Here is a 56,937-nt window from a genome sequence, read left to right on the forward strand (position 1 = left end):
GGCCGCATCATCGCCACGCGTGCTGCGCAGCAATTGAAGCCCTGCCTGCTTGAACTGGGCGGCAAGGCGCCTTTGGTGATCTGCGCCGATGCGGATCTCGACGAGGCGGTAAAGGCGGCGGCTTTCGGCGCCTATATGAACCAGGGCCAGATCTGCATGTCGACCGAGCGGATCATCGTGGTGGACGCCGTGGCCGATGCCTTTGCCGAGAAATTCGCCGCCAAGGTCAAGACCTTGACCGCAGGTGATCCGCGTCTGGGCAACACGCCGCTGGGCGGGGTGGTTGATGCCAAGACGGTGGCGCATTGCCTCAGCCTCGTCGATGATGCCGTGGCCAAGGGTGCAGTGCTGCTGACGGGCGGGGAAACCACGCTCAACGTCGTGATGCCCGCGCATCTGGTGGACAAAGTGACGCCGGACATGAAGCTGTTCCGCGACGAAAGCTTTGGCCCCGTCGTCGGCATCATCCGCGCGCGCGACGAGGCCCACGCCATCGAACTGGCCAATGACACCGAATATGGCCTGTCCGCCGCCGTGTTCACGCGTGACATCGCCAAGGGCCTGACCCTTGCCAAGCAGATCAAGTCGGGCATTTGCCACGTCAACGGCCCGACCGTCCATGACGAGGCCCAGATGCCCTTCGGCGGCGTCGGCGCATCGGGCTATGGCCGCTTCGGCGGGCGTCAGGGCATCGACAGCTTCACCGAAACACGCTGGATCACGGTGGAAACACAGAACGGGCATTTCCCCATCTGATGCGTTGTAAAGGGCCAAGACGCTCTAACCCCTGCCCCCCATTTAATACGTCAAGAAAACATAAGAGGATTCCATGCAGCCCTATCCCCCGCTCAGCCTGCAAATCGCTGGCGAAACCCTGTCTGTCGGCCATCGCGACAGCTTTACCGTTCGTAACCCGGCCACGGGCGAAGCGCTGGCCCAATTGCCGTTGACCGATGCGGAGGATCTGGATCGCGCGCTTGAGGCAGCGCAGCGCGGTTTCCGCCACTGGCGCCAAACCTCGGCCCAGCAACGCGCCGAGGTGTTGGAAGGCGCCGCGCGCCTGATGCTGGAGCGCCGCGAGGAACTGGCATGGATAGCGACGCAGGAACAGGGCAAGACACTGGCCGAAGCGCGCGCCGAAGTGATGATGAATGTCGGGCTTTTCCGCTTTTACGCTGGAGAGGTGCATCGCATCTATGGTCGCCAGTTGGTACGCCCTGTCGGCCTGCGTTCCACGGTGGTCCATGAACCGGTGGGGCCGGTTGCGGCCTTTGCGCCATGGAATTTCCCCCTTGGCAATCCGGGGCGCAAGCTGGGCGCGCCGATTGCGGCGGGCTGCTCGGTGATCCTCAAGGCGGCGGAAGAGACACCCGCCTCTGCGCTGGGGGTGCTGCAATGCCTTTATGACGCCGGATTGCCGCGCGATGTGGCGCAGGCGGTGTTTGGCGATCCGGCACAGGTTTCAAGCCATCTTTTGCGCTCGCCCGTGATCCGCAAGGTGAGTTTTACCGGATCGACCACCGTGGGCAAATTGCTCATCAAACAGGCCGCCGACGATCTGAAACGCACCACGATGGAACTTGGCGGACATGGTCCGGTGCTGGTGTTTGGCGATGTGGATCTTGATCGCGTACTGGACACGGTGGTGCCGCACAAATTCCGCAATGCAGGACAAGTCTGTGTGGCCCCCACGCGTTTTATCGTCGAAGACGCCATTTACGACCGTTTTGTTAACGGCTTTTCCGCAAGGGCCAAGGCTTTGAAAGTCGGACCGGGTTGGCAGGAAGGCGTGCAAATGGGGCCAATGGCCAATGCCCGCCGTCCTGAAGCGATGGAAAAACTGGTAACGGATGCAGTGGCACGCGGCGCGCGCCTGATGACGGGCGGTGAACGTATCGGCAATCAGGGTTATTTCTTCGCCCCCACTGTCTTGGCCGACACGCCGCTTGATGCCGAAATCATGAACGAGGAGCCATTCGGTCCGGTCGCACTGATCAACCGCTATGCGGACGAGGAAGCGATGATCGCGGAGGCAAACCGCCTGCCCTATGGTCTGGCCGCCTATGCATGGACACAGGACTATCAGCGCCACCGCCGGCTTTCCGCCGAACTAGAGACGGGCATGCTGGCCATCAACACCACCACGATCGGCGGGGCCGATGCGCCCTTTGGCGGGGTCAAATGGTCGGGCCACGGGGCAGAGGACGGCCCGGAAGGTTTGCAGGCCTGCCTTGTCACCAAAACTATTCATGAAGGATAAGAGACACGCGGCATAGGCTGCATTGCCGCCGGGAAAAGATCCCCGGCGGCAATGCCATCACCCAAATTGCCGGGCAAAGCGCGCAAACAGCCCGCCATCGCGCAGCAAGGCGATCTGTGCGTCCGAACCGACATCAGCCCGCGCAGGAAAGCGCCTTGCCTCCTCGCCCGGCGTGTCGATCTCGATGGTCAGATCGCGTTGGTCCGCATTCAACCGCTCGATCCCCAAAATAGCGATACGGCTGTCTGCACGGACAAGTTTGCTTGCGTCCTGATCCCACAACACCGGCAATACGCCCATCGCCACCAGATTGGCGCGATGGATACGCTCAAAACTGCGCGCGATTATCGCCCGAACGCCCAGCAAGGCTGTGCCTTTGGCCGCCCAGTCGCGTGCCGAACCGGTGCCATATTGCCTGCCTGCAAAAACCACCATCGGCGTGCCCTTGGCGGCAAATTGCTGGGCGGCCTCAAACACCGATTTTTCCTCTCCATCCGGTCCCAGCGCAAGATTGCCCGCAGTGCTGGCCAACAGATTGACAAGGCGGGCATTGTCGAATGTCCCGCGCAGCATCACGCGGTCATTGGCCCGCCGCTCGCCATAACTGCCCAAACTTGTCACGCCTGCCGTGCGCAGCCATGCCGCCGCCGGCGATGACGCGCCGATCCGTCCGATGGGCGAAATATGATCGGTCGTCACATTGTCACCCAGCACCAGCAGCGCCCGCGCATCGCATAGATTGCCGGTCAAACCCTGTTTCGTTCGGGCGAAAAATGGCGGTGGCAGCACCATGGTCGATGACGCATCCCATGCGAATTGCGGCCCATCGGGGGCGGCCAGCGCGTGCCATTGATCCATCTGCGGACATGGGCATCCGTCATTCTCCACCGCCCGCAAAACCGCCGTCACCTCCGCTGTGCCGGGCCAGAGATCGGACAGCCGCACCGGCGCTCCATCGCGCCCAACCCCCAGCGGATCATCGGCCAGATTGACCGTCAGGCGCCCCGCCAGTGCGGCCGCCACCACCAAAGGCGGCGATGCCAGATAATTGGCGCGAATGGCCGGATGGATACGGTTTTCAAAATTGCGATTGCCAGACAGCACCGCCGTCAGCAAAGCGCCTTGACGCAACGCCTCTGGTTTCAATTCGCCCGAATTGCCGACGCATGTGGTGCAGCCATACCCCACCACATGAAAGCCCAGCGCATCAAGAGCATCCTGAAGCCCCGCGCGTTTGAGCATGTCGGCCATACGCGGAGATCCGGGGGCCAGAGATGTCTTGACCCATGGCGGCACCGAAAGTCCGTGCGCCACCGCTTTTTGCGCCAACAAACCGGCGGCCACCATCAATGCGGGATTGGCGGTATTGGTGCAACTGGTAATGGCCGCAATGGCAATGAGGGCATCATCATCCTGCGCAAAATTTTCGCGCAGGCTGTCGGGCACCGCCGAGAGCCCAAGGATCTGTTGCGGGCGACTTGGCCCTGCCATCAACGGTTCGACCTTACCCAGATCGATGGTCACACGGCGCGAATAGAGCCTTGGCGGACCGGCGTCGCGCCATAATCCGGTTTTGCGCGCATAGGCTTCGTAATCCGCCACCGGGCGCCCCATCGCCGCCATATAGTCCAGCGTCGCCCGATCCACCGGAAACAACGCAGCCGTCGCGCCATATTCGGGGCACATATTGGCAATGGTTGCCCGGTCGGTCAGCGTGAGATGGTCGAGCGCCGGGCCGCAAAATTCGACAATCTCATCCACCACATTGGCGCGGCGCAATTGGGCCGTGATGAACAGGGCCGCATCGGTCGCCATCACCCCCTCGAACAGGGCGCCTTCCAGCCGCACCTCGACCACGCGGGGCAAGGCGATCGGCACCGGCGCGCCCAGCGCCGCAAGTTCCGCCTCTATCCCGCCCACGCCCCAGCCCAGCACGCCCAGCGCATTGACCATTGTGGTGTGGCTGTCCGTACCGATCACGGTTTCGGCGATCCATTGTCCGTCGTGGCGGATGCATCCGCTGGTCAGGCGTTCCAGATTGATCTGGTGACAGATGCCCTGTCCGGGCGGCACGATGTTCAGACGGTCAAAGGCGCGTTCGGCCCATTTGAAGAAACGGTAACGTTCGGCGTTGCGGACATATTCCAGCGCCAGATTGCGCGCAGCGGCATCGGGCGAGCCGCTGTGATCGACATGCACCGAATGGTCGATGACCAGATCGATAGGAATCGCCGCATCGACCGTTTCGGGCCTGTACCCATGCGCCGCGGCATAGTCGCGCAGCGCCGCCAGATCGGCCAGAGCCGCCACGCCCGCTGTGTCCTGCATCAGGATGCGCGAAGGGCGGAAAGGGATTTCCGCCTCCACCGTGCCACCATCGAGCCATTGGCGGAAATGGGCGATATAGGGCACGGGATCGGCTTCATGGGCCAGAATATTTTCCAGCAGGATCGTCAGCGAACGCGGCAGGGCGGAAAGCGCCGAGCGGTCCTGTTTGTTCAGGCGCGAAAGCATGGGTTCAATCCGCCGCCGCGATCCGCGCCCTTAGCGCGCGCAGGCTGCCCCCGGTCTTGATCTTGCCCGGCAACGGATGGCCCACGATGCTTTCGGCCAGACGCGCGCATTCGGCCAGTTTTTCAAGGTCGATGCCGGTTTCGATGCCCAATTCCTCGCACAGGAACACAAAATCCTCGGTGGCAATATTGCCCGCCGCCCCGCCATGCGCGGCAAAGGGGCAACCGCCCAGCCCCCCCACGGCCGCGTCATAATGACATACCCCCATCTCAAGCCCGGCCATCGCATTGACGATGCCCAACCCGCGCGTGTCATGCAGATGCAGCGAGAGGTCGAGATCCGGCCATTTTTCGCGCACGGCCCCGACCACGCGCCGGATGCGTTCGGGCGTGGCCCATGCCATCGTATCGCCCAGTCCCATCAGATTCAGTTTTTCGCCGCAATCCTGCGCGATCGCGAGCATGTCGCCCACGAGGCTGACCACGCGCGCAGGATCGACGTCGCCTTCGAAATTGCACCCAAAGGCGGCGGTGACAAAGCCGGTCCGGACCGGAATGCCATGGGCCTGATACATGGCGATCAGTTCAGGCTGGGCCGCGCGCTGCTGCTGGGCTGTGCGGTTCTGATTGCGTTTCAGGAACATGTCCGAGGCATAAAGCGTCAGCTTGCCTTCAAGGTCGAGCCGCCCGGTGGCGATTGCCCGCTCCAGCCCGCGTTGGTTGAGCCAAAGGCCAGCATAGCGCACGCCCTCGCGCATGGTCATGCCCGCCACAACCGCTTCGGCATCGGCCATGCCGGGCACTTTGCCGGGATGTACGAAAGAGGTCACCTGAATAAGGCCCACCCCGGTATCGGACAGCGCATCGATCAATCGGATCTTGTCACTCGTGGGGATCGGCGCGCGCTCGATCTGGAATCCTTCACGCGGGCCTTCTTCCTTGATAAAAACGCGGGCGGGCAGGTTGGTCATTTTTCTTCTCCCGAAACGAAAATGCAGCAAACCGGGCATGAGCCATTGACATTTCGCGTCTCTGTTCTGCTATACAGAACATCGAGGCAATTAGGTGCAAGGCAAAGCGTGAACATGAATTCAAAGCCTGGGGTCGCAGCGGTTGATCGCGCGCTGGATATTCTCGAAGCCTTTCGCGCCGGCAAACCTGTGCTGACGCTCGCCGAAATCGCGCGGATCACCGGGCTTTACAAAAGCACGATCCTGCGCCTGCTGGGCAGTCTGGAGCGCTATGGCTTTGTCTGGCAACGTGCGGACGGCACCTATCAATTGGGGGCCAGCCTGCTGTCTTTTGCCGCAGTGTTTCAGGATTCCTTCGACCTGCGCCATTTTGTCGAGCCGGTGCTGGACCAACTGGTGATCGATACGTCGGAAAGCGCGACTTTCTATATCCGCGATGGCGACGATCAGGTCTGTCTGTTCCGCGCCGATGGCAGCAATGTCGTGCGCGATTACAGTGTGCGCCCTGGATCGCGCCGCACTTTGAACAAGAGTGCGGCCAGCGCGACCCTGTTGCAATTCGATGGCGGATTGCGGGCGCCCTTGTCGCGCGATGCGATGGTGCTGGTATCGGTGGGTAACGTCAATCTGGACATGGCGGCGATTGGTGTGCCGGTGTTTGGCGCCGATGGCGGCTTGCAGGGCGCAATTACCCTGTCCGGCCCCAGCCTGCGCTTTACCGAGGAATATGTCGCCCGCCTGGCGCCCGTGGCGGTGGAGGCCGCGATCGCCCTCTCGCTGCGGTTGGGCGCAAGACCGGGTCTGCTCCCTCCCTTGCAACCTGTCGCGTTGACGGCGGAATAAATCCCCCATCGCCTAGATCGCCCCACTGGCCTTAAGCCGGGCCAGAGCAGCATCGTCGCGCCCAAGACTGGCGTAAATGTCGGCATTGTGTTGCCCCAGCCATGGCGGGGGGCAACGTGCGGCAGGCTGGCTGTCGGCAAGGTCGAAACCGGCACGCACCACCCGGACCCCACCGAAGTCGGCATCAGGCATCGCTAGATCCTGCAAAAGATCGCGTGCGGCGATCTGAGGATGGGCAAGGATTTCGGGTACGGTCAGGATCCGCCCCGCCGGAATGCCATGGGCGTTAAGCAGGCCTTCCCACTCCTGCGCGCTTTTGGCGGCCAGCGCCTGTTCTAGTTCTGCATTGATCGCGGCGCGGTTGGCCTTTCGCGTCTCGCGCTCGGCAAAGCGGGGGTCGATGGCAAGGTCGGGGCGCCCGATCAGCTCACACAGCTTCTCGAACTGCTCCTGCTTGTTGGCGGCAATGTTGATAGGCCCATCGGCGCAGCGAAAGGCGCCCGATGGCGCGGCGGTCATGTTCTGATTGCCGATGGGGCGCGCCTCGACCCCGGCGATCAGGTAATTGGACACCGCCCACCCCATGGCCGAGAGCGTGGCGTCCAGCATCGAGAGGTCGATGAAGGCCCCCTCGCCCGTCCGTCCGCGTTTGACCAGCGCGCTGACCACCGCAAAGGCAGCCGCCATCCCGCCCAACGTATCGCACAGCGGATAGCCCACGCGCAGGGGCGCGGTATCGGCGTCCCCGGTGATGCTCATCACGCCCGACATGCCCTGCACGATCTGGTCATAGGCCGGGTTGCCCGCCAACGGACCCTTCTGGCCAAAGCCGGAGATCGCGCAATAGATCAGCCCCGGATTGGCGCTGCGCAACGCGTCATGGCCAAAGCCAAGGCGCTCCATCACACCGGGACGGAAATTTTCCACCAGAACATCGGCGCTCGCCACCAGATCGCGGAACAGCGCCTTGCCCTCGGGGTGTTTCAGATCGACCGTCACCGACAGCTTCCCCGCGTTCTGCGCGAGGAAGCTGGTGCCCATCAGTTGCGCGTTGAGCGCGGGCGACGCGCCCAGCTTGCGCGCCAGATCGCCGTCCTTCGGGTTCTCCACCTTGATGACCTGCGCCCCCAACAATGCCATCTGATAGGTGGCATAGGGGCCGGAAAGGATATTCGTCAGATCGAGAACCCGAATGCCCGAAAGCAGGTCGGCGGGGGGCCGCTGCGCATGATCCGTCACGTGTCAGATCTCCGCCGTGTTCACATCATAGCGATAGAGCCAGTCATAGCGGTCGCGGATCGGATCGCGGCTCCATTCGGCCTCCATATAGGCGACGGCACCTTCCTCGGTGGCCAGTGCGGATTCATGGAAACGGGCGGTGTTTTCCTTGGCCCCTCGCACCATCGCGCTGGTACGTTCGACGCGCGCCTGTTCATAGCGGTGCAGCGCCTCGACCGGATCGGCATATTTGTCGAGGCAGCGGCCCAGCACCACCCCGTCCTCGATCGACATGACCGCGCCCTGCGCCAGGAAGGGAAGCGTGGCGTGGCAGGCATCGCCCAGCAAAGTGGCCCGGCCCACGCTCCACGTCTGGCGCGGCGCGCGCTCCATAAAGGCCCATTTCATCACCGAGGGCGCGGCGCGGATCAGCGTCTGGACATCCTCGTGCCATCCGGCGAAATCGCGGGCGCATTCCTCGTTCGAACCTTGCGTGTACCAGCTTTCCACCTGCCAGTCGTCGCGCTCGATCGTGCCGATCATGTTCATTAATTTGCCCCCGCGCAGGGGATAGTTGACCAGATGCCCGCCTGGGCCGATCCACGTCCAGCCCAGCATGTCGCGCAGCCTTTCGGGCAGGCGATCCATGGGAATGACCCCTCGCCAGGCGATCATGCCGGTGAACTGCGCCTCATCATCGCCGAAGAGGCAGCGGCGCACGGTGGATTTCACCCCGTCCGCGCCCACCAGCAGGTCGCCCTGCGCATGGGTGCCATCGGCGAAATACAGGGTCACGCCATCCTCGCGCACGTCAATGTTGTTGACCGCTTTGGCCAGATGGACCGCATCGGGCTTGATCGCGCGGACCGCATCGATCAGCGTGGCGAGCAGATCGGGACGATAGACCGTCAGATAGGGATAGCCGTATTTCTCAATCGCCTCCGGGCCAAGGTCGAACATCGGCCATGCGCGGCCCGTGTTCCACAGGCGGAATTCCTTGCGGCGCGGCGCGCAGGAGGCCGCTTTAAGCGTTTCAAACACGCCCAGCGCATCGAGCGCGCGCGAACCATTGGGGCTGATCTGAACCCCCGCGCCCACTTCGCCCAGTTCGGGGGCCTGTTCATAGACCTCGACATCATAGCCTCGGCGCAGCAACGACAGGGCCGCCGCCATGCCCCCGATACCACCGCCCGCAATCAGAACCTTGAGAGATTTTGTCATATATCGCTCCCCAAACTCGTGAATTTTTTTGAAATGGTAGGCGCTGGGTCAGTCCACCGCGCTGCGCAGCCAATCGAAAGCCGCCATGACCGGCGCGTCGGAAACCTTGAGCAACAGCGCATCGCTGTCGGCGCGGTGGCGATAGGGCCGCCATGCCGGGATCGCGATCGTGTCGCCAAAGCTCCAGTTGAAGGTCTGGCCGTCGATGTCGGTCTGGCCATGGCCTTCGACCACGGCGTAGATGATGTTGGCCGTGGTCCGGCATCGCGCGGTTTCCCGCCCGGCGATCAACCTTTGCATATCCAGCCGGATGGTTTTCAGCGCCGGATCGCCCAATTGCACGCTGGCATGCGCATCATCGGACGCCGCCGCCACATCGAGCCGCGCCAGCGTATCCTCGCGCCGGAACGCCAGCGGCGAACTGTCGACCGGCGCCGGATCGGCTTCGACCCCTTCGGGATGCGGCTCATAGAACATCGGTTCCAGCAGATGGACCAGCGGAACGTCGAGAAAATCCATCCAGTAGCAATCATCCGGCCCGACATTGTCATGCGAATGCCACGCCCATGCCGGGGTCAGCAGCACATCGCCCGGACGCATCTCCACCCGATGGCCGTCAACCACGGTATAGGTGCCCCGCCCTTCAAGGATCAGGCGCAGGGCGTTAGGCGTATGGCGATGGGCGCGGGCCGTCTCGCCGGGGCGGATCATCTGATAGGCCGCCACCATTGAGCGCAGCGTCGAATAGACATTGCCCTCGACCGGATTGAACATGGTCAGATTACGACGCTCGGCCTTGTCGGTGCCGATCAGCTCGCCAGCGCGGGCAAGGATCGGCTTGACATCCGCATAGCGCCATTGGTGCGGCAGGAAATTGGCGCGCGGCTGCGGCCAAAGCGCGGGAAAGCGGCGGTGCCAGCCCCCTTCCATGTTGAGCGCGGTGAAGGCAGCGTAAAGGTCATCGAGCGTGGCAATGTCGGCCATGGCGCGTTCAATCCTGCTTGATGATGGGCGGGACATAGGGCGCGGCGAAAACCTCGCTGGCCCCTTCGCGGCCCTGCACCACGTCCACGGTCATTTCGCCAAGGCGGGTGATCGAGATGCGCACCTTGTCACCATCGACGATGGGGGCCACGCCCTGCGGCGTGCCGGTGGCGATAATGTCGCCCGGTTGCAACGTCATCACCGCCGAGGCGGTCTCGATCATGCCGGGAATATCGAGCACCAGATCGCGCGTATTGGCATGCTGGCGCAGCTCGTCATTGACCCACAGGTTCATCTCCAGCTGGTCGGGATCGGGCACTTCATCGGCCGTGGTGATCCACGGACCAACTGGGCAGAACGTGTCATAAGCCTTGCGGAAAACGCGCTCTTCGCGGCCGCGCACCACCATGTCCATCAGGCAGGCATAGCCGAACACCGCCTCGCGCCAGTTTTCACGCGGGACCGAACGGCAGGTCTTGCCAATGACGATGCCCAGCTCGGCCTCATGATGAACCTCGCGCCCCGGCACATGGGGCAGGATGACAGGATCATTCGGACCCGAAACCGACGAGGAGGGTTTGAGGAAAAACCCCTGATTGGTGGCGCGATAGCCCGCCTGCATTTCGCGGCCATGGGCATGATAATTCACCGGATAGGCGATGACTTTGTTGGGCCATGGCACCGGGGTTTCGAGGCGCACATCGGACAGGCTCTTGCGCGGCGCGGTGGCCAGGGCGGCCTCGATCCGTGGGCGCAGAATGGCGAAATCACGGATCAGCACCAGCGGGCCGACCGGCGGCCATTGCGTGGGATCCACGCCGCAAACCTGCGTCACATCGGCGATTTCATTGCCAACACAGACCCCGATCCGGCCACCATCAAATCTTGCGAGACGCATTGCTAATTCCTGTTCTATTGAAAAGAACGATGTTCTTTTTATAAACGAGTCGGCGATGAAATCAACTGTATTCACGATGCCGAAATGGTGATTTCTGTCACCCGCACCGACGCGCATCGCCAAGGAAAAGGGCGCGCGACAGCATCGCGCGCCCCTTCACATCACCCCATCATCGGGCGTCAGATTTCAGAATTTGGCGCGCAGGCGGGCGCCCCATGTGCGCGGCGGCGCAAGGTCATGGCCATTGTAATTGGCGATGAAGGGGTATTGCTGCGTGCCGGTATAGACGGCGGTATTGCCGATATTGCGGACAAAGGCCTGAACCGAGAAGCGATCACCCGGCGCGTAATAGGTCAGGCTGGCGTTAAACAGGGCATAGGCATCGGCCCGCGCATTCTCGACAAATTCGGCCGAAAGCCAGCGCGAGGAGGCAAAGCTCATGTCGGGCGTGAATTCCACCCGCGCGCCGTCCTTCAGGTCAAACGTGTGGGTATAATTGACATTGCCCGAAAATTTAGGCGTGCGCGGCAATTGGAAGCCGTTGCAATTGACGGTCCAGAAACCGATCCGCGCATTGCCCCCGGTGATCGGGGTCACGCCGCAGGTGGTCGTCGGATCGGGACTGGCCGCGCGATAGACCTGATAGGAGAAGTCCTTGTATTTGCTCTCGGTATATTCGACTCCGACATGGAAGGAGTCGTTCATCGTCGGGCGAAGCGTGGCCTCCAGCGTGATGCCCTTGGCCACAGCCTTGCCCGCGTTGAACAGCGAGGAAACCTGCGCGCCGCCGCGATCCAGCTGCGAGAAGTTCTCCTGCCGGTTCTTGTAATCCATATAGAACAATTCGGCGTTGATCAGCAGCAGGCGGCCAAAGAAGCGGTTCTTTGAGCCGATCGTATAGGCCGTCACGTCCTCCGGCTTATACGGGTCGATGTCGGCGTTGGACTGACCACCCGATTTGAAGCCGGTAACGACGCTGGCATAGAGCATGTTCTGGGGCGCCACGTCGAATTCGACGCCCGCCTTGTAATTCAGCCGCTTGGCCGAATAGGTGCCCTTCACCCACGTACCCGACGAGGTGAGGATTTCACAGGAGCCGCCAATGGCCGTACCGCCCGACGGACAGGCCAGGCTGCCCGCGATGGCATAGCGGTGGCCGTCAACCGATTTGGTTTCATCGGTATAGCGCAGGCCCGCCGTGGCGCGCAAACGGCTGGTCAACGAATAGGTCGCTTCACCGAAGGCGGCATAGGCCCGGGTGTTCAACTTGGCGATAAAGGCCGTGTCAGACGCGCGGCCAAGGCGGACGGCATTATAGCTGTCCTGATCCTCGTTGAAATAATATCCGCCGATCACCCATTTGACGCGATTGTCCGCATGGCCAAGGCGTACTTCCAGCGTCTGGCCTTCCGAGACGGACGGCGCGCCGTTGAAGTAGTTGTTCGTGCTGAAATAAAGCGCGGGCATGACCAGCGAGTCCTGCGTCACGCGCTGATAGGCCGGGATCACGGTCAGCACGGCCGGGCCAAGGTTCCAGTCGATATGGCCGTTGATGCCCAACACGTCGACGTTCTGATAGACCTTGCCGGTATCAAGCGGATAGATCCCCGGAGGTGCCGTCACGCTGCCGATCAGGGTGTTGAGCGACTGGTTGATCGAAGTCCAGCGATTGGCGGGAATGATCGGCTTGGGGTTTGTGAGGCCGGGGGCGCTGGGAGCGGTCGGTGCATAGACCACCTTGCCCGGCCCGCGACCGCCCAGATGCTGATAATTGACGCCAAGACGCAAGGTCAGCGTCTCCGTGGGTTGCGCTTTGACCTGAAGCCGGAGCGAGTGATGTTTATCATCATCGGTGCCGTCACTGATATAGCCATCGCGCGACACACCCTGGAACGATGCGCGCACCGCCAACTTTTCCCCCAGAGGGATGTTAAGCGCGCCTTCGGCATTATAGCCGCTGTAATTTTGAAAACCGGCGCTGACATATCCCTCGAACTGACCCAGTTTGGGCTGGACCGGGATGATGTTGAGCGCGCCGCCCGTGGCATTGCGGCCATAGAGTGTGCCCTGCGGGCCTTTGAGCACTTCGACGCGTTCGAGGTCATAGAAGGTCGCGGCCACGAACTGGCTGCGTGCGGCAAACACACCATCATAGGCCTGCGCCACGGCGGGGTTGGAATAGCCGGTGGTCGAGAAGTCACCCGCGCCGCGAATATAGACCTGGATCGCGCTGCCCCCCTGCGCAATCTGGACGCCGGGCGAAAGGCGGGCCAGATCGGTGGCCTGGGCCACACCGGCGCGGGTCAGCGTTTCGGCGGACAGCACGTCGATGGAAACGGCGGTCTTTTGCGCACTTTCCTTACGGAACTGGGCCGTCACAACGATTTCGTCGTTGGTGGGCGTGGGCGGAGCTTCGGCGGCGCAGGCCACCGCAGGCAACAGGGCGCTGGCGGCAACACCCAACAGGAACATCGCCGCGCGATCGCAACGTTTCATCTCAATCCTCCCCAATCTTTTCACAATTATCACACTTGGCCTTCGTCGGCAGGAGCGGCTTGCGGCGCGTTCTTACTGACGGAATGATGTTCTTATAAAATGCGATTCAGCTTGTGTCAATCAAAGTTGATTACAGATGTATTCGTCAATTTATGACGCCTTATAAGTCGTTTAGACGATTTCCATAGCAATCTAGACAGCTTGCCTCAATCACGATAGAACAGCATTCTATTTTCAGCGCGACTCCCCCAACGCGCCTTTGGGAGACGATGACATGACAACTTTCCCCGACGTTCCGGCCTTCACCGGCTTCAACACCCCATCGCGGGTAGAGGCCAACGTCCAAGACCTTGACGTGCGCGGCACGATCCCGCCCGAAATGGACGGCTGCTTCTATCGCGTTCAGCCCGAGCATCAGTTTCCACCCCTGCTGGGCAATGACATCGCGTTTAACGGCGATGGCATGATCTCGATGTTCCGCTTCAAGGATGGCCGGGTCGATTTCACCCAGCGCTGGGCCAAGACCGACAAGTGGAAGCTGGAGAATGCGGCAGGCCGCGCGCTGTTCGGCGCCTATCGCAATCCGTTGACCGACGATGAAAGCGTCAAGGGCAAGATCCGGGGCACCGCCAACACCAACGCCTATATCCATGGCGGTCGGCTCTATGCCTTGAAGGAGGACAGCCCCGCGCTGGTGATGGACCCGGTCAGTCTGGAAACGCAGGGCTACACCGATTTTGACGGGCGGATGAAGGGCGAGACTTTCACCGCCCACCCCAAGACCGATCCGGCCACGGGCAATATGTGCGGCTTTGGCTATGCCTCCAAGGGCCTGCTGACCCGCGACATGACCTATTACGAGATCAGCCCCCAGGGCGAGCTGCTCTATGACGTGTGGTTCGAGGTGCCCTATTACTGCATGATGCATGATTTCGCGATCACACCCGATTATGCGCTGTTTTCGGTGATGCCGATGACCAGCAGTTGGGAGCGGTTGAAGGCGGGAAAGCCCCATTTCGGCTTTGATACCTCGCAGCCCACCTATCTGGCCGTGATGCCGCGTAAAGCAGGTACCACCGCGCAGGACATCCGCTGGTTCAAGGGCGGCAATTGCTTTACCGCGCATGTGATGAACGCGCATCAGGACGGCACAAAGCTGCACCTCGACCTGCCCGTGGCGGCGAATAACATGATGCCCTTCTTCCCGGACATCAACGATGCGCCCTTTGATCCGGTGGCGGGCGCGACCTATCTGACGCGCTGGACCGTTGATCTGGCGCAGAATGAGGAGGAATACCGATCCGAGCGCCTGTCGGACATGATCGGCGAATTTCCCCGCATCGATGATCGCTTTACCGGGCAAAAGAACCGCTATGGCTGGATGGTCGTGATCGATCCTTCGCAGCCGGTCGAATTGAAAGGCGGCAGCGCGGGCGGATGGGTGATGAACACGCTGGGCTTTGTCGATCTGGAAAACGGCACTGAGCAGAAGTGGTGGTGCGGCCCGGTCTCCTCAATCCAGGAACCCTGTTTCGTCCCCCGCCCCGGTTCGGACCGCGAAGGCGACGGTTGGATCGTCATGGTCTGCAACCGTCTGGAAAACCACAGCAGCGACCTGCTGATCTTTGAGGCCACCGACATCGCCGCCGGGCCGATCGCCACCATTGCCATCCCGGTGCGTCTGCGCTTCGGCCTGCATGGCAATTGGGCCGAGGCCAGCGCGGTCAGGGCTTTGGAAGAGGCGTGAATTATGGAGGAGCGGGGGCTTTGGCTCTCGCTCTTTTTCTTGGGCAAGGATGCCTCCGGCGGGCAAAGGGCGGCGGCCCTTTGCAATCCCGTTAATGGAGTCATGCTTGGCTGAAAGCTATGCGTGAAACAATTAAAGCCTGCGGCGCGGCAAACTTATCATTGTCTGCGCCGCAGGCTTTAAAATTGCTGAGACTGGGGCATCAATTTCGGCTGCCACCCTGACGCAGTATAGACAGTAATGGGATTGCAAAGGGACAAGTCCCTTTGCCCGCCGGAGGCAATCTTTTACCCCTCGATCCCCCGACAAACCATATCGGCCAGCATCCCCACCGCCTCATTCCAATCGAGCGAGGCCAGATCGAAGCCCATCACCCCGGCCAGACGCTCACCGCGCGCGAGGGGGTAGATATAGACGCCGAGCACCACATTCATGGCCAGGAAGAAGCGCGCCTCGTTCAGATCAGGCAGACAGCGACGCAACAGGTCGATCAATCGCCGCCGAACCGGCTCGGCCAGTTGGCGGGTGATGAGGCGCGCCTCGTCGGAAGGATCGACCAGAGCCAGGCTGTAGATACGATGGCTTTTTTGCACATCGGCCCCCTCGCCCAGCATGGCCGAGCCGAAGAAGGCGGCGATCACCGCGCGGGCCGAAAGTTCGCCCGAGGCCTCCAACGCATCGAAACCGGCGTTTTGGGCGGCATGGATCGGGTCAAAATGGCGGCGAAAAACCTCGGTGAACAATTCCTGCTTGCCGCTCCAGTTGCGACTGAGCGAAGCAAGGCTGGTGCCCGCCCGCGCGGCAATGGCGCGGATGGTACAGCGGTCATAGCCGCTCTCGATAAACTGATCGTCAGCCGCGATCAGAAAGCGATCGCGGCTGGTGCCTTCGGGCGCTTCAGCCATCCACGCTGACCCGGCCATAGCGCCCATCGACATAGACCAGCGGCTCGCCGCCGCCCACGATCACTCTTTCCACCACACCTGTCACGACCCTATGGCTCCCGAAATCCGCAGTTTGTTCAACGCGGCACAGGATAGTGGCAACGCAGGATTCCACAAGCGGCAGCCCATCCTCCAGCCACCAGTCCAGCGTGGCGAAACGTTGCCCCGGCAAGGTGGAGACGAAGGTCTGGCAGGCGGCGGCCTGATCTGCGGCCAGAATATTGACCGCAAAGCGCCCATTGCCTTCGAGCGGCGCCAGCAACGAGGCCGTCCGGTTGATGGCCAACAACAGCGAAGGCGGATCCATGCTGAGCGACATGAAAGCCGTCATCGCAATGCCGCAAGGCACACCCGCGCCGTCCAGCGTGGTGACCAGCGCAACCCCGCTGGCCAACAGGCGCATGGCGGCGCGGAAGTCTCCTTCCAGCGCCGCGGTCACCTCGCCGCTTATGGCCGACCCGCTCATTTCCAGTCCACATTGGGCATCGCGCCCGACTTGGCCAGAAATTCGCGCACCTGACCCCATTCGCCATCGCGCTGGGCATACATATGGTCGCCAATGCGCGCGCGCCCCTGGCTGGTCAGATAGAACATTTCATAGAGTTCAATGCGGCTGCCCAGCGCGGAGCCCGCAAAATCCCATGCCGTGCGCATGATGCTGGCGCGCTGCTCGGCGCTCATGCCCGCAGCACCCGGCAGGTATTTGCGCAGCATGTCGCCGATTTCCGGATTTTCAAACAAGGCCAACGACGGCGTGCAGAGCAGATTGTGCGAACCGATGGCCCGGATGATCTGGTTCACCCGCGTCATCCATCCCGGCATCACGCAGCGCAGCACCGAAAGGTCGCGATGCGGAAAGAAGGCCCCCGCGCCCCAGTCATGCGCCCGCGCCTCGGCCGCCACAATGGCCGAACGGGTCAGCGACAGATAGGCGTGGATTTCACCCAGCATTTCGGCCGCATCGGGACGGGCGATACTGTTCGAGACCTTCAGGATGCTGGAGCAAAGGTCATAGGCAAACTCCAGCTTTACCATCGCGCGGATCGCGGTCTGTTGCAGCGTGTTGCCCGGCGAAACGCCTTGGTTAAGGTTGTTATAGACGTTGAGATCGCCGTCGCAGAACACGCGTTCATAGGGCACTTCGACATCGTCAAAGATGACAAAGGCGTCCTGTTCGTCAAAGCGTGAGGAGAAAGGCGCGTCCTGAACGCTGGCATTGGTGCCGTAATGGTCACGGCAGATCTGGATCACGCCCTTGGTCTTGACCGGGATTGAGAAGATCAGCGCATAATCTTCGCCGCCCGACGGGATCGGCGCCGAGGAATAGACATAGAGTTCATCGGCAAGCGGCCCCAGCGTGGCCAATACCTTGCCCCCGCGCACGATGATGCCGTTTTCATTACGGCCCACCACGCGCAGCGTCAGATCGGTGTTCATCCCCGCCAGATCGCCCACGCTCTTGTCGATATTGGCATGGACGATGGTGTGGGTCATCGAAAGGTCGCCCTCGATCACCTCGCGGTGAAATTTCTTGAGGCGTTCATAGCCTTCCGGCTTGCCCCGAGCCCAAATGTCGGCGCGGGCGGTATGCCCCGACAGCACGACGTTCACATAGTCTGGCGTGCGGCCCAACATACCGTTGGAATAGCGCGCCAGACGTTCCAGCCCGCGATGGCGGATCGCCAGATCTTCTGCGCTTTTGGGCAGCATCAGGCTGACGCTCATCTTTTCGCCAGGTCGTTCCGGGTCGGCAATCAGGCAGTCATCGGCATAGGTGTGTTGCCAGTCGAAATAGCCGGCCATGCCATCGACCGACCCGGCAAGGCGCGGATCTTTCGCCACATCAACCTTGCCATCGCCCAGATAGACAACCCGGTCATCTTTCAATCCGGCCTTATATTCGGCCCCAGTGCGAGCAGCCATTGCATCTTCTCCCAAGACGTGGAAACAAGTGTATTCACGAATCGTCAAATGCTCAATGAAACGTCATTCTGTCAAGTGGAACTTTGGGCATTGACGGCGCGATGAGCCGCTCATAGAATAACGTTCTATTTTAAGCGCCCCTTGCAGAAAGGCGCAAAGTTGGGAGAAGCGTTTGATGTCAGCCGCCCTTGCGCCTGCTGCCCCCGGCCCCGCCGCGCTGTCGTCGGCGCGTGATCGCTTTATGGCCCTGCTGGGCACCGAAGCCGTGCTGGACAGTGAACGCGGCCTGCGCGCCTTTCACGATCCCTTTGAAGGCCCCCGGCCGCATGGCCATCAACCCGCGCTGGTGGTGCAACCCGCCGATGCTGCACAGGTACAGGCCGCTTTGCGCGTTGCCGCCGAATTGCAGCTTCATGTCTGGACCTCGTCCAAGGGGCGCAATTACGGCTATGGCGGTTCGGCGCCGGTGGCGGACGGCGCGGTTGTCATCAACCTGTCGCGGATGAACCGGATTTTGGACATTGACGCCACCCATGGCACCGCCGTGATCGAACCGGGTGTCAGCTTTGCCGACCTCTATGCCGCGTTGCGCCGGGATAATGTGCCGCTGATGATGTCCGTCCCCGATCTGGGATGGGGCAGCATAATCGGCAACGCGCTGGAGCATGGCATCGGCTATAACGTGATGGGCGACCATGCCTCGGCGCTGTGCGGGATGGAGGTGGTGCTGCCCGATGGCTCTTTGCTGCGCACGGGTCAGGGCGCCCTGCCCGACAGCCCGTTGTGGCACAGGCACAGGCGCGGATTTGGCCCGGCGGTCGATGATCTGTTCAAACAATCCAATCTGGGCATCGTGACCAAGGCAGGGCTGCATCTGATGCCCCGGCCCGAAGTCATCGCCACCGGCACGATCCGCTGCGAGGCCGAAGAGGACATCGTGCCCCTGATCGCCATGGTGCGCCGCCTGCTGCAATCGGGCGTGCTTCAGGGCGTGCCGATGCTGGTTTCCTCGCCGCCCATGGCCACAGGATCGGGCAAAGGGCGCTTTACCGCCGAAAACCTGCGTCAGGTGCTGCGGCCCGGCCGCTGGAATTTGCGCTTCGGCCTTTATGGCCATGAGGCGATGGTTCGCGCCCGCCGCGATCTGCTGGAACGTGAAGTGGCCGCCATCCCCGGCGCGGTGATGGAACTGCGCCAATATGCGGGCGATGCCGGACCCGAAGATATCGAACCGCGCGATCTGATCGCCGCGGGCATCCCCAATCAGGTGTTGCTCGACCGCCTGCAAGGCGTTTTTGGCGATAGTTTCGGCCATATGGATTTTTCGCCGGTTCTGCCCATTGATGCCCATTATGCCCGCCGCGCGGAAACCCTGCTGGGTGAAACCATGGCGCGCCATGGGTTGATCGGCGCCTTCGGCCTGCTCTGCTTCCCGCGCAGCATGGTCAGCGCCAGTCTGGTGATGTTTGATGCCGCCGATCAGGCCCGCGTCGATACCGCCCGCGTGGCGGTGCGCCATTTGTGCGATGAAGTCGCGAAATGGGGCTGCGCACCCTATCGCGCCCATGTCGCTCTGGTTGATGATGTTCAGGACAAATTCGCCTTTGGCCAGAACGCCATGCGCCGCTTTTATACCAAACTCAAAGATGCGCTGGACCCCGCGGGCCTGTTGGCCCCGGGCAACCATGGCATCTGGGCAACCGGCCAACGCGGGGCGCCGTAATCCTGCCGCCTTTCAGAATAGCACTAATTTATAAAGACATAAGGGGTTTGCCGCAGGCGCGCTTCACCCCACGAGGAGAAAGACCATGAGTGGAGAGCGTATCTCCGTTGCCCAGGCGCATCGTCTGGCGCGTATGAATATCATTGCCGGATTCCTCGTGTGGGGCATCGCCCTGGCTGGCGTGTCGATGATGATGCCCGTTATGTATAATTCCATCATCACCGCCATGCATTGGACCATTGGCGAAACCACCCGCTTTATGGCGATCAAGTCTGCGGCATCGGCGCTGGGCGGTCTGGTGGCTGGGCCATTGCTGGTGCGATTGGGCGCCAAAAGAGTGCTGGTGCCCTCGATTTTCGTGATCGGCATTGCCACCAGCCTGCTTTATTTTGCCCAGACATTGCCCTTCTACTATGCGCTGGCGGCGGTATCGGGGGTCTGTTCGGTGTGGAGCGTGATCGCCGTTCAGGTGACGCTGGCCCGCTGGTATTCGGCCAGCCTTGGGCGTATGACCGGCTTTGCCATGCTGGGCGGGGCGCTGGCCGGGTTTGTTGTACCGATGGGCACGCGAATGGGCGTCAACCATTTTGGCTGGCATGCCACGGCGGGTGCTGCGGGCCTGATTGTGCTGGTGCTGGTGGGTCTGTCGATCTCGCTGCTGGTGCATGAAACGCCCGAGGCCTATGGCTATACCGCCGATGAATTGGACCCCGGCAAGGCCCGCCCGACCGGTGGCGCGCTTGACCTTGGCGAAGATTTTGCCTCGTTCCGCAAGACGCCGCAATTCTGGATGCTGATCTTGGCCACCGCACTTTCAGGCGTGATCAGCAACGGCATTAACGAATATATCCCGCTGTTCATCGAAAAGCATACAACGCTTGGTGCGACAGTCGCGGCGCTGGGCTTTACCATCGTCATCGTGATTTCCGGGCTGGGCAAGATCATCTTCGGCTGGGTTTTTGATCGACTCTCGACCAGGGGCGTGGCGCTTTGCTGGGCGCTGTGCGGGGTGGCGGCCTTGGCCACTTTCCCGCTGGCCGGTTATGCAACCTTCCTTGCCTTCACCATCCTGCGCGGCGTGTCGCATGGCGGGGTCATCGTTCAGGCGCCGGTGTTGGCACGCCATCTCTACGGCGTGCGGGCGCTGCCACAGGTGATATCGCTGCTGACGGCGGCGTTCCATTTGGGCGCGGCGGCGGGCATCGTGGCCATTGGCATCGGCGTCGACAAGACCGGCGGCTTTACCATTCCCTTCATCCTTGTCGCGGGCGTTGCCTTCATTGCCGCGGCGATTGGCTGGCAATTCCGGCCGCGTTACTGGGCCGGTCAACGGTCCGCGACGGGCGCCTGACGCATGGCTCAAACAATGCCATAAATAGCCAAAAACATTTATATTCAACGATATGATTGTCCCGCAACAGGGGCAACAGGAGAGGATATGTCCGTTTTGCTGCCCCACGGCATAAATGCCGCCGGTTTTGACAAGGCGCTGGGCGATTTCCGCCGCGCACTGGGCGATGGCGCTGTCTTGTCCGCCGAGGAGGATCGCCAAACCTATATCGACCCCTATGCGATGGGCGACGGGCTGGACCATGATTGCAGCGCGATCCTCGCCCCTTCGAGCGCGGAGGAAGTGCAGGCCATTATCCGCATCGCCAACCAGCACAAAACCCCGCTCTGGCCGGTCAGCCGGGGCAAGAATCTGGGCTATGGCGCGGCATCACCCAAGGAAAAGGGCGACATCATCCTCGACCTTTCACGGATGAACCGCATTCTGGATGTGAACGAGAAACAGGCCTCCTGCCTGATCGAACCGGGCGTGGGCTATTTCGACCTTTTCCGCCATTTGCGCGAACGCAACCTGCCGCTGTGGATGAGCGTGCCGGGCAATTCATGGGGCAGCGTGATCGGCAATGCGCTGGATCGCGGCATCGGCTATACCCCCTATGGCGACCATTGCGAAACGCTGTGCGGGCTGGAAGTGGTGATGCCCGACGGCGCGCTCCTGCGCACCGGCATGGGGGCGATGGCCGGGGCCAAGGGCTGGCAGAGCTATAAATACGGCTATGGCCCCGGATGGGACCAGATGTTCATGCAATCGAACCTTGGCGTGGTGGTCAAGGCGGGCCTGTGGCTGCAGCCGGAACCGGAAATGACGGCCAAGATCACGCTGGCCCTGCCCCATTTCGACGATGCGGGATGGGCGCTGGATATTCTATGCGATCTGCGCCGGCGCGACATCATCCAGCACAACATCGTGTTCGGTTCGCCCGTGCGCGCGGCATCCACCATGTCGCAGCGGGCCGATTGGTACACCGGCCCCGGCGCCCTGCCCGACAGTGTTTCGGAAAAGATGATGGCAAAACTGGGCCTTGGCTGGTGGAACGCCAAGATCAGCCTGTTTGGCGATGAGGGCAGCGTGATGGCGCAGGTGGCGCTGATCCGCCGCCTGTTCGAGCCGCGCCTGGGCGGCGCCTTGCAATTTGAGATTTGGAAACGCGGCGATCCGCTGGAAAAATCGGCCACCGGCATTCCCACCACAATGGGGCTGCAATCGGTCAACTGGTATGGCGGGCGCGGCGGGCATCTCAGCTTTGCCCCGGTCCTGCCGCAGGATGGCGAAATGGCGCTGGCCTATGCCAAGAAGATCAAGGCCTATTACGAAGAAGTAGGCCAAGACTATTACGCCAGCTTTACCATCGGGCGCCGCCATATCAACAATGTCAGCCTGATCCTGTATAACCGCGACGAACCCGAAGCCATCGCGCGCGTGGACAAGCTCTATCGTCATCTGCTGAAAGAAGCCGCCGCCAGCGGTTTTGGCGAATATCGCGGCCATATCTCCTATATGGACGAGGTGGCCGCCACCTATGACTTTGCCGATGGTGCGCTGGCGCGGCTGAACAACCGCGTGAAGGCCGCACTCGACCCCAACAACATCCTCGCGCCGGGCCGCAATGGCATCGATGGCCGCACCTATGGAGGAAGGCCATGATCCGCATTCTTGCTGTTGCCCTTGCGCTGGGTGCGCTGCCGATGGCGGTTGCGGCACAAACGTCTCCACCCAAAAGCGCAAATGGCACTCCTATTGCCACGACGGCGCTTGGCGCGATCTTTTATGGCGCAAAATCGGCCAATCCGGGCGAACGCCTGTTCGGTCAAAAATGCGCCTTTTGCCATATCGGCCCCAGCACCGGCAAATTCATGCTGGCCCGCCGCCTGCCCAAAGATCAGGCAGAATTGCCCAGCCGCCGCGATCTGACGGCCGATTATGTAAAAGCGGTGGTGCGGAACGGTCTGGTCAACATGCCCACCTTCACCCGCGTCGAACTGTCCGACCCGGAATTGGCCCAGATCGCCGACTGGCTGGCGCGAAAGGGGCGAAAATGAGGGGGCTCAACGCATCTCGCCGTCAAGTGCTGGGCGCGGCAACCACGCTGCTGGGGCTGGCGGCGGCGCCGCGCGCATGGGCCGCCCCCTATGATCGGGCCAGCTTTATCATCGACGCGCGCCTGCCCGAAGGCCCGCCGTTGATCGAAAGGGCGCGCGCATCAGGCCATCCTATCGCCGATCCGCAGGGCGAAATCATCCGCCTGCTGCTCGGCCCGCAAGGCCCTGTTCTGACCCGCGCCGGTACGATCATCGGCCTGTCCACCTATACCGATTTTGTGTTGGCCCGCGATATGCTCCGCAACGTCGGTCGCTCTGTTCGCGGGGTGCTGGCCTTGCCGCTCACGCGTGATGAAGCGGCCGAGCCGCTGCTTACCCTGCTGCATGACGCCTGCCAGCGCCGATGCGCCTCGCAGGCCAGCGCCTTTCTCTGGCTTGCCTGATGCGCGGCCAATCCAAGGGATTTCAACGTGCCCAAGCTTGAGTTCGATTATATCATTATCGGCGCCGGTTCGTCCGGCAGCGTTCTGGCCAACCGGCTGAGTGCCGATCCAAACAATCGCGTCCTGTTGCTCGAAGCGGGCGGCAAGGCCGACCATCCGTATATCCGCATGCCGCTGGGCTTTCTTCAGGCGTTGCGAAATCCGGCGCTAACGTGGCAATTCGCCTCCGAACCGGAACCCCATCTGGATGGCAAAGTCTTTCCCTTGCCGCGTGGGCGGGTATTGGGCGGATCATCCTCTATCAATGGCACGGTGCATTTTCGCGGCCATCCGCTCGATTTCGACGATTGGGCGAAACTGGGCTGTGACGGTTGGGATTACCAAGGCGTCCTGCCCTATTTCCGCCGCAGCGAAGATCATTGGACCGGCGGCAATCCATGGCGCGGCAAAGGCGGGCCGATCGGGGTGCAACCGGTCAATGTCTCGCGTTTGATGGCGGAGGAATTGCGAAGCTCGGCGTTGCTCGAAGGTTATGCCTATAATCCCGATTATGATGGGATCGAGCATGAGGGCTGCGCCGATGTGCAGGTCGCGTTGAGGAATGGCGAGCGTTGCGGTGGGGCAAAAGCCTATCTCGAACCGATCCGCCGCCGATCGAACCTGCGCATCCTGACCCATGCTCAGGTCAGCCGTATCCTGTTGTCCGGCAAGCGTGCCACCGGCGTTGCCTTTGAACGCAATGGCGTGGCCCAAACCGCCACCGCCCGACGCGAGATCGTTCTATGCGGCGGGGCCTATGGTTCGCCGCAATTGCTGATGCTGTCAGGAATTGGCCGTGCGCCGGATTTGGCCGCACATGGCATTGATGTGGCCCATGATTTGCCCGGCGTCGGGCAAAATCTGCAAGAACATGTTCGCCTGGCCCATCAATATGATGCTGCCCCGCCGCACAGCTTTGCCCAGCAATTGCGCTTTGACCGGGCGGCAATGGCCTTTCTGCGCTGGTATTTCCTGCGCTCAGGCCCCTTTTCCAGCCAGATCGCCGCGGCCTGCATTCTGGCCCGGTCCGAAGAAGGGCTGGACCGCCCCGATCTTCAGATCATGTCCAGTCCGGTGCGGGTCGATGCCAACATCTGGTTCCCCGGTTTTGCCCGCCCCAAACGTGATTGCTTCTACAATTCCATCTGTCTGCTGCGTCCCAAAAGCCGCGGCAGCGTGAGTTTGCGCGAAGCGGATTTCCGCGCGCCCCCGCGTATCCAACTAAACCTGTTGAGCGACGAACGTGATTGGGCGGTTTTGAAAAAGGGACTGGCGATTTCGCGGCGGATATTCGCCGGCGGGCCGATTGCCGATTATGTGGTCGAGGAAACTATGCCCGGCGCCCATGTCATCGGCGACGAAGCGCTGGACGCGATGAAGGCGCAATTGTCGGGCGTGGTGCACCATCCGGTGGGCACCTGTGCGATGGGATTGGGTCCGGACGCGGTGGTTGATCCTCGGTTGCGCGTGCATGGCATCGCCGGGCTGCGGGTGGCGGATGCTTCGGTCATGCCGCTTCTGGTGGGCGCCAACACCAACGCCGCCGCCGTGATGATCGGCGAGAAAGCCAGTGACCTCATTCTCCAATCGGCGCGTCAGGAGCAAATTGCATGAACAGATTTTTCGAAACCGCAGGCGCGCGCATCGCGGCTCTTTCGGGCCATTTCATCGACGGCGCATGGCAGAATGGCACCGGCGCCACGATTCCCGTCCTGAACCCGGCCAGCGAGGAACCCATCGGTGCAATTGCCGCAGGCGGCGCCGATGAGGTTGATCAGGCCGTAGCCGCCGCCCGCCGCGCCTTTGACGCGCCGTCATGGTCCGCCATGCCCGCCGCACAGCGCGAACGGCTGCTTCTGCGCCTGGCTGACTTGGTCGAGGCCGAACAGGAAGAACTGGCCGCAATCGAAACGCTCGACAATGGCATGCCCTATGGCGTCTCGCGGATGGCGGCTGTGGGCAGCGCGATCAGCGCCATCCGCTATCACGCAGGCTGGCCGCGCCGACTGACCGGGGAAACGGTGCCCATGTCGGTGCCTGGCAACTGGCACGGTTATACAACGCATGATCCGCTGGGTGTGGCGGCGCTGATCGTGCCGTGGAACGCGCCTTTTGCCATCACCTGCACCAAGGTTTCCGCCGCGCTTGCAGCAGGCTGCACTGTTGTGCTCAAACCGGCCGAACTGGCGCCCATGTCGGGCCTGCGCTTGGCCGAACTGGTTGCCCAAGCGGGCTTTCCGGCCGGCACGGTCAATGTCGTCACCGGCCATGGCGCCGAGGCAGGCGCGGCGCTGGTCGCCCATCCCGGCGTCGATAAAATCAGCTTTACCGGATCGACCGCCACCGGCAAGGCGATCCTGCGGCAGAGCATTGGCGATCTGCGTCGCGTCAGTCTGGAACTGGGTGGCAAGTCGGCCAGTATCGTCTTTGCCGACGCCGATCTGGCCCGCGCGATCCCTGCGGTGGCGATGGGCATTTTCGGCAATAGCGGGCAGGTCTGCGCCGCTGGATCACGCCTGTTTCTGCATGAAGCGATTTTTGACCGCTTCATCGATGGGCTGGTCACCTTTACGCAAAACCTTCGCGTTGGCCCGGGGACACAGGATGGCGTCGCGCTCGGCCCGCTGATCTCGGCGCCCCAGCGGGACAGGGTGATGGCCTATATTGAGGCGGGCAAGGCCGAGGGTGCCACTCTTGTCACCGGCGGCGACACGCCGTCGGGCGCTGGCTATTTCGTCAACCCCACGATTTTTGTCGACACCAACCCGTCTATGACCATCGTGCGTGAGGAAATTTTCGGCCCGGTTCTGTGCGTGATGAAATTCTCTGACAACGATCTCGATGATCTGGCCGCGCGGGCCAATGACAGCATCTATGGCCTGTCGGCCTATGTCTGGACCACCCATCTTGGCCATGCCCATGCTTTGGCGAAAAAATTGCGATCGGGTTCGGTCAAGATCAATGGTTCGGGGATGGAGTTTGCCCTGCCCTTTGGGGGGTTCCGTCAATCCGGCATTGGCCGTGAACATGGTCGCCTGGGCGTCGAAGCCTTTACCGAAACCAAATCCGTAATGGTGGGCTGGTAAACCGCAACCGGAATTTTAAGCATACCGAACAAGGAGGATAGGGCGAACAATGCTTGCCCTATCCTCCCGTCTGTCCGGCGGGCGCGACGCCGCATGTGACAGCGATGTTCAACCCGATCCGTGATCCATCCCATTTTGTGCAAAGTGGGATGGATCACGAAAGTCGGGTCATGCGTATTGGGAAATCAGAAATGATACCCCGCCGAAATACCATAAAGGCGCGGCTCACCCGAAAAACCAACCGACGAACCATTCGGCAGATAGAGGATCGTGCGGCGATAGGCCTTGTCCGTCAAATTTGTGACATAGGCCGATACGCGCAACGCACCAATGTCCAGCCCGGCGCGAAGATTGAGCAATCCATAGGCCGGTTCTTCGGTCAACGGCATCCCCGCGCCATAGGCGATGTTTGCCTGGCCCGGTTCGTGGAAAAGGCGGCTCATATAGCTGTATTCCGCGCGCAGGGTCAGCTCTTTGTTGCCGCCCAGTGTAAAGCGCTGCTCCGCATTCACGCTGAACGAATGCTTTGGCGCACGCACCATGGCGGTGTTCGAAAAATCAGTTGTCGCATTATAGATGAACTTGTCATATTTGGCGTCCAGATAGCCATAGGACAGGCCAAGTGTTGTGCCACGCATCGGATGCGCGGTGACTTCCAGTTCTAGCCCCTTGATGGTCGAACTGGCCGCATTGGCGATCAAAGGCGTTGCTGAACTTACCGACCCGATGATGCGCGCCACCTGAAGGTTCTTGTAATCGTACCAGAAGAACGCGCCATTGACGCGCAGCGCTCGGTTCAGCCAGTCCGTCTTGAAGCCAGCCTCATAGGCGGTCAGATATTCAGGCTGAAATGTCGAATTGGCGACGGCCAGTGTAAACGGGATATACTGAAACCCGCCCCCCTTATATCCGGTCGAATAGCTGGCATAGACCTTGGCGTCGCGGCTCAGCTTGTAATCGACCACCACGCGCGGGTCTGCGCTGGAAGATGAGAGATGGTTGGTGGTGGCAAAGGGCACCGCAATCAGCGGCAGGCCGGGATTTGTGTTGGTGCCCGACTGGTTGGCCCATTTCGCGTCATTCGAATAGCGCCCGCCCAGCGTCACCGTCAGCCGGTCATTGATATGCACCGCTGCCTGGCCGAACACGGCCCATGCATTGGCGCCATAGGTCGAGGCCGAAACGTTCACCGCGCTGGTGGTGACCGTGTAAAAGGCCCAGTTCTTGCCCATCGGGAATGTATCGATACGGCTGGATCCGTCATGATAGTAATAGGCGCCCAGGATCCAGTCCACTGTGCCGCCAAAGGACAGGCCGCCCCCCGGCGCCGAGGTCAGACGCAATTCCTGCGTGAACTGGTTTGAACGCTCGTTGGTCAATTGCTGAAGAACGTCGAGCGAGGAGCCTTCCAGTTCGCGCCCGTCATAGCTGTCGAGATGGCGCAATGCCGTAATCGAGGTGATCGAAAGATCATCCAGCGCATAGTCGATCTTGGCCGAATATGTCTGTGCATGTCGGCTGAGCACCGGGTCATGGACCAGATAGCCTTCATAGAGAGATTTGGGCGGCTTGGCGGTAAAGCCAGCCCCGGCAAAAAACACCGCATTCGGATTGGTCGAGGTTCCCTGATTGAACCCGGCAAAGGCGGCCTTGTTGCCATCAACCATGAAATCGGCGCCAAGGTCGATTTTCAGCCCGTCCACCGGCTTTAGCGCCACACGAATGCGTCCGCCCGTGTTGTCGACCCCTTGAAAACGGTTGCCCGTGGTCAGGTTGGTCGAATAGCCGTCGCGCTGGGTGGTCCACAGCGCCACGCGCGCCATCACCTTTTCACCCGCGATCGGGCCGCCAACCGCGCCAAACAGGTTCCATCCGTTATAATTCGACACGCCCGCTTCAAAATCACCGGTCAGATGGTCCGTAGGCGCCTTGGTGATAACATTGATCGCGCCGCCAATGGTGTTTCGGCCATAAAGGGTGCCCTGCGGCCCGCGCAGCACTTCGATGCGCTCGACATCCTTCATCGCGCCGAATGAACCCGACGAGCGCCCATAATAAACATCATCGGCAAACACGCCCACCGAGCTTTCCGACCCCGGATCAAATGAGCGTGTGCCGATGCCGCGAATATAGAGCTGGGGCCGCACAGCGCCAAAGCTGCCGAAATAGAAATTGGGAATTTGCGAGGCAATATTGCCAAGGTTGGCGATACCCGTCCTGGCGATCTGATCGCTGCCCAAAGCGGTCAGCGCGGCCGGGATGGATTGGGCCGTTTCCTTGCGCCGCTGCGCGGTAACGACAATATCGGCAGCTTCAACCTTTGGCTCGGCACCTTGCGCCATAGCCGGCGCGCAATGGGCCATCACGGCCAACGCAAACCCGGCTGTCGATTTCATCAATTGCGATTTCATGAATACTCTCCCCTCAATGCCCACAGATCATCCAGCAGCCACAGGCCGCCGTCCCGGCGCTTCCTTGGCGTCGGCTGCTATTCGCGTGACGTTCGAAATGATGCGGTTGCGCGCTTGGTTGGCGCCGCAAACCAACGTATGCCGCCGTCACCGTCCGTCCGGGCCAATCGGATCTGGCCTGCGGAAAGTGTCTCGCAGCGGCTTATCTCCCTGTTTATTTTACTTTCTACCTCCCCATCAGTTTGATTTTTTCAGTCAGAATGAACAAGGATGCCCACCGCGCGGAGCGGGACATCGGGGTCGGCCAATGCAATGGGATCCGGCCGCGCGCCCTGCCCGATCAACTTACGCGCAACACGCATTTCGGCGCCTGCGTCAATGCCCACCACCCCGGTCAGATCGCCTTGCTCAAGCCCGAAAATCATTCGGGCCTGGCCATCCGGACCGGGACGGGTGATCCATTCTTGCGCCATCGCTCGCCCGGCAACCTGATAATTGACCCCAAACTGATCGGTCCAAAACCACGGCACTTCGGGCGTTCCGGCCGCGCCTGTCACCATTGCGCGGGCCGCCTGTGCGCCCTGATGCAGCGCATTGGCCCATGTTTCCTGCCTCACCATGCCGCCGATAAAGCCATGATGCTGACGCGCGATATCGCCTGCGGCATAGATCGCGGGATGACTGGTGCGGCCTGAATCATCGACCAGAATGCCATCGTCCAACGCCAGCCCCGCATCTGCGGCCAGTGCATCATTGATCGTCACGCCAATGCCATAGACCACCATGTCCCCGACAAAGTCCCGACCTTGTCCGCATGTCAGGCAGACCTGTTCATCTTGCATGGTGGCGTTGACCAGTTCGACCCCGCAATGCACGCGAACGCCATGCTCGCGGTGCGCCTGCGCCAGCCATTCGGCCAGCGGTTCGGGCGTACCGCGTGACAGCAGCCGGGGCGCCCGCTCGATAACGTCGACCGACAGGCCAAGTGAACAGGCCGTGGCCGCAACCTCCAACCCGATCACGCCGCCGCCCACCACCAGCAACCGTCGGCCGGGCACCAGTTCAGCGCTCAATCGGCGCGCATCATCGGCGGTGCGCAGCACATGGGCGCGATCCCCCAGCGTATCGAGCAACGGATAACGCCGCGCCCGCGCGCCCGTGGCCATCAGCAGTTTGTCAAAGTGGATGACTTCACCATCGGCCAGCCTGACAACTTGCGTTGCCGGATCGATTGCCGTGGCGGGTTGCCCCAGCCGCAATTCGATACCCCGGTCCACATAAAAGGCCTCAGGATAGATCGCGGGCGCACCGGCATCGCTCCCTTTCAGCGCCTGTTTGGACAAAGGCGGACGTTCATAGGGCAGGTGCGGATCATCGCCGATCATCACGATCCGTCCCGCGAAACCGGCCCCGCGCATGGCGGCGGCGGCGGCTGTCCCGGCATGCCCCGCGCCCAAGATGACGAAACACTGCGTCATCATGCCAACTCCAACGCGGTCCGAGCCGAAACGATGCCCATGCCCGCGATCCATTCATCGATCGGATGGTAATAATGGCGGGTGGCCTGATAGGGGCCAATGGCCTGCATCGCGGCAAAGGCGGCGATCCATGCCCGGATCTCATGCCCGCCGCGCCCGCCTTTTTCCGAAATTTCCGCATCGCTCATAGTCTCAAAGCGATCAAGCCGTCCTGCGGCGAAATCGGCGATCAGCCCTTCGTCCCATTCACGGTCGAGCGGTAACGTCTCGCCCTTGGCCTCGCTGCGGGCCAGCGCCTCGCCTTTGGCCAGAACATTTGCCTGACGGCGCGCGCGCGCGTCGGGCGTGGGATTGCGCCCGGCGATCAGGAACTCCTCAACATCGGGCGAAACATGGCCCATTTGCGGGGTTGGCGGATCATGGCTCAGCCCGCCCGAGCCGATGATCAGCACCCGTTCAGGCCGCCCGGCAAGGAACCGCCCCACACTGGCCCCCAGCGCCAAGGCGCGATGTGCGGGCGGCAAAGGATGGGCCGCACCGTTGATGAAAATAGGCAGAACCGGATAGCGTGTCACATCCCCGGTCAGCAGCGCCAGTGGTTGGGTAAAGCCATGATCGGCCTGCATCCGATAGGAATAGGCGACATCAACGCCCTCATTTTGAACATGACGGACCAGATCAAGCGCCAACGCCTGGGGCACAGGCAGATCGCCCGACCAGTAGTCCCAGTCCCCCGCGCCCGTGGCCCGTACCCCAAGGCAGAAGGAGGGCATCAGATCATAGAAAAAGCCATTGAAATGATCCGGCGCGAACATCACAATTAATTGCGGATCGAAGGCTTCCACCTCGCGCGCCAGATCGGCAAAGGCGGCGCGGGCGCCTGCCTCGACATCGGGCGCGGGATGGATGAATTCCATCATCGGCGTGTGCGAGGCACATATCAGGCGAACGTTGCTCACAGATCCATCCCTCCGGCGACGTGGCGGATTCCGCGGATGCCCAGCCCGCAATCGGCGTTGATGAAAACCCCGCTCAACGTACGATTGTCGGCCCGGCTGGCCAGCATGACATAGGGGCCGACGAAATCATCGGGATCGGGAAAGAATTGCAGCGGCAGGATCGCGCTGATGGCTTCGGGGGATCGCGAATCCATGATGCGTTGATCCTGCTGGCCCAAGGACGCCGCGCCGCGCAGGTCGCTGGCCATGCCGCTGGGGGCGACGGCATTGACGCGTACCTTGGGCGCCAATTCATAGGCCAATTGGCGCACAAGGCCCACGCCCGCATGTTTGGACGCGGTGTAGAGCGGGCCGCCGCCTCCGGGGTAGAAGGCCGAATTGGACAGGGTGAAAATGATCGACCCCTCGCTTTCGATCAGGGCCTGCGCCGCCGCCTTGGCGCCCAGCAGATAGCCTTTCACATTGATGGCAAAGAGCTCGTCAAAGCCCCGCTCCAGTTCCTCGCCGCCGCGCCCGATCAGAGTTGCGCCATGGTCCCAGATGGCCGCATTGCCAATAAAGCAGTCCAGCCGCCCGAAACGGGCCAGCACCTGCTCGACCGCGCGGGCATTGTCGGCAAAGGAGCGCACATCGCCCTCCACGGCCAAGACCGTATCGGGATATTGCGCGTTGAGCATCGCCACGCGCCCCGCATCGCGTTCCAGAACGCCCACGCATGCACCCTCGGACACAAAGCGGCGCAAAACGGCCAGCCCCAGCCCCGATCCGCCCCCGGTGATCAGCACGACCTGTCCGGCAAGGCGGCTCATGTCGCGCTCTCCACCGTGACGTAGATTTCACCGTCCTCGACACTGACCGGATAGGTGGCCAGATCGATATAGGCCGGCTGGCTCAATGCCTTGCCGGTGCGCAAACAGAAGCGCGCGGCATGCAGCGGACATTCAACCGTGCAATCGTCCTCGATATATCCATCGGCCATCGAGGCATCACCATGCGTGCAAAGATCAGCCAGCGCGAAATATTCGCCGCTAACGTGAAACACCGAAACGGCAGGCTCGCTCTCAATGCGCTTTGCCTCGCCGGAGGGAAGGTCGGCGGCGGCGCAAACGTGGAATTTGGTCATGTTGAGGCTCGGATAATCAGAGGATGATCGACACGTTCGCCGACATCAGCGTGAACTCGTCGAGTTCGAGGCGGCGGCGGGCAATCAGGAAGGTTTCGCCGCCATCGGGGGTGGGGACGCGGCGCAAAGTGTCGCGCCGGGTGCCGATGAAGCTGTGATGATCGTGCGCCTTGGATGCGCGATGGACCAAATAGTTGCAGCCCACCACCAGCTCGTCATCGGATTGGGCCAGAACGCGCACATTGGTGACGAAATGGCGGGTGCGGCTGGCCGGTTCTTCGGCCCATGCCTGTCCGGTTTCCACACGGGCGACCCGGCGCTCAAGCTGATATTTGTCCTCGTGGAAGATATAGGTCGTGGGCGGCGCCCAGCCCCGGCGACGATCACGGAACTGTGCCAGTGAATTGGTGTCGAGCGTATATTCGATATCCTCGGCCAGAAGGTCGAGCCATTCGCGCAGCCGCCTTTCGTCAAGCAGAGCAGCCTCCAGATAGAGGAATTGCTCGATCTCATGTTGAAGATCGGCCGAAACGCGCAAAGGGCGGATCAGTTCTTCAAGCATCGATCACCTCCTGCTCCCATGCGGCGCCTGCCGCTTCAATGTCGGTCCAGCTTTTGCCGGTCATCAGATCGACCCAGCGCTGATAAAAGCCGCGCGCGGCGGTTTCGGCAAAAGTGCCGTTGGTGATGCCCGGAATGCCGTCCTCGCGGCGCTCTTCAAAACCCAGGCCCATCTGCATGCAGAAATCGGTCTGGCGGGCCTTGTGGCCGCGCAGCACCTTTTGCACCTCGATCCAGTTTTCCGAATCGTCCTGTTCTAGGAAGCCCGCAGGACCAAACGCACGCGCGTGGCTCTTTTTCAGCGCTTCCTTCACCTCTGGCGGCGCGGCCTTGTCGGCGATGCAGAAGACCCAGACCTCGATCCGTCCCGGCCCGCGCGGATGCCATACACGCAACGTCTGGGTGCCGTTCAGCCAGGAAAGCGTGGGAAACATCGTGTTGTGCCCGGCCAGTCGCAGCGCGCGGACCTTACCCAAACGGGCCTCGGCCTCGGCATAGGTTTCGCGGAAATAGGCCGAAACCTCGCCGCCCACCCAGACATTGGCATCGGCGTTTTCGGTGAAGAAGAAAGCGCTGCCATGGCCCTTGCCGGCAAATTGGACGCCGCCAAGGCCGTTGGCCCATGCCGGGCGTTCGGTTTGTCCATCGCCCAGCGGGCTGCCGTCAGGCTTGTTCTGGGGCGTTGGCGCCAGCACCTGAATGGCCGAGGCATGAGTATAAGGGGCGTGATACTGGTCCGAGCAGAATTGCTCGGCGGCGAATTTCCAGTTGCAGTCGATCATCCATTTGTGGACGCCGCCCACAACCTCGGTCCCGCCCTCGCGCCGGTCGAGGAAACCGTCAAGATACCACGCCATATCGCCAAGATAGGTGGTCAGATCGGGCGCGGTTTCGTCCCAATTGGCAAAGATCAGGCCCTTGTAATTCTCGACGCGAGGCGCCTTGACGAGGCCCCATTTCGATTTGTCCAGCTTGCCGCGATAGGCTTCCTTTTCCAGCGGCACCGATTGCAACGCGCCGTCCATCTGATAGGCCCAGCCATGATAGGGGCAGGTGAAAGCCTTGGTGTTGCCGCTGTCGGCATGGCACAGTTTCATGCCGCGATGGCGGCACTGGTTCATCATCACCTGAACCGAGCCATCCTTTTGACGCACCACCAGAACGGGGTCTTCGCCCATGAAAGTGTTGAAGAAGTCGCCCGGATTGGGGATCTGGCTTTCATGCGCAAGGAACAGCCAGGTGCGGCCAAACACGCGCTCCAGTTCCAGTTCATATAATTCGGCATCACTGTAGATGGCGGGCTTTACGGTGCCATTGCGGGAATCCACAAGCGATCGGATCTGATCGTTGTCCATGCTCAAACTCTCCCCTGTAAGGGGCCGGGCAGGCCGGCTCTCTTGGCTGATGGATTAGCCAAGGCAGTCGTGAGGCTGAAATACTTATTTCTTGCCAACCCATAGGTAAAAACGATAAGTTCGAAATATGGAACTGCGTCACCTCCGCTATTTCGTCGCCGTTGCCGAGGCGCTCAGCTTTACCCGCGCGGCCCAGACGCTGCGCACCGCCCAACCTTCGTTGAGCCAGCAAATACGTGATCTTGAATATGAAATCGGCACGCCGCTGCTCAATCGCGACAAACGCAATGTGTCGCTGACCCCGGCGGGCAAGGTGTTTCTGGACGAAGCCAAGCTGGTGCTGGCCCAGGCCGAGCGGGCCAAACTTCTGGCACGCCGCGCGGGCGAGGATACGGGACAGACTTTTACCATCGGCTTTGTCCCTGCCGCCGAGATCAAAATCTTTCCTCAAGCGCTTACGGTTTTGCGCGCACAATTTCCCGCAACGCGCTTCGTGCTGCAATCGCTCACCACTTTTGAACAACATGAGGCATTGTCATCAGGGGCCATCGACATCGGATTTCTGCGGCCTCCGGTCGATGACCCCCATATCGACAGCATGGTGATCCTGCGCGAATCACTCGTCGTCCTGCTGCCCGCCGATCACCCCGCCTGCTGGAGCAGCGAGGTTTCCCTGAGCGCGATTGCCGAAACGCCCTTTCTTCGCATCGCCAGTCGCCATGCGGGCAATCTGGGGCAGGTGATCGACGATCTGGCCAAACGGGAAGGCGTCGCGCTTAATGCCGTGCAGGACGTTGAGAATGTGCTGACCCTGCTCACGCTGGTCAGCCTTGGCGTGGGTTTCAGCATCATGCCCGATTATGTCGCCCAACTCAGCTTTCGCAATATCGTCACCCGCCCGCTGACCGGGCCGACGGTCAAGGCCGAACTGATGGCGGCATGGCGGCGCGACAATGCCAAAGCGGAGGTTGCGGCTCTTGTCCGGCGTCTGCGCGAATTACCCGCAGACGACCTATAGGCATTACGTCTGAATTGAGCGGAAATTCGTATTGGAACCGCCATGACCTTTGACGGATGCCAGCACACACAGGCCATCCCTTGAGGACAGCCGTGAGGGATGAGAGAACCAGCACGGAAGGATCATGGGATGCCTTTTTGCAAAGGAACATCCGAACATGACCGCCCCCTATAGTGAAACATCCACCAGCCGATTTGTCGATGTGACGGTAAATGAGGCACCCTATCGCATTCATTACAATGACATCAGCACGGGCGGGCGGGCCGTGGTGATGCTGCACGGGTCGGGGCCAGGCGCAACCGGCTGGGCCAATTTCAACCGCAACATCGATCCGTTCGTCGCGGCCGGGTATCGCGTCCTGCTGATCAATTGCCCCGGTTGGGGGCAAAGCGACCCGGTGATCTGCACCGGATCGCGATCAGACCTGAATGCGGGCGCGGTCAAAGGCGTGCTGGATGCACTCGACCTTGAGAAAGTCGATCTGATCGGCAATTCGATGGGAGGGCACAGCGCGGTAGCCTTTGCTCTGGCCAATCCTGCGCGCGTTGGCAAATTGGTGCTGATGGGCGGTGGCACCGGCGGTCCCAGCCTTTATGCGCCCATGCCCACCGAAGGCATCAAGCTGTTGCAGGGTCTTTACCGCGACCCCACCATTGAAAAGCTGAAAGCGATGATGAATGTCTTCGTTTACGACGCCAGCGCGCTGACCGAAGAGCAGATGCAGATGCGGCTCGCCAATATGCGCTCGCGGCTCGACCATCTGGAAAATTTCGTCAAAAGTCTGGCGGCCAACCCGCGCCAGTTCCCCGATCAAAACGCGCGCCTGCATGAAATTGCCGCGCCTACGCTGATTATTTGGGGCCGGGATGATCGCTTTGTTCCGATGGATGTCGGCTTGCGCCTGCTGGCGGGCATCGCCAATTCCCAGCTTCATGTCTTTGCCCGCTGTGGCCATTGGGCCCAATGGGAACATGCCGATACGTTCAACGAAATGGTGCTGAATTTCCTGAACCGCTAAATGAAAACGGCTGGCCTTTCATGGGAAAGGCCAGCCCCCTTGTTTACTTCGCCCCCGCCAGATCGAGCGCAATATCGACGATCATATCTTCTTGCCCGCCCACCATCTTGCGACGGCCCACTTCGGCCAGGATGCTGCGCGTATCAACGCCGTAATCCTTCGCGGCCTTTTCGGCATGGCGCAGGAAACTGGAATAGACCCCCGCATAGCCCAGCGTCAGCGTCTCGCGGTCCACCTGAACCGGGCGGTCCTGCAAAGGGCGCACCAGTTCATCGGCCGCATCCATCAGCGCGTAAAGATCACAGCCATGGTTCCAGCCATAGCGATCGGCCGCCGCGATAAACACTTCGAGCGGGGCATTGCCCGCCCCGGCCCCCATCCCCGCCAACGAGGCATCGACCCGCAACGCGCCATTCTGTACCGCGATCAGCGAATTGGCCACGCCCAGCGACAGGTTGTGATGGGCATGGACCCCACGCTGTGTTTCAGGCTTCAGCACGCGGTCATAGGCCTGCAAACGCGCGGCATAATCGTCCATGTTCATGGCGCCGCCGCTGTCGGTTACGTAAACGCAATGCGCCCCGTAATCCTCCATCATCTTGGCCTGAACCGCCAGCGCTTCCGGGCTGGTCATATGGCTCATCATCAAAAAGCCGCTGACATCCATGCCAAGGGCGCGTGCGGCCTCGATATGCTGGCGGCTGACATCGGCCTCGGTACAATGGGTGGCGATGCGTACGCTGCGCACGCCCATCTCATAGGCGTGCTTGAGATCATGCACCGTGCCAATGCCGGGCAGCAGCAACGTGGTCAGCACGCTGTGCTCCAGCACCTCGGCCACGGCCCCGATCCAGTCCCAATCGGTATAGGCGCCAAAGCCATAGTTGAAGGATGAGCCCTGCAAACCGTCGCCATGGGCCACCTCGATGGCGTCCACCTTGGCCCGGTCCAATGCGCGGGCGATGGCGCGCACATGGTCCAGCCCATATTGATGGCGCACCGCATGCATCCCATCGCGCAGGGTTACATCCTGAATATAAAGCTTTTGCGAGGTCGGATCGAAGCTCATGCATTTTCTCCCGCGAAATGCCGCAAGGCAATCCTTTCGGCGGTCTTCAGCGCCGCCGAGGTCATGATGTCGAGATTGCCCGCATAGGCAGGCAGATAATGCGCCGCGCCCTCCACTTCGAGGAAGACAGAAACCTTGAGGCCGGTAAACTCGGTCCGCCCGGTGTCCGCCATTTCGGGGATGCGCAGGGGGGCGTTCGATCCGATATGCTCGAACTGCACCTGCTGCTTCAACCGATAGCCCGGCACATAGGCCTGCACATCAGCCACCATCTCGTGAATGCTCTGCCGAATGGCTTCGGGGTCGGCCTCTTCGCACAGGCAATAGACCGTGTCGCGCATGATCAGCGGCGGTTCGGCCGGGTTCAGGATGATAATGGCCTTGCCCCGTGTCGCACCGCCCACCTTGACGATGGCCTCGCTGGTGGTTTCGGTGAATTCGTCGATGTTGGCACGGGTGCCCGGACCTGCCGACTTTGAACTGATCGAGGCGACAATCTCGCCATAATGCACTTTGGCCACGCGGTTGATCGCCGCCACAATGGGAATGGTGGCCTGACCGCCGCATGTCACCATGTTGACATTGGCCGCGTCCAGATTGGCCTCGCCATTGACCGGCGGGATCGTATAGGGTCCGATGGCCGCAGGGGTCAGGTCAATCACGCGCTTGCCATGGGCCTGCAATATCTCGTTGTTGCGCTTGTGCGCGCCGGCGCTGGTGGCATCGAACACGATGCCGATTTCGGCGAATTCGGGCATGGCGACAAGACCGTCTATGCCTTCATGCGTCACCGCCGCGCCCATGCGTTTCGCACGGGCCAGCCCGTCACTGGCCGGGTCGATGCCCACCATAACGCCCATGTCCAGCACCTTTGACAGGCGCATGATCTTGATCATCAGATCGGTGCCTATGTTTCCCGATCCGATGATGGCCACTTTTGTCTTTGCCATGGGTTCTATCCCTTTGTGTATGTGAAACTACAGGCGCCCAGCCCGCCGACCCGCGCGACCACATGATCGCCGGGGTTCAACGCCACCATCGGCCCCAGCGCGCCCGCCAGCAGAATGTCGCCCGCGCGCAAGGGTTCGCCCCGCGCCGCCAATGTTCGCGCCAGCCACGCCGCCGCGTTCAACGGATGGCCCAGAGCCGCCGCGCCCACGCCCACCGAGGCAATCTCGCCATTGACCTCCATCACCATGCCCGCAGTATAGAGATCGGTGCTTTCCAGCCCCCGTCCCTCGTCCGCCAACACGAAGAAGGCCGAGGAACCGTTGTCGGCGACGGTGTCGGAGAAGGTGATTTTCCAGTCGGCGATGCGCGAATCGACGATCTCGATGGCGGCGTGAACGCTGGAAATGGCCGCGGCCACATCATCGGGCGTGGCGTCCGGCGATGTCACATCCGCGCCCAGCACAAAGGCGATCTCGGCCTCCGCCTTTGGCTGAATGCAACGCGTGGGATCAAGGAACCCGCCATCAGCCACCCGCATATCGTCAAACAGCGCGCCAAAATCAGGTTGATCCACGCCCAGTTGCTTTTGCACGGCCTTGGCCGTCAAACCCGCCTTGCGCCCGACAATGCGGCGGCCCTGCGCCTGCCAGAAGCGCGTGTTGATTTCCTGGACCGCATAGGCCCCGGCAATATCGACCGGTTCAAGATAGTCGCGCAGCGGGGGCACCGCCCCACCGCTATAGGCTTCGCGCAGCAATCGCGCCGCGGCTTGATGGATGTCGCTCATTTTGCCCTCTTCCCAGACGATGCGGAATGAATAGGCTTTAGCAGGGCTTGGCACCAGTGCATCGGGCGGCTAGTTTCTTATATTATGAGAAACAAGACTCCAAAGCTGTCTGCCACCATACGTGCGCTCACCATGCTTGAGTCGGTGCTGGCCGATCGGGGAGTCAGCAGCGTTTTGGCCCTTGCTCATGCCAATGCGATTCCTGCCGCCACGGCCCATCGACAGATCACCACATTGGTGGCTGAAGGATTTCTGAAACCGGCAGGCTATGGACGACATATCGCCGGCCCACGGTTGCGACATCTTTTGGGCATAATGGATGATATTCAAGTGATGGCCAATGTGGCCGCGCCCATGCTGCACAGGCTGGCGGCCCGCTTTGGCGGGGTTGCACAGATGGGCACTTATGAAAATGAGATGGTGACCTATCGTGTAAAGACGGGTGAAACAGCAAGCGAACTCTTCACAAAGGTCGACATGCAATTGGAAGCCTATTGTTCGGGCATGGGCAAAGTATTGTTGTCGGGCCTTCCTGCGGCCGAACTCGAAACCTATCTTGCTGGTGGGCCATTTGTTGCTCTTACCGATGCAACCATCACAGACCCGGCCAAACTGGCGCGGGAACTCACGCAGGTTGCGCAACAAGGGTTTGCGCAAGATCGCGGCGAGATTGCGAAAGATCTGTTCTGCCTCGCTGTGCCCATTCGGCGCCCTGATTGCCAAGTCGTGGCGGCAATTTCTCTATCACAAAAATGCGCGGTTCAACCGGATTTGAATCTCAGCCAGATAGAGGAATTAAAAAAGATCGCCGCAGCTTTGGAAGATCTGTTCTTTAATAGCGCAAATTCAATCTGAATGATCAGTCAGAGATGATGATGGAAAACCATGCGCTGTAATCGACGATCTGATGAAAACTCGCATTGTGAATCAAGTTTCCAAGATCGGCAAAAGCGGCGCCAGCGGGAAGGACTGGCGCCGCCTGCCCTGCGGTCAGGATATGATCACTAAACCGCAGGATCATCGTCAACGGGCGAGTTGAACTCGTGCCACAGCCCGTTGATGATGCCGAAACCCACCGCCAGGCCCAGACCCAGCACCCATGTAAAATACCACATGGCCGTTCCTTTCAGTAAAAATCAGGGTTGGTCCGGACATCGCCCAGTGTAATGCGCCCGCCCAGCATCTTCATCACCCATGCCGTGTAAGCCAGCACCATGGGCAGGAAGATCACCGTGACGATCAGCATGATGAACAGGGTCATATGGCTGGACGAAGCATTCCACACCGTCAGGCTGGAATGCGGATCAATCGAAGAAGGCAGGATGAAGGGGAACATCGAGAGGCCCACCGTCGATATGATGCCCGTCGTAGCCAGCGATGTTCCTGCAAGGTTGAGCCAGCCCCGCCTTGCGGTGATGCCCACCAGCGCGACCAACGGCCCCACAAGACCCAGCACCGGCGCCAAGACCATCCATGGATGCGCACTATAATTGCCAAGCCACGCGCCGGACATCGCCACACTGGCCGACATCAGCGGGTTTGACGGGCCTTGCGTTTCCACCGCGCCCAGCATCGCCATGCCCATGCCGCCCCGCGCCACCATCACGCCGCCAATCATGAACAACGCCATGCTGACTATCGCGGCAATACGGGCAATTGTCCGGGTGCGGACCAACACCGGCCCTTCTTCGATTTTAACAGCCAGAAACCCGGCGCCATGCAGTGCAAGCATCGCCACAGACAGCAAACCTGTCAGCAGGCTAAACGGCGTGAACAGGCCCAGCAGTGTGCCTTCATAGGTCATCCGCAGATCGCTATCGAGCCGGAAGGGCGCGCCCAGCAGAACATTGCCCACCGCCACGCCAAACACCAGCGCAGGCACAAAACCGCCGACAAACAGCGCCCAATCCCACCGATTGCGCCACGCCGGATCTGTATGCTTGGAGCGATATTTGAACGACACCGGCCGCAGGATCAGCGACGCCAGCACAAGGAACATGGCAAGATAGAAGCCCGAAAAGCTGACCGCGTAAACAAAGGGCCATGCGGCAAAGATCGCCCCGCCGCCCAGAATAAACCACACCTGATGCCCTTCCCAATGCGGGGCGATGGCGTTGATGACCAGGCGGCGCTCGTCATCCGTGCGCCCCACAAAGGGCAAGAGCGCCCCCACGCCAAGGTCATAACCATCGGTCAGCGCAAAGCCGATCAACAGCACACCCAGCAGCGCCCACCAGATGATCCGCAGCGTTTCATAATCGAGAGGAATATGCATATCCTGTCCCCTTATTCGGCGGGCAACGGGGCAAAGCCCTGCGCCTGCGCGGTGGGTTCGTGATGCTCAATCGGCCCCTTGCGGATGGCGGCGATCATCAGGCGGATCTCGATCACGGCCAATGTGCCATAGAGCGCGGTAAAGCCGAAGATCGTTGCCCACACCTGCGGCACGGTCAGCGACGAGGCCCCAAGGAAGGTCGGCAGCACGCCGTCAACCGCCCATGGCTGACGCCCGATTTCGGCCAGCACCCAACCCGATTCAATCGCGATCCACGGCAACGGAATCATCACCACCGCCAGTTTCAGGAACCAGCGCTTGGAAAACTTGCATGCCGAGGCGCAGTAGAAGGCCATGGCAAAATAGGCGATGAAACCAAAGCCCAGCGCCGCCATCCCGCGAAACAGGAAGAACATCACCGGCACGTTGGGCACCGTATCCCACGCCGCCTTCAGGATCAGCTTGTCATCGGCCTTGCGCGGGTCGGGCAAATAGCGCTTGAGCAGCATGGCATAGCCAATGTCGCGTTTATGCGCCTCAAACGCGGCGCGCGCGGGGACGTTGGCGCGGTCTGCCTTCAACGTTTCAACCGCATCATAGGCGATGATGCCGCTATGGATGCGTTCGCCCGCGCGCAGGACCAGTTCCTCGATCCCATCGATCTTGCCCGACAGGCTGCGCGTGCCGATAATCCCCATGACATAGGGCAATTTGATCGCTCCATGCGTGGTGCGCGCCGCCACATCGGGCATGCCTATCAACGTGATCGCGGCTGGCGCCTCTTCGGTCTCCCACATCGCCTCGATCGAGGCCAGCTTCATCTTCTGGTTGTCGGTCAGCGCGTAACCGCTCTCGTCACCCAGCACGACCACCGAAAGCGCCGAGGCCAGACCAAAGGCCGAAGCCACCATCATCGAACGGCGCGCCACGTTGACCCATTTGCCCCGCAGCATGTAAATGGCCGAAACGCCCATCACAAAGGTCGCCGCGCAGACATAGCCTGCGCTGACCGTGTGAACGAATTTGGCCTGGGCCACCGGGTTGAACAGCACGGCGGAAAAATCGGTGACCTCCATCCGCATGGTTTCGGGGTTGAAGGCCGCGCCTACCGGATTTTGCATCCAGCCATTGGCGACCAGAATCCACAGCGCAGACAGGTTCGTGCCCAACGCGGTCATGAACGTCACCATCAGGTGCTGAACCCGGCTGAGGCGATCCCAGCCAAAGAACATCACGCCCACCATCGTGGCTTCGAGGAAAAAGGCCATCAGCCCCTCGATCGCCAGCGGGGCGCCAAAGATGTCGCCCACATAATGGGCGTAATAGGCCCAATTTGTGCCGAATTCGAACTCCATGGTCAGGCCCGTGGCCACGCCCAGCACAAAGTTGATGCCAAACAACCGCCCCCAAAACCGGGTGATCACCCGCCAGATCGGTCGTTTGGTGATGACATAGACGCTCTCCATAATGACCAGCATGAAAGAGAGGCCAAGCGTCAAAGGTACGAAGAGAAAGTGATACATGGCTGTCAACGCAAATTGCAGCCGCGATAATTCGATAACCGCCATATCCATCGGACATGTCCCTGTTGGGGCCGCGTATCAGACGCAGCCATTGACCAGCGCATCATGCGCAAGGCAGGCAAATGGCAGGCGGGTGAGACAAGCAGACTCGCTTGCTAATTGCAGTAATTGCTAATATTAGGCTTATTCGATATGGTCAAGCCCCTTTCCCTCCCCCGACCCAAAGCAGGCGGCCTTGCAAGCCTCTGGTGGATAACGGATACTTTTGGCGCCATTCTTGCCGCATTCGGTCTGGCATGGGTGATTGAAGGGGCAAATTCGGGGCATATCGCCATGCAGGCGCCGGGCGCGATGCTGGCGGGCACCATCCTTCGTGCCCTTGGTCAGGGCCGGGCGCAGGACGCAGGCATCACCGCGGCCCATAAAGCCCAGGCTGGCTGGCGGGCGGTGCTGCTGCCCGCCCTGTTGCCCACCCGGTTGATGCGCGGGCGCTTGGTGGGCGAAGACCTGCATCTGGCGGTGGACGCGCTGGCCAGTACGCGCGGCTATGTTGCGCGCTATCTGCCGCTGCGTATGGCATCGGCCGCGTCGCCCTTGCTGGTGGCGCTGGCCGCATGGCCTGCCAGCGGCGTTGCGGCCGGCATCATGCTGGCCACGCTGGCCCCTTTTATTCTGGGCATGGTGATTGCCGGAACCGCCGCGGCCAACCGTGCAACGGCTCAGCATCAGGCGCTGGAACGTCTTTCCGGCCTGTTCGTGGATCGCCTGCGCGCGCTTCCCGTCATTCTGTACTTTGGTGCAGAGGAACGCATGACCCGGCATCTGGGCGCCAGCGCGCAGGAGGCGGCGCGACGGACGATGTCGGTTCTGGGTATCGCCTTTGCATCCGGGGCCATCCTTGAATTCTTCGCCGCGCTTTCGGTTGCGCTGGTGGCGGTCTATTGCGGCTTTTCCCTGCTGGGGCTGCTGCCCTTTCCGGCGCCGGAACATCTCGGTCTGCGGCAAGCGTTTTTTGTTCTGGCGCTGGCCCCTGAATTCTACCTCGGCCTGCGCCGCCTTGCCGCGGCCTATCATGACAAACAGACCGGCCAGGCCGCCCTTGCCGCCATGGACGAAGCGATCGGCGCGATGCCCGATGCGCCCCCCGCCATGGCCGCGCCCGGCCCATGGTCGGGGCGCGATGTCGTGGTGGCCCATCGCGAAGGCACGCGCATAGGGCCATTGACATGGAACTGGACGGAACCGGGGCTGCATTGCATCGCCGGTCCTACGGGCAGCGGCAAATCCTCGCTGCTGCTGGCGCTGATCGGACAGGTGCCTGTGGTGGAAGGACATATCTATACCGGCGGCACCGTCCTTTTGCCGGGCGCGGCCAATCGGGCCATCGGCTGGGCTGGGCAAGTGGTCGCGCTGGTACCGGGGACGTTGCGCGACAATCTGGCCATGGGCGGCGCCGATGATGCGGCCATGCTGGCGATGCTGGATATGATGGGCCTTGGCGTGATGATGGCGACGCGCGGCGGGCTGGACATGGCTATCGACCATCGCGGATCGGGCCTGTCGGGCGGCGAGCGGCGACGGATCGGCCTTGCCCGCGCCATCTTGTCGGGACGCCCTTTCCTGTTGCTCGACGAACCGACCGCCGATCTCGACGCCGACAATGCCGATGCCATCCGCGCTCTGCTGACCAATGTGGCGCGTACCCGGACGGTGATTGCCGCCACCCATGATGCCGCCCTTCTGGCCCATGCCAGAAGCGTGCTGGAGATACCGGTATGAGCCTGCTCGATCTTCCCCTTGCCCGTCAGAAAGGCGTGATGCGCGCGGCCATGATCTGCGCAGGTCTGGCCGCGCTGGCGGCGGTAGGTCTGCTGGGCGTCGCAGGGTGGTTTCTGGTTGGGGCCGCCGTGGCGAGTGCGGCAGGCGCCGGAGCGATTTCGGCCTTTAACTATCTTTTACCCAGCGCCGCCATTCGCGCCGCGGCGATCATCCGCACGGGTGGACGCTATGGCGAAAGGATGCTGGGCCATCGCGCCGCGCTCTTTGCACTTGCGGATCTGCGAATGGCGCTGTTTTCCGGGCTTGCACAGGCGGCGTTGATGGGGCGCGATCCCGGACGCGGCGGCATGATGGCCGCCCGATTTGGCCGCGATGTCGATCTGTTGGAAGATGCCGCGATCCGACGCGTCGCGCGGGTTGGCGCTTGGGCCGGAGCTTTGATGGCTTTGGCAATGATGGCAATGTTGGGCTGGCGTTCGGCGCTGGTTATGGGTCTGGGCATGACGGCGATGCGGGTGGCGGGCCGCATGATGGCAAAAACACTTCCCCCCTTGCAGGCAAGGGCGGCACAGGCCCATGCCGCCATCCAGGCCGATTATGCCGACATGGCCGTGCCCGCCGCCGACATAGCCGTTTATGAGCTGGCCCCGCGTATGGCCGCCGCTTTGCAAAACAGCGCCGCCGTTCAGGCGCAGGCCGAACACGTCCTTGCCCGCGCCGAAGCGCGCCTGACCTCCGTGCAAACCATTCTGGCCGGTATGGTGCTGGTGATGATCGTGTTGGTGGCAAAAGCCAGCGCGCCGGTTCTGGCGCTGGGCCTTTTGGCCGCGATGGCCGGGTTGGAGGCATGGGCGGGTCTGGCGTCTCATGATGCCCGCGCAGGTGAAGTTCTGGCCGCTGAACATCGCCTTTCGGCAATTGGGGCAGCCCCAGCGGTGAAAACCTCTGCGCCTGTTACAGAAAATCCCGTGCTGACCATTTGCGGACAGGTTCTGGCCCCCGGCAGCCGGTTGGCCGTTGTCGGCCCTTCGGGCGTCGGCAAGACAAGATTGGTGGAAACCTTGGCAGGTTTACGCAGCGATGCGCCCCAACGTCTGATGGTTGACGGCATGGACCCGCGCGAATTGGGTCTGACGCATTTGCGCCAGATATTCGCCTTGATGCCGCAGGACGCCCCCTTGATCGCGGGCAGCGTCGCCGACAATCTGGCGCTGGCCCATCCCGGTATCACGCGCGAAGCGATGGAAAAGGCCCTGTGGGTTGCATGCGCCGATGATGTGGTGCGCGCCCTGCCCGATGGGTTGGTCCAATGGCTGGGCGGCGATGGCGCACGTCTGTCAGGCGGACAAAGGCGGCGCATCGCGCTGGCCCGCAGCTTGCTGGCGCAGCGTCCTTGGCTGATGCTTGACGAACCCAGCGAGGGGCTGGATGCCGCCACGGAGGCTCTGCTGATTGACCGTCTGGGACAATGGCTCGATCAGAGCGGCACTGGCTTGATTCTGATCAGCCACCGTCCGGCCATGATGCAACTTACACATCAAACCATCGCCCTGTAGAGGTCAGCCGGCTTTTCGGACGCCCGCCACAACAACTGCGTTACACAGGGCGCACATGGCGTGAATGACGCCCGATACAACCGGATCTTTCAGGCTGTACCAACGGACCTGTGCATCGATGCGAACGTTGACCACATCTTCGGCGCGCAGCATGGCCAGATGTTGCGACACGCCCGATTGCGACAGGCCGGTCATCGCGACCAATTCGTTCACACTGACCTCGCCCTCATCCATGCGGCACAGCATCAGCAGGCGCTCTGGGTGGCTCATCACTTTAAGCCGCCCGGCCATATGCGCCGCATTGGTTTTCAGTTCGGAAAGATCGGAGGGTTTCATGATGCTTCTCCCGACAGGGCCACCCCATCGTCCCGCAAGACGACATAGATGGCCGGGATCACCAGCAAGGTAAGCAGAGTAGATGAAGCCAGCCCGAACAGCAGCGAAATCGCCAAACCCTGAAAAATCGGATCGGTCAGGATCACGCTGGCCCCGATCATGGCCGCCGCAGCCGTCAATGCGATGGGCTTTACCCGGATGCGTCCGGCCTCGATCAACACCTGTCGCAAAGGTTTGCCCGGCGTGGCGGTGTGGCGGATGAAATCGACCAAAAGGATCGAATTGCGCACGATAATCCCGGCCAGCGCGATAAAGCCGATCATGCTGGTGGCGGTAAAGGGCGCGCCAAACAGCATATGCCCCGCCACAATCCCGATCAGCGTCAACGGCACCGGCGTCAGGATAACCAGCGGCAGTTTAAAGCTGCCGAATTGCCCGACCACCAGCACATAGATCGCCAGCAGCGCCACCATGAAAGCGCCACCCATGTCGCGAAACGTGACCCAGGTGATTTCCCATTCGCCATCCCACAGGATCGAAGGGCGGCTCTCGTCATCGGGCTGGCCATGCATCAGGATCGTCGGCTTGGTCAGGCCATGGCCCGCCCAGTCATAGGCCTCGACCGCCTTGTCCACGGCCAGCAAGCCATAGATCGGCGCTTCATACCGGCCCGCCATATCGGCCATAACCATGGTGGCCCCGCGCCCGTCGCGGCGAAAGATCGCCTGACCACCCGCCTCGGTTTTGGCCTCCACCAGCTCGCCCAGACTGAACAACTGGCCGGTGGGCGCGGCGGCGACCGGCGTTGCGGCCAGCGACGTTGACCACTGACGCTGCGATTGATCAAGGCCGATTTCCACCGGCAGCGGATCGCGATCCGCCCCGCGCGGCACATAGGCCAGCGTTTGCCGCCCCATCAGCGCCCCCATACTGTCGAGCATCTGTCCCTGCGCCAAACCATATTGGTCCAGCTTTGCCCGATCCGGCATCAGCCTCAGCGTCGGACGGGGCGCGCCAAAGGAATTGTCAGTATCGACAATGAAAGGCACCGATTTGAAGATCTGTTCCAAAACCGTCGCGGTTTTCTGACGCGTCGCCTCATCCGGGCCATAAACCTCGGCCAGAAGCGTGGCCAGAACCGGCGGGCCGGGCGGCGTTTCCACCACCTTGATCACGCCGCCCGCCGGCAAGGGCAAGGCGCGCAGACGTTCGCGCAGATCCACCGCAATCGCATGGCTCGACCGGCTGCGGTCCCCCTTGGGGGCAAGGCTGATCATCACATCGCCCATTTCCGGTTCGGCGCGCAGGAAATAATGCCGCACCAGCCCGTTGAAATTGAACGGAGCGGCCGTCCCGGCATAGGCCTCCATCGCGGTCACTTCGGGGATCTGGCGGGCCATCGCGCTGGCCTGTTCAAGGATGCGCGAGGTTTGTTCGAGCGAAGTGCCCTCGGGCAAATCCGCCACCAACTGCACCTCGCTCTTGTTGTCAAAGGGCAGCAGCTTGACCGTGACGGCCTTGAAATAGAACATCGAACAGGCGACCAGCGTGGCCACGCCCACACCCCACAAAAAGCGCTTGGCGCTGCCGCGCGTGGCGATGACGCGAGACGCATAGCGGGCGTAAAGCGAGCCCAGCCTGCCGCCATCCTCATGCTCTCCATGGGCCAGAGCGCCGCGGGCAAAGCGGATCATCAGCCATGGTGCGATGACCACCGCGACGAAGAAGCTGAACACCATGGCCGCGCTGGCGTTGATGGGGATGGGCGCCATATACGGCCCCATCAGGCCCGAAACGAACAGCATCGGCAACAGCGCGGCCACCACCGTCAGCGTGGCAATGATGGTGGGATTGCCCACCTCGGCCACGGCCTCGATGGCGGCTTGCTGGCGCGATCGGCCATCCTTCATCCCCCAATGGCGGGCGATGTTTTCAATCATCACAATGGCATCATCGACCAGAATGCCGATGGAAAAGATCAGCGCAAACAGCGACACGCGATTGATCGAAAAGCCCATGATGCGGCTGGCAAACATGGTCAGCATGATCGTCGTGGGAATGACAATCGCCGTCACCCCCGCCTCGCGCCAGCCAATGGCAAAGCCGATCAGGATGACAATCGACACCGTGGCCAGAGCCAGATGGAAAATCAGCTCATTGGCCTTTTCATTGGCCGTTTCGCCATAGTTGCGCGTGACGTCCACCGCAACGCCCGCCGGGATCAACGCGCCTTTCAAAGCTTCAACGCGCGCCACCACACCTTCCGACACATTGACGGCATTGGCCCCGTTGCGCTTGGCAATGGCGATGGAAACGGCGGGGGCCATGGTCCAGCCCTGCCCCTGTCTGGCCCAGCGCCAGCTGCGCGCCTGATCCTGCGCCGCGCCTTGTTCCACCCGCGCCACATCACCCAGCAGCACCGGCGCACCGCCCGCCGAGCGCACCGTCAATCGGCGCAATTCATCCGCGCTGGCAAAGGGCGCGCCGGCGGTCACGGCCAGCGCCGCGCCATCTTCACGGACCGTTCCGACCGGGAAGGATCGCCCGCCCTGACGGATCGCCTCCATCACGCTGGACAGAGGCACCCGCGCAGCCGCCAATTTGGCCGGATCGGGGATCACCCGGATCGCTTCACGCTGCCCCCCGGTGATGAAGGTCAGGCCGACATCATTCACCTTGGCCAATTCGCTGCGCAGCTTGGTCGCCAGAGTATAGAGGCTGCGCTCGTCCCAGCCCGCCACCTTGGGGGTGAGCGTCAGCACCACAATCGGCACATCCGAAATGCCGCGCACCGTGATTTGCGGGGGCAGCACACCTGCGGGGATCTTGTCGATATTCGCCTTGATCTTTTCATCGACGCGCGTGGCGGCGGCTTCGGGGTCCTGGCCCACGTCAAAGCGGGCCGTCACCATCACGCCATTATCCTGCGCCTGCGTATAGACATGCTCGACGCCATCGATGCTCTTGACGATCTGTTCCAGCGGTTTGCCCGCCAGTTCCACGCTGTCGGCCGCCGAAAGCCCCGGCGCGGCGACACGAATGTCGACCATCGGCACCTTGATCTGCGGCTCTTCCTCGCGGGGGATCGTGATGGTGGCGATCAACCCGACAAGGATGGCCGCCAAAAGGAACAGCGGCGTCAGGGGCGAGGCAATGGTGGCGCGCGTAATGCGCCCGGAAATGCCCAGATTCATCAGGCCCCTCCGACCAGCACGTCGCCAACGCTAACGCCCGAGAGAATTTCAACCGATCCGCTATCCGCGGCTGGCGCGGTTTGCACCGGCACCTGCATCACCGCGCCGGTCTTTGTGGCGACCTGCACATAATCCAGCCCATAACGCGTGATGATGAAAGAGCGCGGCACGACCATGGCGCGATGGGTGCCTGCGGCCAGCTGTGCCGCCATGCGCCGCCCGATCAGACCGGAATCCAGCCCGGCCATGGCGACATCGGCGCTGACTTGCCCGGCGGTTACTGCCGGATAGATCCGCGTCACGCTGCCCTCACCCCTTACGCCCTCGACGCGCACACGGGCGCCGGGCGTGACCTTGGCGGCCAAGGCTTCGGGCAGGTCCAGGCGCAGCACCACCGGGCCGGACGTGACCACCGCCACCACCATGCCCGGCGCGACGGGCGATCCGGCGGGAACATCGGCCCGCAACACGCGCCCCGTCGCGGGGGCAACGACCGCGCCATTGCCGGCGATGGCCTGCACACTGGCCTGCTGGGCCCGTGCGGCCTGCGTCTGGGCGGCGGCGGCCTGCGCCCCTGCCTCTGCCTGTTCCAGACGCGCTTTGGCATAGACACCATTGGCGGCAAGGAACCTGACGCGGTCCAATTCGGCCTTGGCCTGCACGGCCTGCGCCTGGGCGGCGGCGGCCTGCGCGCCATAGGCGGCGGATTGATAGGACAATTGATTGTCAGTGATGCGCCCGATGACCTGCCCCCGTCGCACAGTATCACCCGCGCGCACCGAAAGCGTGGAAAGCACGCCGGGAATACGCGCCAGAACCTGCGACTGGTCCTGACTGGTCACTTGGGCTGACACGCTCTGCCATTCGGGCGCATCGGTAAGGGTGACGGTCAGGCGCGGCCCCTTGGCGGATACCACCACATCGGGCGCAGGCTTGTCCTGCCCGCATCCCTGCAAGGATGCCGCAAGGATCGCCAAACCCAAGGCCGAAGCCTTTACGCCATGAAACATTGTCATCTCCCGTGCCTGCGTGCCCTGCGCCCCGACATCCACCAGCGCTCAGCGATCGACCGGCAATCCCGCCTTGATCCATGCGCCAAAGCCGCCGGCCAGATGCGTGTCGACGCTGGCCTGCGCAGCGGCGCATTTGTCGAGCGCCATCCCCGAACGCTTGCCCCCCAAACAGGTCAGAACCAGCTGCTTGCCACCGGAATCGGGGAGCCTGCCGGGCTGGAAAGTGGACAACGGCATATTGATCGAACCGGGAATGTGCCCTTCGGCAAATTCGTCTACCTCGCGAACATCAACGACCATGGCCCGATTCGCGCGAACCATATCGGCCAGTTCCTTTGCGTCGATTTCCCGATGTTTTGCCGATTTTCCAAAGCCAAAGACCATGATCTCTTCTCCCGGGCCACCCCATGTGGCCGCATCATAAAAACATAACTTGCTTATATTGTGGATTTGCTATATAAGTCAAGCCAGATTAAAGCGATTACCGAGTCCCCGCGCCTGTCGAAACGCCGCCATCGGGCCCGCGCATCACTGGGAGAGTTGTTTCATGCCCACGCCTTCAAACGCATTGCCCCGCATCCTCGTGCTGGGCGCCGGCCTTGGCGGTACAATTGCGGCCTATGAAATCCGCGACGCCACCAAAGGTCGCGCCCAAGTCATGGTGGTATCGGACAGCGAGGATTACTGGTTCGTACCGTCCAACCCATGGGTTGCGGTGCGCTGGCGCGAACCCGATGCGATCCGCGTGCCGCTCGCCCCGGTGATGGCCAAAAAAGGCATCGGCTTTACCAGCGTGGGCGCATCACGCGTCCACCCTGCGGAAAACCGGGTTGAACTGTGTGATGGCACATCGTTGGCCTATGATTTTCTGGTGATCGCCACCGGGCCGGAACTGGCCTTTGACGAAATCCCCGGATTTGGCCCGGATGCCCATACGGTTTCGGTGTGCCGCACCGATCATGCCGCGCATGCCGCCGACATGTTTGACGCTTTCTGCCAAAATCCGCGGCCCATTGTGGTTGGCGCGGCGCAGGGGGCGTCCTGTTTTGGTCCGGCCTATGAATTCGCGCTGATCCTTGACACCGAACTGCGCCGCCGCAAGATCCGTGACCGGGTGCCCATGACGTTTGTCACCAGCGAACCCTATATCGGCCACCTTGGCCTTGATGGCGTGGGCGACACCAAGGGTTTGCTGGAAAGCGAAATGCGCGAACGGCATATCCGATGGATCACCAATGCGCGCGTCACCCGCTTTGATGACGGCATGGCCCATGTTGAGGAACTGAACGAGGATGGCGGGGTCAAAAAGACCCATGATCTGCCCTTTGGTTTCTCGATGCTGCTGCCTGCCTTTCGCGGCATCAAGGCCGTGTTCGGCATCGAAGGGCTGACCAACCCGCGCGGTTTCATTCTGGCGGACAAACATCAGCGCAATCCGACCTTCAAGAACGTCTATTCGCTGGGCGTTTGCGTGGCGATCCCACCGATTGGCCCGACCCCGGTGCCGGTGGGCGTGCCCAAGACCGGCTTTATGATCGAGAGCATGGTCACGGCCGTTACACACAACATCGCCGCCGAACTGGACGGGCGCGAACCAGAGGATGTGCCGAGCTGGAACGCGGTCTGCCTTGCCGATTTCGGCGATGGAGGCGTCGCCTTTGTCGCCCAACCCCAGATTCCGCCGCGCAACGTCAATTGGTCCAGCCATGGCAAATGGGTCCACCTGGCCAAGGTCGGCTTTGAAAAATACTTCATCCGCAAGGTCCGCTCCGGCACCAGCGAGCCGCTTTATGAAAAGCTCGCGCTTCAGATGCTGGGTATCAACAAGCTGAAACAGACAACAAAGGAGAGCGATCGATGACACTTGATACCGCTGTGATGCGTTTTGCCGGCACCGTCGTTCTGGGCAGCGCGCTGGCCGCCCATTTTGTCCACCCCGCATGGATCTACCTCACCATGTTTGCCGGGGCCAACATGTTGCAGGCCAGCGTGACCGGATTTTGTCCGGCCGCCATCCTGTTTCGGGCCTTGGGCGTGAAACCGGGAATCACGTTCAAGTAAAGGCTGATTTCATGCGCCATTTGCCCTTCTTTTTCAGCGTACTGCCCTTACTGGCGGCACCCCCGGTGTGGGCGCAAAGCCCGCATCAGGGCCGTGATCTGAATGCCACCATTGCCGATGCGCTGGCCCATGCCCCCGCCCTTGCCGAGGCGCAGGCAGGTGAAGCCCAAGCACAGGCCAGGCTGGAAGGCGCAAAGGCGCAACAGAACCCCATGCTGAGCGTGGAAGGGCAGATCGGCGCGGGCCGGATCGACAATGGCGGATTCTTTGGCTTTACCGGGCGCAACGTGACACCCATGGCTCTGCGCGCGGGGGCCGAGATGCCGCTCTATGCCGGGGGCCGCGTGGCCGCCGCCATCGCATCGGCAAAGGGCGGACAAACCATGGCAACCCTTGCCATGGATGATGTGCGCAGCCGGGTCATCGTCGGCGCGGTCGCCGCTTATGCCGAAGTGTTGACCGCCCGCCGGATTGAAGCGCGCTATCAACAAATGGCAGCCGAATTGTCCGAGGTCGAGCGACAGGCAAAATTGCGCTTTCAATCGGGCGAAATTCCGGCCTCCGATCTGGCCTCTTCTACGGCAAGGCGGGCCGAGGGGGAGGCAGGGTTGGCCAATGCCCAAGGGCGGCGGATCATCGCAGAGGCCAATTATGCGCGCATCACCGGCCATGAAGCGGGCGCACTTTCCCCTTTGCCGGCAATGCCCGCCACGCCGCCCACGCTGGATGAAGCCATGGACAGCGCGCACCGCCACAACCCCGCCTTGGCGCAGGCGGAAAAGGGCATCGACGTCGCCCGCGCCGGTGTACGCATGGCCAAGGCCGACAGCCTGCCCACCATCGGGGCCTTTGCCGAGGCGACCCGTACCCGCGATCAGTTCTTCCCCGATTATCGCGCCGATGCGATGGCTGTGGGCATCAGGGGGCGCTGGACGATCTGGGCCGGTGGGCGAACCGCCGCCAAAATCCACGAGGCCGACGCCGTGCTGGACGCCACCGAGGCGCGCGCACGCAATGCCAGGGAACAGATTGACGCCGCCGTGATCAGCGCATGGACCGGGCTGAAAACCGCAGGTCGCATGGTCGAAGCCAGCGCCGCCCGTTCCGTCGCGGCCGCACAGGCGCTGCGCAGCGTCCAACTGGAGGCGAAAGTGGGCGCCAAACCCACGCTGGCCGTGCTGGATGCAGAGCGCGAAGCCAGCGCAGCCGACGCGGCCGCCATCGAGGCCGAAGGGCAACGCCTGATCGCCGCATGGCAATTGAACGCGCTGGTCGGGCAATTAACCCCTTGAAGGAGAGATTTTATGCACAAGGACTGGCCGCAGATGGCCAAGGAACTGTCGGGCGCCATCAAGGAAGTGCGCCTTGGCGCGCCCGATGTGATGAAGAATTTTTCCGCCATGGCCACCGCCGCCACCGCGAACGGGGCGCTCGACAGCAAGACCAAGGAACTCATCGCGCTGGGCATTGCCGTGGCCATCCGCTGCGATGGTTGCGTCGCCTTTCATGCCCAGGCGGCGGTGAAACATGGTGCCACGCGCGAAGAGGTGATGGATGCGATGGGCCTTGCCATTTACATGGGCGCCGGGCCCAGCCTGATGTATGCCGCGCAAGCCGTCGAAGCCTATGATCAGTTTGTGGCCGCCTGAATGTGGCGTCGGTCGCTTTTGACGACCTCGTCAGGAAAGCGATTTTGTAAGGAGGCAGGATGAACCCTCGCGGACTTCATCCCGCCTATGGGCAAGCGCCTTGGCCACGCGATCCACGACGGAGCCCCAATCACCCCATTTGTCCTGTCGAAACAATCGGTGGGCCGGATACCACGGCGTATCATCCCGGTCCAACAGCCAACGCCAATCCGGCAATAGGGGCAGCATGACCCATGCAGGGCACCCAAGCGCCCCGGCAAGGTGAACGGGCGAGCTGTCAATGGAAATGAGCAGATCGACTTCGCTTAATATCGCGGCAGTATCTTCAAAATCTCGGATGTCCTGGCTGAGGCTGACAACAGGCATATTGGCGGGCGGGTTCAGGGCCTGCCCTTCTGTCGGCCCCTTCTGGATCGAGAAAAGCGTGACGCCTTCCTGCGCCAGCGGTTGCAGCATACTCATTTGCATCGAGCGATTGGCGTCATTGGTGTGGGTTGGCCGCCCCGCCCACAGGAATGCGACCTTCAGGCCCGAATAACCTCTAAGCCGCTCACGCCAATGGATGCGCCGCTCCTCCAAGGCAAAGAGATAGGGCATCGGTGTGCCGGGCAGGTCCGACAGGCGCAATCCCATGACCATGGGCAGGCTCATCATTTCACAATGCACGTCAAATTGCGGGGGCAACTGGCCGCGCAGGGTTATGACATCATAACCGCCCATCCGCTGGGCCAGACTGGCGGTTTCGTGGTTGATTTCCAGAACAACGCGGGCCTGACTGCGTTGCTTGGCCCATGCCACCATGCGCATGAACTGGAACGTGTCACCATATCCCTGCTCGTCATGGATCAACAGCGTCTGGCCCGGAATGACCCGCCCGTCCCAGCGCGGGCGCTGCACCTTTCGCTCGATCCGGCTGGTATGGGCCAGATTGTAGCGATGGCTGTATTCGCGCCAGCCCCGGTCGAAATCGCCCAGCAAAAGCAGCGTTTCGGCCAGATCAAAACGAGTGGGCAAATGGCCCGGCAATTGATCGACCAGCATTTCCTGAATGGGCTTGGCCTCCGCCGCCCGGCCCTGTTGGCGCAAAGCCTGTGCCAGAAGCGCCCACAGGACGACAGGGCCAGTGCCGGTCGCCAGCAAAGGGCGCAAGATGGCCTCCACCTCGGCGCCGCGCCCTTCGACCAGCATGGGGCGGGTCTGCAACTCGATCGCTTTGAAATCCATCATGGCTTTAACCCGCCTTGGCCATCCGTGGTTTGCGCGATGCGCGAGGTTTGGCGGCCTCAGGTTGCGGCGCCTCCACGCCAAGCGCCGTCAAAAGCGGGCCAAGATGGGGGGCCAAGGGCCGCCAGCGCCCAACGCTGCTGGAAAACAGCGGGTCGCGGGCCTGATTCATGCTGGCCGTCCGAATGGTGCGTCTGGTTTTGTGGAACATCATACAGGCCGGGTCCCAATCCAGACCGATGAAATCCACCAGACGTTTGGCCTCCGCTTCAAGATTGGCCACAACATCTTCATAGGCCACTTCGATAAAACGATCAGCGGGCAGAATGTCGCGCCAATGCTCCATCAACTTTTCATATCCGCGATAGAACCGGCCCAATTCGCCCATATCATAGGTGAACATCTGTTCCCGCGTAAAAAGCTTGGTGTAGCAGGACAGGCAAGTGTCCACCGGATCGCGCCGAACATGGATAATCCGGGCGTCTGGCAGGATGCGATGGATGAAACCGGCGTGAAGAAAGTTGGACGGCATTTTGTCCACCACATGCCGATGATGCCCGGCGCCTGATCGGACCAGACGCAGATATTCATCGCCCAAAGCCATTTCCTGCTCTGCGCTCAAATTGGCGGCGGCAACCGGAAACGGCCCCGCATTATTGGCCAGCAGCGAGATATGCGACAGTTCTCCGCCCGCCTTGATGGCCGGATGCGATCCCAAAATCTGTTCGATCAGCGTGGTGCCGGATCGCGGCATGCCAATCACAAAGATCGGCAGATTTCCGCCCACCTGCGCCTTGACGGGCCGCCCCATCGCTTCGGCTGAAAACTTGGCGGCAATATCCTCCATCCAGCGCAAAGTTTGCCCGATGTCAAAGGCAAAGCTTGATCTTTTAAGACG

At 61.7% G+C, this 56,937-nt stretch carries 50 protein-coding genes (1 of these 50 only partly in view); 20 read left to right on the forward strand and 30 right to left on the reverse strand.

From position 1 onward, the window contains the following. Both ACZ9HU_RS02140 and ACZ9HU_RS02145 read left to right on the forward strand, forming a co-directional pair. Positions 1-756: aldehyde dehydrogenase family protein (locus ACZ9HU_RS02140; protein ID WP_476101793.1), on the forward strand; the 756-nt coding region annotated here is incomplete at its 5' end. 73 nt (positions 757-829) lie between these two features. Continuing rightward, entirely contained in the window at positions 830-2,260 is a 1,431-nt protein-coding gene (locus tag ACZ9HU_RS02145) for an NAD-dependent succinate-semialdehyde dehydrogenase (protein WP_476101795.1), read from the forward strand. Between the two features lie 57 nt (positions 2,261-2,317). Here the strand turns inward: ACZ9HU_RS02145 and acnA are convergent, their stop codons facing one another. Together acnA and ACZ9HU_RS02155 are read right to left on the reverse strand one after the other, a co-directional pair. Beyond that, positions 2,318-4,774: an aconitate hydratase AcnA gene (gene acnA / locus ACZ9HU_RS02150; protein ID WP_476101797.1), complete on the reverse strand. Its 2,457-nt coding sequence runs from the start codon at positions 4,772-4,774 to the stop codon at positions 2,318-2,320. Between the two features lie 4 nt (positions 4,775-4,778). Next, complete coding sequence (locus tag ACZ9HU_RS02155; protein WP_476101799.1) at positions 4,779-5,744, reverse strand: hydroxymethylglutaryl-CoA lyase; 966 nt, start codon at positions 5,742-5,744, stop codon at positions 4,779-4,781. Positions 5,745-5,858: 114 nt separating this feature from the next. Here ACZ9HU_RS02155 and ACZ9HU_RS02160 point away from each other — a divergent pair, with 114 nt between their 5' ends. Next, positions 5,859-6,587 carry an IclR family transcriptional regulator gene (locus ACZ9HU_RS02160; RefSeq protein WP_476101801.1) on the forward strand — a complete coding sequence of 243 codons (729 nt, stop codon included), beginning with the start codon at positions 5,859-5,861 and terminating at the stop codon, positions 6,585-6,587. 12 nt (positions 6,588-6,599) lie between these two features. Here the strand turns inward: ACZ9HU_RS02160 and ACZ9HU_RS02165 are convergent, their stop codons facing one another. From ACZ9HU_RS02165 to ACZ9HU_RS02185, 5 genes are all read right to left on the reverse strand, one after another. Next, the gene (locus tag ACZ9HU_RS02165; RefSeq protein ID WP_476101803.1) at positions 6,600-7,826 is read right to left on the reverse strand and encodes a CaiB/BaiF CoA transferase family protein; all 1,227 of its coding nucleotides are present in this window, start codon (positions 7,824-7,826) and stop codon (positions 6,600-6,602) included. 3 nt (positions 7,827-7,829) lie between these two features. Continuing rightward, the gene (locus ACZ9HU_RS02170) at positions 7,830-9,026 is read right to left on the reverse strand and encodes an FAD-dependent monooxygenase (RefSeq protein ID WP_476101805.1); all 1,197 of its coding nucleotides are present in this window, start codon (positions 9,024-9,026) and stop codon (positions 7,830-7,832) included. Between the two features lie 48 nt (positions 9,027-9,074). Then, a complete protein-coding gene (locus ACZ9HU_RS02175) occupies positions 9,075-10,010 on the reverse strand; it encodes a cupin domain-containing protein (protein WP_476101807.1) in 936 nt (311 codons plus the stop codon). A gap of 7 nt (positions 10,011-10,017) precedes the next feature. Further along, positions 10,018-10,908 carry a fumarylacetoacetate hydrolase family protein gene (locus tag ACZ9HU_RS02180; RefSeq protein ID WP_476101810.1) on the reverse strand — a complete coding sequence of 297 codons (891 nt, stop codon included), beginning with the start codon at positions 10,906-10,908 and terminating at the stop codon, positions 10,018-10,020. A 186-nt stretch (positions 10,909-11,094) separates the two neighbouring features. After that, positions 11,095-13,404, reverse strand: a complete 2,310-nt coding sequence (locus ACZ9HU_RS02185; RefSeq protein ID WP_476101812.1) for a TonB-dependent receptor — start codon at positions 13,402-13,404, stop codon at positions 11,095-11,097. 274 nt (positions 13,405-13,678) lie between these two features. Between ACZ9HU_RS02185 and ACZ9HU_RS02190 the strand changes: the two genes are divergently transcribed. Beyond that, complete coding sequence (locus tag ACZ9HU_RS02190; protein ID WP_476101814.1) at positions 13,679-15,151, forward strand: carotenoid oxygenase family protein; 1,473 nt, start codon at positions 13,679-13,681, stop codon at positions 15,149-15,151. Between the two features lie 287 nt (positions 15,152-15,438). Here ACZ9HU_RS02190 and ACZ9HU_RS02195 read toward each other — a convergent pair whose 3' ends face one another. Genes ACZ9HU_RS02195 through ACZ9HU_RS02205 form a run of 3 tightly spaced genes read right to left on the reverse strand, consistent with a single transcriptional unit; the run spans position 15,439 to position 18,018 of the window. Then, positions 15,439-16,056: a TetR/AcrR family transcriptional regulator gene (locus ACZ9HU_RS02195; protein WP_476101816.1), complete on the reverse strand. Its 618-nt coding sequence runs from the start codon at positions 16,054-16,056 to the stop codon at positions 15,439-15,441. Next, positions 16,049-16,561, reverse strand: coding sequence for a flavin reductase family protein (locus tag ACZ9HU_RS02200; RefSeq protein WP_476101818.1), 513 nt, complete (start codon positions 16,559-16,561; stop codon positions 16,049-16,051). The genes ACZ9HU_RS02195 and ACZ9HU_RS02200 overlap by 8 nt, the downstream gene beginning before the upstream one ends. After that, on the reverse strand, positions 16,558-18,018 hold the full coding sequence (locus tag ACZ9HU_RS02205; RefSeq protein ID WP_476101820.1) for a 4-hydroxyphenylacetate 3-hydroxylase N-terminal domain-containing protein: 1,461 nt from the start codon (positions 18,016-18,018) through the stop codon (positions 16,558-16,560). The genes ACZ9HU_RS02200 and ACZ9HU_RS02205 overlap by 4 nt, the downstream gene beginning before the upstream one ends. A gap of 175 nt (positions 18,019-18,193) precedes the next feature. Here ACZ9HU_RS02205 and ACZ9HU_RS02210 point away from each other — a divergent pair, with 175 nt between their 5' ends. From ACZ9HU_RS02210 to ACZ9HU_RS02240, 7 genes are all read left to right on the forward strand, one after another. Beyond that, positions 18,194-19,741, forward strand: coding sequence for an FAD-binding oxidoreductase (locus ACZ9HU_RS02210; RefSeq protein WP_476101822.1), 1,548 nt, complete (start codon positions 18,194-18,196; stop codon positions 19,739-19,741). An 85-nt stretch (positions 19,742-19,826) separates the two neighbouring features. Further along, complete coding sequence (locus ACZ9HU_RS02215; RefSeq protein ID WP_476101824.1) at positions 19,827-21,092, forward strand: MFS transporter; 1,266 nt, start codon at positions 19,827-19,829, stop codon at positions 21,090-21,092. 87 nt (positions 21,093-21,179) lie between these two features. Beyond that, entirely contained in the window at positions 21,180-22,736 is a 1,557-nt protein-coding gene (locus ACZ9HU_RS02220) for an FAD-binding oxidoreductase (RefSeq protein WP_476101826.1), read from the forward strand. Then, positions 22,733-23,131, forward strand: a complete 399-nt coding sequence (locus ACZ9HU_RS02225) for a c-type cytochrome (protein WP_476101829.1) — start codon at positions 22,733-22,735, stop codon at positions 23,129-23,131. Before ACZ9HU_RS02220 ends, ACZ9HU_RS02225 begins: the two co-directional genes overlap by 4 nt. Then, positions 23,128-23,574: a hypothetical protein gene (locus tag ACZ9HU_RS02230; RefSeq protein ID WP_476101831.1), complete on the forward strand. Its 447-nt coding sequence runs from the start codon at positions 23,128-23,130 to the stop codon at positions 23,572-23,574. The genes ACZ9HU_RS02225 and ACZ9HU_RS02230 overlap by 4 nt, the downstream gene beginning before the upstream one ends. A gap of 27 nt (positions 23,575-23,601) precedes the next feature. After that, positions 23,602-25,227, forward strand: coding sequence for a GMC family oxidoreductase (locus tag ACZ9HU_RS02235; RefSeq protein ID WP_476101832.1), 1,626 nt, complete (start codon positions 23,602-23,604; stop codon positions 25,225-25,227). Continuing rightward, positions 25,224-26,699: an aldehyde dehydrogenase family protein gene (locus tag ACZ9HU_RS02240; protein WP_476101835.1), complete on the forward strand. Its 1,476-nt coding sequence runs from the start codon at positions 25,224-25,226 to the stop codon at positions 26,697-26,699. The genes ACZ9HU_RS02235 and ACZ9HU_RS02240 overlap by 4 nt, the downstream gene beginning before the upstream one ends. Before the next feature lie 185 nt (positions 26,700-26,884). Here ACZ9HU_RS02240 and ACZ9HU_RS02245 read toward each other — a convergent pair whose 3' ends face one another. The 7 genes from ACZ9HU_RS02245 to hcaE form a co-directional block, all read right to left on the reverse strand. Continuing rightward, a complete protein-coding gene (locus ACZ9HU_RS02245; protein ID WP_476101838.1) occupies positions 26,885-29,110 on the reverse strand; it encodes a TonB-dependent receptor in 2,226 nt (741 codons plus the stop codon). Positions 29,111-29,361: 251 nt separating this feature from the next. Continuing rightward, positions 29,362-30,591, reverse strand: a complete 1,230-nt coding sequence (locus ACZ9HU_RS02250; RefSeq protein WP_476101841.1) for an NAD(P)/FAD-dependent oxidoreductase — start codon at positions 30,589-30,591, stop codon at positions 29,362-29,364. Continuing rightward, positions 30,588-31,547: a 3-carboxyethylcatechol 2,3-dioxygenase gene (locus tag ACZ9HU_RS02255; protein ID WP_476101844.1), complete on the reverse strand. Its 960-nt coding sequence runs from the start codon at positions 31,545-31,547 to the stop codon at positions 30,588-30,590. Before ACZ9HU_RS02255 ends, ACZ9HU_RS02250 begins: the two co-directional genes overlap by 4 nt. Then, positions 31,544-32,356, reverse strand: coding sequence for a 3-phenylpropionate-dihydrodiol/cinnamic acid-dihydrodiol dehydrogenase (gene hcaB / locus ACZ9HU_RS02260; protein ID WP_476101848.1), 813 nt, complete (start codon positions 32,354-32,356; stop codon positions 31,544-31,546). Before hcaB ends, ACZ9HU_RS02255 begins: the two co-directional genes overlap by 4 nt. After that, a complete protein-coding gene (gene hcaC, locus ACZ9HU_RS02265; RefSeq protein WP_476101851.1) occupies positions 32,353-32,670 on the reverse strand; it encodes a 3-phenylpropionate/cinnamic acid dioxygenase ferredoxin subunit in 318 nt (105 codons plus the stop codon). The genes hcaB and hcaC overlap by 4 nt, the downstream gene beginning before the upstream one ends. 16 nt (positions 32,671-32,686) lie before the next feature. Next, complete coding sequence (gene hcaF / locus ACZ9HU_RS02270; RefSeq protein WP_476101854.1) at positions 32,687-33,232, reverse strand: 3-phenylpropionate/cinnamic acid dioxygenase subunit beta; 546 nt, start codon at positions 33,230-33,232, stop codon at positions 32,687-32,689. Continuing rightward, complete coding sequence (hcaE, locus tag ACZ9HU_RS02275; RefSeq protein WP_476101857.1) at positions 33,225-34,586, reverse strand: 3-phenylpropionate/cinnamic acid dioxygenase subunit alpha; 1,362 nt, start codon at positions 34,584-34,586, stop codon at positions 33,225-33,227. The genes hcaF and hcaE overlap by 8 nt, the downstream gene beginning before the upstream one ends. Before the next feature lie 127 nt (positions 34,587-34,713). Here hcaE and ACZ9HU_RS02280 point away from each other — a divergent pair, with 127 nt between their 5' ends. Next, the gene (locus tag ACZ9HU_RS02280; protein ID WP_476101861.1) at positions 34,714-35,604 is read left to right on the forward strand and encodes a LysR substrate-binding domain-containing protein; all 891 of its coding nucleotides are present in this window, start codon (positions 34,714-34,716) and stop codon (positions 35,602-35,604) included. Between the two features lie 157 nt (positions 35,605-35,761). Beyond that, complete coding sequence (locus ACZ9HU_RS02285) at positions 35,762-36,622, forward strand: alpha/beta fold hydrolase (protein ID WP_476101865.1); 861 nt, start codon at positions 35,762-35,764, stop codon at positions 36,620-36,622. 43 nt (positions 36,623-36,665) lie between these two features. On the opposite strand, the gene dmpG is transcribed toward ACZ9HU_RS02285, so the two are convergent. Genes dmpG through ACZ9HU_RS02300 form a run of 3 tightly spaced genes read right to left on the reverse strand, consistent with a single transcriptional unit; the run spans position 36,666 to position 39,429 of the window. Continuing rightward, a complete protein-coding gene (dmpG, locus tag ACZ9HU_RS02290) occupies positions 36,666-37,691 on the reverse strand; it encodes a 4-hydroxy-2-oxovalerate aldolase (RefSeq protein ID WP_476101866.1) in 1,026 nt (341 codons plus the stop codon). Beyond that, positions 37,688-38,641, reverse strand: coding sequence for an acetaldehyde dehydrogenase (acetylating) (locus ACZ9HU_RS02295; RefSeq protein ID WP_476101869.1), 954 nt, complete (start codon positions 38,639-38,641; stop codon positions 37,688-37,690). Before ACZ9HU_RS02295 ends, dmpG begins: the two co-directional genes overlap by 4 nt. Positions 38,642-38,646: 5 nt before the next feature. Then, the gene (locus tag ACZ9HU_RS02300) at positions 38,647-39,429 is read right to left on the reverse strand and encodes a 2-keto-4-pentenoate hydratase (RefSeq protein ID WP_476101871.1); all 783 of its coding nucleotides are present in this window, start codon (positions 39,427-39,429) and stop codon (positions 38,647-38,649) included. Positions 39,430-39,513: 84 nt separating this feature from the next. On the opposite strand from ACZ9HU_RS02300, the gene ACZ9HU_RS02305 reads away from it, so the two are divergent. Then, a complete protein-coding gene (locus tag ACZ9HU_RS02305) occupies positions 39,514-40,284 on the forward strand; it encodes an IclR family transcriptional regulator (protein ID WP_476101874.1) in 771 nt (256 codons plus the stop codon). Positions 40,285-40,288: 4 nt separating this feature from the next. Here ACZ9HU_RS02305 and ACZ9HU_RS02310 read toward each other — a convergent pair whose 3' ends face one another. Genes ACZ9HU_RS02310 through ACZ9HU_RS02325 form a run of 4 tightly spaced genes read right to left on the reverse strand, consistent with a single transcriptional unit; the run spans position 40,289 to position 43,278 of the window. Next, on the reverse strand, positions 40,289-40,450 hold the full coding sequence (locus tag ACZ9HU_RS02310; protein ID WP_476101876.1) for a hypothetical protein: 162 nt from the start codon (positions 40,448-40,450) through the stop codon (positions 40,289-40,291). Continuing rightward, the gene (gene cydX, locus ACZ9HU_RS02315; RefSeq protein WP_476101878.1) at positions 40,434-40,544 is read right to left on the reverse strand and encodes a cytochrome bd-I oxidase subunit CydX; all 111 of its coding nucleotides are present in this window, start codon (positions 40,542-40,544) and stop codon (positions 40,434-40,436) included. Before cydX ends, ACZ9HU_RS02310 begins: the two co-directional genes overlap by 17 nt. Before the next feature lie 11 nt (positions 40,545-40,555). Beyond that, positions 40,556-41,704, reverse strand: a complete 1,149-nt coding sequence (gene cydB, locus ACZ9HU_RS02320) for a cytochrome d ubiquinol oxidase subunit II (RefSeq protein ID WP_476101882.1) — start codon at positions 41,702-41,704, stop codon at positions 40,556-40,558. A gap of 11 nt (positions 41,705-41,715) precedes the next feature. Further along, a complete protein-coding gene (locus ACZ9HU_RS02325) occupies positions 41,716-43,278 on the reverse strand; it encodes a cytochrome ubiquinol oxidase subunit I (protein ID WP_476101886.1) in 1,563 nt (520 codons plus the stop codon). 141 nt (positions 43,279-43,419) lie between these two features. Here ACZ9HU_RS02325 and ACZ9HU_RS02330 point away from each other — a divergent pair, with 141 nt between their 5' ends. Together ACZ9HU_RS02330 and ACZ9HU_RS02335 are read left to right on the forward strand one after the other, a co-directional pair. Continuing rightward, positions 43,420-45,006, forward strand: coding sequence for an ATP-binding cassette domain-containing protein (locus ACZ9HU_RS02330; RefSeq protein ID WP_476101888.1), 1,587 nt, complete (start codon positions 43,420-43,422; stop codon positions 45,004-45,006). Next, entirely contained in the window at positions 45,003-46,562 is a 1,560-nt protein-coding gene (locus ACZ9HU_RS02335) for an ATP-binding cassette domain-containing protein (RefSeq protein WP_476101891.1), read from the forward strand. Before ACZ9HU_RS02330 ends, ACZ9HU_RS02335 begins: the two co-directional genes overlap by 4 nt. Positions 46,563-46,565: 3 nt before the next feature. Here the strand turns inward: ACZ9HU_RS02335 and ACZ9HU_RS02340 are convergent, their stop codons facing one another. The 4 genes from ACZ9HU_RS02340 to ACZ9HU_RS02355 are packed head-to-tail and all read right to left on the reverse strand — an operon-like array spanning position 46,566 to position 51,489. After that, positions 46,566-46,898 (reverse strand): ArsR/SmtB family transcription factor, encoded by a 333-nt coding sequence (locus ACZ9HU_RS02340; RefSeq protein WP_476101893.1) that lies wholly within the window; start codon positions 46,896-46,898, stop codon positions 46,566-46,568. After that, positions 46,895-50,092, reverse strand: a complete 3,198-nt coding sequence (locus ACZ9HU_RS02345) for an efflux RND transporter permease subunit (RefSeq protein WP_476101896.1) — start codon at positions 50,090-50,092, stop codon at positions 46,895-46,897. Before ACZ9HU_RS02345 ends, ACZ9HU_RS02340 begins: the two co-directional genes overlap by 4 nt. Further along, entirely contained in the window at positions 50,092-51,108 is a 1,017-nt protein-coding gene (locus ACZ9HU_RS02350) for an efflux RND transporter periplasmic adaptor subunit (RefSeq protein WP_476101898.1), read from the reverse strand. Before ACZ9HU_RS02350 ends, ACZ9HU_RS02345 begins: the two co-directional genes overlap by 1 nt. Before the next feature lie 42 nt (positions 51,109-51,150). After that, complete coding sequence (locus tag ACZ9HU_RS02355; protein ID WP_476101900.1) at positions 51,151-51,489, reverse strand: rhodanese-like domain-containing protein; 339 nt, start codon at positions 51,487-51,489, stop codon at positions 51,151-51,153. Positions 51,490-51,652: 163 nt separating this feature from the next. On the opposite strand from ACZ9HU_RS02355, the gene ACZ9HU_RS02360 reads away from it, so the two are divergent. From ACZ9HU_RS02360 to ACZ9HU_RS02375, 4 genes are read left to right on the forward strand one after another with little or no spacing between them, the layout of a single operon-like run. Further along, entirely contained in the window at positions 51,653-52,966 is a 1,314-nt protein-coding gene (locus tag ACZ9HU_RS02360; RefSeq protein ID WP_476101902.1) for an NAD(P)/FAD-dependent oxidoreductase, read from the forward strand. Then, positions 52,963-53,166 (forward strand): YgaP family membrane protein, encoded by a 204-nt coding sequence (locus tag ACZ9HU_RS02365; RefSeq protein WP_476101904.1) that lies wholly within the window; start codon positions 52,963-52,965, stop codon positions 53,164-53,166. The genes ACZ9HU_RS02360 and ACZ9HU_RS02365 overlap by 4 nt, the downstream gene beginning before the upstream one ends. 11 nt (positions 53,167-53,177) lie before the next feature. Beyond that, positions 53,178-54,458 carry a TolC family protein gene (locus ACZ9HU_RS02370; protein ID WP_476101906.1) on the forward strand — a complete coding sequence of 427 codons (1,281 nt, stop codon included), beginning with the start codon at positions 53,178-53,180 and terminating at the stop codon, positions 54,456-54,458. 12 nt (positions 54,459-54,470) lie between these two features. Beyond that, positions 54,471-54,815 carry a carboxymuconolactone decarboxylase family protein gene (locus ACZ9HU_RS02375; RefSeq protein ID WP_476101908.1) on the forward strand — a complete coding sequence of 115 codons (345 nt, stop codon included), beginning with the start codon at positions 54,471-54,473 and terminating at the stop codon, positions 54,813-54,815. Positions 54,816-54,845: 30 nt separating this feature from the next. Here the strand turns inward: ACZ9HU_RS02375 and ACZ9HU_RS02380 are convergent, their stop codons facing one another. After that, the gene (locus ACZ9HU_RS02380; protein WP_476101910.1) at positions 54,846-56,042 is read right to left on the reverse strand and encodes a glycosyl transferase family 8; all 1,197 of its coding nucleotides are present in this window, start codon (positions 56,040-56,042) and stop codon (positions 54,846-54,848) included. Positions 56,043-56,046: 4 nt separating this feature from the next. After that, positions 56,047-56,937: the 3' end of a tetratricopeptide repeat-containing sulfotransferase family protein gene (locus ACZ9HU_RS02385; protein WP_476101913.1), read on the reverse strand. It continues 1,242 nt past the right edge of the window; only the last 891 of its 2,133 coding nucleotides appear in the window; its start codon lies off the right edge, out of view — the gene reads right to left on this strand; the stop codon is at positions 56,047-56,049.

This window comes from Novosphingobium sp. Sphag1I, assembly GCF_056279125.1.

What these genes read in the sequence shown, in the direction of transcription:
- ACZ9HU_RS02350 (WP_476101898.1), bottom strand. Translation starts at nt 51,108, where the DNA reads ATGACAATGTTTCATGGCGTAAAGGCTTCGGCCTTGGGTTTGGCGATC.
- ACZ9HU_RS02220 (WP_476101826.1), top strand. Translation starts at nt 21,180, where the DNA reads ATGTCCGTTTTGCTGCCCCACGGCATAAATGCCGCCGGTTTTGACAAG.
- ACZ9HU_RS02310 (WP_476101876.1), bottom strand. Translation starts at nt 40,450, where the DNA reads ATGATCCTGCGGTTTAGTGATCATATCCTGACCGCAGGGCAGGCGGCG.
- ACZ9HU_RS02180 (WP_476101810.1), bottom strand. Translation starts at nt 10,908, where the DNA reads ATGCGTCTCGCAAGATTTGATGGTGGCCGGATCGGGGTCTGTGTTGGC.
- ACZ9HU_RS02355 (WP_476101900.1), bottom strand. Translation starts at nt 51,489, where the DNA reads ATGGTCTTTGGCTTTGGAAAATCGGCAAAACATCGGGAAATCGACGCA.
- ACZ9HU_RS02240 (WP_476101835.1), top strand. Translation starts at nt 25,224, where the DNA reads ATGAACAGATTTTTCGAAACCGCAGGCGCGCGCATCGCGGCTCTTTCG.
- ACZ9HU_RS02375 (WP_476101908.1), top strand. Translation starts at nt 54,471, where the DNA reads ATGCACAAGGACTGGCCGCAGATGGCCAAGGAACTGTCGGGCGCCATC.
- hcaB (WP_476101848.1), bottom strand. Translation starts at nt 32,356, where the DNA reads ATGAGCCGCCTTGCCGGACAGGTCGTGCTGATCACCGGGGGCGGATCG.
- dmpG (WP_476101866.1), bottom strand. Translation starts at nt 37,691, where the DNA reads ATGAGCTTCGATCCGACCTCGCAAAAGCTTTATATTCAGGATGTAACC.
- hcaF (WP_476101854.1), bottom strand. Translation starts at nt 33,232, where the DNA reads ATGCTTGAAGAACTGATCCGCCCTTTGCGCGTTTCGGCCGATCTTCAA.
- acnA (WP_476101797.1), bottom strand. Translation starts at nt 4,774, where the DNA reads ATGCTTTCGCGCCTGAACAAACAGGACCGCTCGGCGCTTTCCGCCCTG.
- ACZ9HU_RS02160 (WP_476101801.1), top strand. Translation starts at nt 5,859, where the DNA reads ATGAATTCAAAGCCTGGGGTCGCAGCGGTTGATCGCGCGCTGGATATT.
- ACZ9HU_RS02300 (WP_476101871.1), bottom strand. Translation starts at nt 39,429, where the DNA reads ATGAGCGACATCCATCAAGCCGCGGCGCGATTGCTGCGCGAAGCCTAT.
- ACZ9HU_RS02295 (WP_476101869.1), bottom strand. Translation starts at nt 38,641, where the DNA reads ATGGCAAAGACAAAAGTGGCCATCATCGGATCGGGAAACATAGGCACC.
- ACZ9HU_RS02325 (WP_476101886.1), bottom strand. Translation starts at nt 43,278, where the DNA reads ATGGATATGGCGGTTATCGAATTATCGCGGCTGCAATTTGCGTTGACA.
- ACZ9HU_RS02215 (WP_476101824.1), top strand. Translation starts at nt 19,827, where the DNA reads ATGAGTGGAGAGCGTATCTCCGTTGCCCAGGCGCATCGTCTGGCGCGT.
- ACZ9HU_RS02145 (WP_476101795.1), top strand. Translation starts at nt 830, where the DNA reads ATGCAGCCCTATCCCCCGCTCAGCCTGCAAATCGCTGGCGAAACCCTG.
- ACZ9HU_RS02230 (WP_476101831.1), top strand. Translation starts at nt 23,128, where the DNA reads ATGAGGGGGCTCAACGCATCTCGCCGTCAAGTGCTGGGCGCGGCAACC.
- ACZ9HU_RS02195 (WP_476101816.1), bottom strand. Translation starts at nt 16,056, where the DNA reads ATGGCTGAAGCGCCCGAAGGCACCAGCCGCGATCGCTTTCTGATCGCG.
- ACZ9HU_RS02245 (WP_476101838.1), bottom strand. Translation starts at nt 29,110, where the DNA reads ATGAAATCGCAATTGATGAAATCGACAGCCGGGTTTGCGTTGGCCGTG.
- ACZ9HU_RS02205 (WP_476101820.1), bottom strand. Translation starts at nt 18,018, where the DNA reads ATGGCTGCTCGCACTGGGGCCGAATATAAGGCCGGATTGAAAGATGAC.
- ACZ9HU_RS02210 (WP_476101822.1), top strand. Translation starts at nt 18,194, where the DNA reads ATGTCAGCCGCCCTTGCGCCTGCTGCCCCCGGCCCCGCCGCGCTGTCG.
- hcaE (WP_476101857.1), bottom strand. Translation starts at nt 34,586, where the DNA reads ATGGACAACGATCAGATCCGATCGCTTGTGGATTCCCGCAATGGCACC.
- ACZ9HU_RS02250 (WP_476101841.1), bottom strand. Translation starts at nt 30,591, where the DNA reads ATGATGACGCAGTGTTTCGTCATCTTGGGCGCGGGGCATGCCGGGACA.
- cydX (WP_476101878.1), bottom strand. Translation starts at nt 40,544, where the DNA reads ATGTGGTATTTTACATGGGTGCTGGGTCTGGGCCTGGCGGTGGGTTTC.
- ACZ9HU_RS02380 (WP_476101910.1), bottom strand. Translation starts at nt 56,042, where the DNA reads ATGATGGATTTCAAAGCGATCGAGTTGCAGACCCGCCCCATGCTGGTC.
- cydB (WP_476101882.1), bottom strand. Translation starts at nt 41,704, where the DNA reads ATGCATATTCCTCTCGATTATGAAACGCTGCGGATCATCTGGTGGGCG.
- ACZ9HU_RS02360 (WP_476101902.1), top strand. Translation starts at nt 51,653, where the DNA reads ATGCCCACGCCTTCAAACGCATTGCCCCGCATCCTCGTGCTGGGCGCC.
- ACZ9HU_RS02335 (WP_476101891.1), top strand. Translation starts at nt 45,003, where the DNA reads ATGAGCCTGCTCGATCTTCCCCTTGCCCGTCAGAAAGGCGTGATGCGC.
- ACZ9HU_RS02170 (WP_476101805.1), bottom strand. Translation starts at nt 9,026, where the DNA reads ATGACAAAATCTCTCAAGGTTCTGATTGCGGGCGGTGGTATCGGGGGC.
- hcaC (WP_476101851.1), bottom strand. Translation starts at nt 32,670, where the DNA reads ATGACCAAATTCCACGTTTGCGCCGCCGCCGACCTTCCCTCCGGCGAG.
- ACZ9HU_RS02365 (WP_476101904.1), top strand. Translation starts at nt 52,963, where the DNA reads ATGACACTTGATACCGCTGTGATGCGTTTTGCCGGCACCGTCGTTCTG.
- ACZ9HU_RS02200 (WP_476101818.1), bottom strand. Translation starts at nt 16,561, where the DNA reads ATGAGCGGGTCGGCCATAAGCGGCGAGGTGACCGCGGCGCTGGAAGGA.
- ACZ9HU_RS02285 (WP_476101865.1), top strand. Translation starts at nt 35,762, where the DNA reads ATGACCGCCCCCTATAGTGAAACATCCACCAGCCGATTTGTCGATGTG.
- ACZ9HU_RS02370 (WP_476101906.1), top strand. Translation starts at nt 53,178, where the DNA reads ATGCGCCATTTGCCCTTCTTTTTCAGCGTACTGCCCTTACTGGCGGCA.
- ACZ9HU_RS02190 (WP_476101814.1), top strand. Translation starts at nt 13,679, where the DNA reads ATGACAACTTTCCCCGACGTTCCGGCCTTCACCGGCTTCAACACCCCA.
- ACZ9HU_RS02185 (WP_476101812.1), bottom strand. Translation starts at nt 13,404, where the DNA reads ATGAAACGTTGCGATCGCGCGGCGATGTTCCTGTTGGGTGTTGCCGCC.
- ACZ9HU_RS02280 (WP_476101861.1), top strand. Translation starts at nt 34,714, where the DNA reads ATGGAACTGCGTCACCTCCGCTATTTCGTCGCCGTTGCCGAGGCGCTC.
- ACZ9HU_RS02345 (WP_476101896.1), bottom strand. Translation starts at nt 50,092, where the DNA reads ATGAATCTGGGCATTTCCGGGCGCATTACGCGCGCCACCATTGCCTCG.
- ACZ9HU_RS02330 (WP_476101888.1), top strand. Translation starts at nt 43,420, where the DNA reads ATGGTCAAGCCCCTTTCCCTCCCCCGACCCAAAGCAGGCGGCCTTGCA.
- ACZ9HU_RS02340 (WP_476101893.1), bottom strand. Translation starts at nt 46,898, where the DNA reads ATGAAACCCTCCGATCTTTCCGAACTGAAAACCAATGCGGCGCATATG.
- ACZ9HU_RS02175 (WP_476101807.1), bottom strand. Translation starts at nt 10,010, where the DNA reads ATGGCCGACATTGCCACGCTCGATGACCTTTACGCTGCCTTCACCGCG.
- ACZ9HU_RS02155 (WP_476101799.1), bottom strand. Translation starts at nt 5,744, where the DNA reads ATGACCAACCTGCCCGCCCGCGTTTTTATCAAGGAAGAAGGCCCGCGT.
- ACZ9HU_RS02225 (WP_476101829.1), top strand. Translation starts at nt 22,733, where the DNA reads ATGATCCGCATTCTTGCTGTTGCCCTTGCGCTGGGTGCGCTGCCGATG.
- ACZ9HU_RS02305 (WP_476101874.1), top strand. Translation starts at nt 39,514, where the DNA reads ATGAGAAACAAGACTCCAAAGCTGTCTGCCACCATACGTGCGCTCACC.